Below are 56406 nucleotides of genomic sequence, written 5' to 3' on the forward strand. Positions count from 1 at the left end.
GCCGAAGGGCATGGACATCTCAGGGTTCTCCCAGCTTCAACTCAATGCGATCGCTAGACAATTGAACGAGAGGCCGCGCAAGACGCTCGGCTTCCATACACCCGCTGAGATGTTCAGTGAATGTGTTGCATCGACCGGTTGAATCCGCAACCGACTGTAGTCGGCTAGCGAGGTCGCCGACCCTAGGGTGTTCGCGAACTAGACGGGCATGACGAATGACTGGTTGTAGCCGCTTGTTGCCGGAGCTATGTTGCGGTCGGGAGTTCATACCGCGCATACGAGGAACTCCCAATCTGAACGACACTGTGCAGGACGAAGCCGAAGCCCTCATAGAGGTTTCTCAGCCCTTGGCGGTCGGCGACGCAGTCGAGGCGAAGATGAGCTCGTCCGAGACGCCGAGCGCGACTCCGGGCATATGACAACAACTCCGTCGACACGCCTTTCTTCGCCCACGCTCGCCGGATGGCGAGCTTGTGAACATAGGCCGAGGTGCCCGGCAGGGCCTCGGGCCAGAAATGAGCGTCCTCCAGCTCGAACTTCATGACGCCGACCATGTGCTCACCTTCACGGGCGATGTGAAAGAGGCCTCCGCTTGTGTCCTGCAGAACGCGCTCGGGCCCAATCTCCGCTCCAGACCAAAGAGCGCGCCCGTTGGCAGCAAGCCACTGGGCGGCCTCCTGGAGGACGGAGGCAATCATTGGCGCATCAGAGGTTCGAGCTTCCTGGATGTTCATGGACGGACAAGGAAAACGAGGCCATTCATCGGGCGGCCGCGGCGGAGTTCTGGTTCTGGCCGACTGCTGAAATTCCAATCGCTGTTCATGGCCCACAGAGCCATGGGCGGGTGCAGTCCTTTATGCGTCTGTAAACCGACTTGCCGGGTATGGAGACGCCGCTATAGCGCAGTGCGCCGGTCGCCCCTTCTCGATTGAGCTGATCAAGCCAATCCAGATTGGACGCGGGCCGATCGACGACGTAGTACTCAAACGTCGCCTGCTGCGTCATGTCTTTTCGCCAGAACATGTGCCCGTAGCTGCTGAGAACCGGAATGTAGCCACGTGCCCCCTGTGCATTCAAGATGGCGAGCTGGCCGTCAGCGGTTGGTGCTGTGTACGGTACGTACTCGAAATTGCAGACAGCATGGGAGGCCTCGTTGCGCCTGAGCAGCGGCGTGTCAGGCAATGCCACTCCTCCGCCGCCGAAGACGCAATAGCCGTCGGGGCCGTTGACATTGAGTTGGGCGAGCAAGGCGTCCACTGGTGTCGGTGCCGAAGGGGCGCCGAGACTGATGGGTACGACGTCGTAGGTCACGGCAGCATCAGCAGTGGCTCTGCTGTAGAGGGACGGTTGATACAGGAACATTGATTCAAGCAAGAATCCTCGACCCCTTTCAAAGGCGTCGTCATTGCCCAGCTCGAACGTGTATGCGGTGCCCCGGCCCTTGATGAAAATCATCTCGAAGATCACGCCGTTGTAGCTATCCCCCCAGTAGCGATAGCCAGCAAGTTCCGGGGTGCGGAGAGCGGTCATTGCTTCGCTTGCCGCCGACGGCGCCATCACGTTGCCAGGTAGCGATTTGAACGTATAGCTCGTCGTTACTCCGGGCCCGGGAGGTGGGGGCGGTGGAGGGGGTGGGGGCGGTGGAGGAGCGGGCGGAGCTGGCGGAGCGGGTGGTGCAGGCGGTGCAGGAGGTGCAGGTGGCGCAGGCAGTTCGGCCGGTTGAAGTTGTGCTGATGGTGCAGGTTGTGCTGCCGCTGCCGGGGCAGGCGTCTCGGCCGCACTGGCTGACGGAGCCGCTGCAACACCAGCGACGGGCAGGCCCCCGCCGCCTCCACCTCCGCAAGCCGAAAGGCCGCCGAGCATCGCAACCAACGCACGGTTACGGCGCCAAACCGCTCAGCGCCTTGGGAATGGGCGCGATGATCAGATTCTTGTCACCCAGCAGCAGCAGATTGTTGCCATCCGGGGTGAGGCGCATTCTGGGCTGATAGCACGTTGCGGGATAGGCGGACGCCTGACATCCCGGCCAGTCGGGAATGGTGAAAGTCCCGACCAGGGGCAGGTTGAGTTGCGTGCCAGCCGCCGCGCTGGAATCGAAGACCTGAACAACCGGCGGCGACGCCGTACCGGGCTCAATGGCATAGCTCAGCACGTACGCACGGCGCCCATCGGGCGACAGTTGAGCGGCCCGGATTCCTTCATTCGGTTGAGGCACTGTGCCCACCGTGCCGAATGACCGGTCATATACCGTGTGGCCACCCATGAGGAAGCGATCTCCGTTGTCGCTCAGGCTCGTCAAGGAGTAGAAGAAGGTCAGCCCAATGGGATTCGTTCGAATCTTGCCGTCGGCCAAGTCCATGTAGAGCATCGGAGGCCTCGGCGAGATGGACGCCGATTGGGTAATCATCAACCGGGAGCCATCGCCCGACACCGCGAAGAACGGACCAGAGAAGCAGTTGGTGCAGGGAGGCGACGCGCCTCCAAAGGTTGAGGTGCGCAGATCGAAGAACCCCAACCCGTGCCAATCTAGACTCGTGCCCGTCGGCATCCAGAGCTTGCCATCTTTGGTAAAGGCGATGCCGACTTCCGAATAGGAGCCCACATTGGCGATGCCGGTGCCAGAGACAAAGCTGTTCTTCACCCTGAAACTCGCCAGGTCGATCAAGTTGACCTTGTTGCTGCTGTCTGTCGCAGCGAGCACGCTGGCATCGCTTGCCAGGGCAATGTCGTACAGGCCCGGGATGGATAGCGTCGAGCTTGTCCAGCCCGCGCCACTCCAACGAAATCGCGCGATGGCACTCAGACCGACCGATGCAAAGGTGGGATACGAGGCGTAGACATCGCCACGCACAGGGTCGTACACCATGGTGCGGGGCGTGCCGAAGGCGCTGGTGTCCAACTTTGCGTACGTCGTGGTCACAGTCAGCGTATAGCTGACCGGCCAGGGCGACCCCGCATAGTTCACCGCACAGGCTGCGGCAGGGCATGCTCGAAAGATCAGCGTGCCTTTGTAGACGTTGGGGGCCAATCCGGCTTTCGGCGTCACGACCATCCGCGCCGACATGCCGGTAATGGCAACCTGTACGTTCTCGATGTTGGGGTCGGGCTGCCCGGTGGGCGTGGTCACGTCCACGAAGAGCTTGGCGGACGCTTGACCTTGGGCGACTGCATTGACGACAACCCCGCTGGGCGCGGGTTTGCCCATCTCGTAGGCCATCGTCAGGGTGGCCGTGTCGAAGCTGATCTGCAAGCTGTTGTCTGCTGGCGCCTGCGTCGGGGTGCCGGGGGGCGTGGCCGTGGCCGGGGGCGCTGTGTCGGGTGCCACGCCCGCCGCGGGGAAGGCCGCGCTCCCTCCGCCACCGCCGCCTCCTCCGCCTCCTCCGCCTCCTCCGCCTCCGCCTCCGCATGCGCTCACCAGGAGTAGTGCGCCCAGCAGGGCGGCCGCGCATCCAAGTCTCAAGCTCTTCATGTAGCTCCTCGCACTCTTTGTGTTTGTAGTCCCGCCGTCCCTCACAGCAGGCTGGTTTCCGAACCGGCGCAAAGATACAGGGTGTTGCTTTATATTGCAACAAAAAGTATTCAGTTTGACGAAGGAGCGCAAATCAGAACGTGCGACTTGGGCCAGCCTGCAAGCGGGGAGCTTGGGTCTACGCCACCAAGGCCGATTTCTGTGAAGGCGGTCCGGGAAAAGCTCGCAAAACGCGGGATTCGGGGGGAGTTTCATGGCGTCCCAGCTTTGGCTCGGGACAGCCTTTCTCCTCGACGGGACGGTCTTTGACGAGCACCGGGAATCAATAGGGTGTGTTGGGCACCAGACTGTTAATCGACTTTTAATCCGATGGTCACTGGTTCGAATCCAGTACGTCCTACCACCTCAGCGTGTGGTCAAAGAAAAGCCTGCTATCAAATCGGTAGCAGGCTTTTTGCTTGATGGCGAGCATGGTTGCGTCAAAGAAAGGCGCGAACGTAGTTGATGGGCGAATGGTCCGACAGCGGCCTTGCAAAGACGCGGCGCACGTCCGGCTTGACGAGCGTGCGCCAGAGGTGATCCCCCTGGGCGTGCAGGCGATCGCTCGTCACGAAGTCGTCGGCAGCGCCTTCATGCGGCAACCCGTCGCGGTCGATGTAGAGGAGCGAGCCGGCATGGTGGTAGATCGGCAGTTCGGGCGGCAAGGTCGTCACGATGTCCGAGCAATTCACGATGCGCGTCATCGCGTGCACGGGCAGCGAGTCGACGAAATCGGCATCGCCGACCCGCGGCGATCCGATCGTGATGACGAAGGTCGGATCGACGAAACCGGCGAAGAGGGTGGCCAGTGCGGCGCCAAGGCTGTGGCCGCAAAGGAGCAATCGCTGTCGGCCGCTGGCCTGTTCGGTCAACCAGCGCCGCACCGGCTCCCTGAGCGCCGATGCGGCAGCCGCGAACCCTGCATGGACCCGTCCGGCGCCCCAGGGCGAGGGCAGGAAGCGCAGGTCGATCATCAGGTCTCGCGGATCGCCCGGCTCCGTCCCGCGAAACGCCACCATGGCGAGTCCATCGCCCGGGCGCTGTGCGCAGTACGCATAGCTTCCTGTGGCGGCGTCGGCGAAACAGGCGGGATCGGTGAAGCCGACCGTGTGCAGGGCGTCTGAAAGCCGCCTGCTTTCGCCTGCATTCGACTCGGCAGCGATGTAGGCCAGGCGCGCCGACTCGACGGCGAGCAAGCGCAGCGACGGCGCCTGGTCCGGCGTGAAGACCGTCGGCCGCCGCCCGGGGTGGATCAGGGCCTCCAGGCTTGCGTCGTACTCGATCGGCATCGCGTGTCTTTCCTACGCGTCGTCCGGCGAAGCATCCTCGGTGCCTCGAGGCACATCGAAGGGAACTGCACTGCTCATCGCGACCCTCCTTTTCCAGGAGAAACGAACCTCTGGCCGGCCCGGGACAGAAATGACTCAACGGCGCGTGCTGCCGGCAAAAAAGAAAGGCCGTGGGATACGGCCTTGTTCTTGAGCGACTATTCGGCTGCGTCGCCGTCCATCGTCGTCGGATGTCGACCGGCAATGGCCGAAACGACACCCACTGCGCTGGCCCGAAGCAACTCCTGTCGCAAGGCCGCTTCGAGCAGGCGGCGCGCCGTGTCCGGCCTGTCGTGGTCGTACTCTTCGTCCAACTCGCAGTGCAGGTAGTAGTCGACCCGGGCCATGAGCCGTTCGACTGAAGCTGCGAGGTCTGTATCGTTCATCTTCCGCTCCTCCGAACCCGTCGTGCGGATACGACCTTGGGTTAATCCCGATCTGCTCCTGAACTCCCGCAGAAGTCATCTGCGTGAATTTGATCATTATGTCCCCAGCGCGCGGAATGCTTCCTGCCGGTTGTCGTTCTCGGCCAACAGCCTGTCGTGTTGGACTAGTATTGAAGCCTTTGGTGCTAGTTTTCTAGCGCAATCGAAGGCGATTCCAGGCGCTGGCCAGCCTCGAGGGTGGGGCGGGCCGCGCCACGGCCTGCGGTGCTTCGGGTGGCGGCAGTTGATGTCGCACGCTGTGCGCCACCCGCACGCAATCCTTGATGTGCAGTTCGCCCAGGGAGCGCAGGGCCGCGTAGCTCAGCGTGGCGGAAACCACCTGGCCTGCGATGGGCACGAACTTGGCGGCCTGGCTGGCGGTCAGCTTGACCCCCGCATGGCGCGCCAGGGTGACCAGCAACTCGCGCGTGACCAGGCGCCCCACCAGCAGCGCGCCGACCGTCGCGGCCGCCTTACGGATGGTTTCGCGCTCGTTCGGCGCCATGCGCTCGACCTGGGTCACCGACAGGCCGAACTCGGTGCTGATCTGCGGCACCACGCGTGCCAGCAGGGCCGCGTCGGCGGCCCAGTCGAGGCCGGGCAGCGGCACCGCGCCGACCGCGGCAGCCATCAAGGCCTTGCGTCCGAGCAGGCGGCGACTGCGCCGAATGGCTGCAATCAGGTGCGGATCACCTTGAGCGAGGTCGATGGCGGAGGGCATGCCGCCTGCATTATCAGGCGGCGAGCGCCTCGAGCTGGTCAGACAGGGCCAGCCAGCGCTCTTCGAGTCGGGCGATCTCGTCGCCGAGCGTCTTCAGTCGCTTGCCGGCCTCGGCGATCTCCGGCGCCGGCAGCGGCTGCGCGAGGCGCTGCTCCAGTGCCGCCTTCTCGCTGCTCGCCGCGGCCAGGCGCTGGTCGATCTGGGCCAGTTCGCGCTTGAGCGGCTTGGCCTGATCGCTGCGCTGCTGGCGCTCCTGCGCATCCTGCTTGCGCTGGTTCTTGCCGGAGGATGCGAGCTCGGAGGCGGCGGCCTTCTCGACCTTCGCCGCCGGCGCAGCCGCCTCGACCTTGGGGGCCGCCGGCGCCGCATCGCGATGGGCCACCTTGGCTTCTTCGCGCAGGCGCTTGGCTTCGTCGAGAAGGTAGCGCTGGTAGTCGTCGAGGTCGCCATCGAAGTCGGTGATGACGCCGCGGCCGACCAGCCAGAATTCGTCGCAGACCGAGCGCAGCAGCGCGCGGTCGTGGCTCACCAGCATCAGCGTGCCTTCGAACTCGTTGAGCGCCACGGCCAGTGCCTCGCGGGTGGCGAGGTCCAGGTGGTTGGTGGGCTCGTCGAGCAGCAGCAGGTTGGGCCGCTGCCACACCATCATGGCCAGGACCAGTCGCGCTTTCTCGCCGCCGCTCATCGTGCCGACGGCCTGCTTGACCATGTCGCCGCTGAAATTGAAGCTGCCGAGGAAACCGCGCAGGTCCTGCTCGCCGGTGCGCTCCTTGGCGTTCGAGCCCAGCTCGCGCGCCATCCGCACCATGTGTTCGAGCGGGTTGTCCTGTGGCCGCAGCACGTCGAGTTCCTGCTGCGCGAAGTAGCCGATGTTGAGCCCCTTGCCCTCGGTCACGGTGCCCGCCAGCGCGCCCATCTCTCGTGCGATGGTCTTGACCAGCGTCGACTTGCCCTGGCCGTTGGCGCCCAGGATGCCGATGCGCTGGCCGGCCAGCACCGAGCGGTTGACGCCGCGCAGGATGGTCTTCGGCGCCTCGCCTTCGACCTGGTAGCCGAAGCTCGCGTCGCTGATCGACAGCATCGGATTGGGGATGTTGCCGGGCTCCTTGAATTCGAAAGTGAAGTCGGCCTCGGCCAGCAGCGGCGCGACCTTCTCCATGCGCTCGAGCGCCTTGACCCGGCTCTGCGCCTGCTTGGCCTTGCTGGCCTTGGCCTTGAAGCGGTCGATGAACTTCTGCAGGTGGGCGATCTTGTCCTGCTGCTTGGCGAAAGCCGACTGCTGCAGTTCCATCTGCTGCGCGCGCAGGGTCTCGAAGGCGCTGTAGTTGCCGCCGTAGCGCGTGAGCTTGGCCTTTTCGATATGCAGCGTGACGTCGGTCACGGCATCGAGGAACTCGCGGTCGTGGCTGATCACGATCATGGTGCCGGCGTACTTCTGCAGCCAGGCTTCGAGCCAGACCAGGGCGTCGAGGTCCAGGTGGTTGGTGGGTTCGTCGAGCAGCAGCAGGTCGCTCGGGCACATCAGCGCGCGGGCCAGCTGCAGCCGCATGCGCCAGCCGCCCGAGAAGCTGTTGACGGGCTGGTCCAGCTCATGGGCCTTGAAGCCCAGGCCCAGGATCAGCGACTGCGCGCGCGGCACGGCGTCGTGCTCGCCGGCGTCGGCCAGGTCGGTGTAGGCATGGGCCAGCGCCATGCCCATCTCGTGGTCGTCGGGGTCGGCCTCGTGGCCGGCCTCGGCCTGGGCCAGCAGCTCGCGCAGTTCGACCAGCCGGGTGTCGCCGCCGACCACGAAGTCGGTCGCCGGCTCGTCGGTCTCGGGCATGTTCTGCGCGACCTGGGCCATGCGCCATTGCCTGGGCAGCGAGAAGTCGCCGCCGTCTTCATGCAGCGTGCCGTTGAACAGGGCGAACAGAGTCGACTTGCCCGCGCCGTTGCGCCCGACCAGGCCGACCTTTTCGCCGGGGTTGATGGTGACGCTGGCGCCGTCGAGCAGCACTTTGGCGCTGCGGCGCAGGATGACATTCTTGAGATTGATCATTTCGGTGCCCGCCCGGTGGCGGGCATTTCAGAGAAGGGATTCGCGCGGGACCAGCAGGACCTGGTCTTCGCCCGCGCTGGTGGCGAGCCACACCACCTCGAGCTGCGGGAATGCAGCCTCGAAGTGCGCGCGCTCGTTGCCGATTTCGAGCACCAGCACGGCGGATTCGCTCATGCAGGCCGGTGCCTCGGCGAGGAGCCGGCGGATGAAGTCCATGCCGTCGGCGCCGCCGGCCAGCGCAAGCTCGGGCTCGGCGCGGTATTCGGCGGGAAGGGCGTCCATGCTCTTGGCATTGACGTAGGGTGGGTTGCAGAGGATCAGGTCGTAGGGGCCGCGCACGCTGGCGAGCCCGTCGGATTCGAGCAGCGTGATGCGCTCGTCGAGCTGGTGGCGGGTGACGTTGATGGCGGCCACTTCGAGCGCCGTGATCGACAGGTCGGCCGCGTCGACCGTGATGTCCGGGTAGGTCAGCGCCGCCAGCACTGCCAGGCTGCCATTGCCGGTGCACAGGTCGAGCACGCGGCGCGTGTGCTCGCCGAGCCAGGGGTCGATGCTGCCGTCGGCCAGCAATTCGGCGATGAAGCTGCGCGGCACGATGGCGCGCTCGTCGATGTAGAAGGGCACGCCCTGCAGCCACGCTTCCCGGGTCAGGTAGGCCGCCGGCTTGCGGGTTTCGATCCGCTGCGCGAACAGGTCGGCGATGCGGGCGGCGTCGGCGGGCGACACCGGCCGTTCGGCCACCGCATCGAGCTCGTCGAGCGGCAGGCCCAGGCGCCAAAGCACCAGCCAGACGGCTTCGTCGAAGGCGTTGTCGGTGCCGTGGCCGAAGGCCACGCCGGCATCGGCCAGCTGCTTCGCGCCGGCCTCGATGAGTTGCATGACGGTGGTCATGACAGCAGCGCTTCGAGCCGGTCCAGCGTGCGGCGGTAGATATTCTTGAGCGGCTCGATGTCGGCCACCGCGATGTGCTCGTCGATCTTGTGGATGCTCGCGTTGACCGGGCCCAGTTCGACCACCTGGCTGCAGATCTTGGCGATGAAGCGCGCGTCGCTGGTGCCGCCGCTGGTCGAGAGTTCGGTCTCGATGCCGGTCTCGTCGCGGATCGCCTGCTGCACCGCCTCGACCAGCTGCCCGGGCACCGTCAGGAAGGGCAGGCCGCCGACGGTCCAGGCGAGGGTATGGTCGAGGCCGTGGGCATCGAGCACCGCCTGCACGCGCTGCTGCAGCGACTCGGGCGTGGACCCGGTCGAGAAGCGGAAGTTGAAGTCGATCACCGCCGCGCCCGGAATCACGTTGCTGGCGCCGGTGCCCGCATGGATGTTGCTGATCTGCCAGCTGGTGGGCTGGAAGTGGTCGTTGCCGGCATCCCAGCCGCCCGCCGCGTTGATCGCGACCAGTTCGGCCAGTGCCGGCGCGAAGGCGTGCACCGGGTTCTTCGCCAGGTGCGGATAGGCGATGTGGCCCTGCACGCCCCGGACCGTGAGCTTGCCGCTCATGGTGCCGCGGCGGCCGTTCTTGATCATGTCGCCGCAGCGCTCGACCGAGGTCGGCTCGCCGACGATGCAGTAGTCGATCGCCTCGCCGCGTGCCGCCAGCGTGTTGCAGACCACCACCGTGCCGTCGACGCCGGGGCCTTCCTCGTCGCTGGTCAGCAGCAGGGCCAGCGTGAGGCGCGGATCGGGCGTCGCGGCGAGGAACTCCTCGATCGCGACCACGAAGGCCGCCAGCGAGGTCTTCATGTCGCAGGCGCCGCGGCCGTAGAGCCGGCCGCCGCGGTGCGTCGGCGTGAACGGGTGGCTGGTCCACTGCTCGAGCGGGCCGGTCGGCACGACGTCGGTGTGGCCCGCGAAGGCCATGGTCCTGGTCGGGCCGCCGGTGGCGCCGGCGCGCACCGCCCACAGGTTGGTGACGCGAAAGTCGGCCGGGCCGCTTTCGATGGTTTCGAGCCGGAAGCCGAGTCGCGCCAGGCGCTCGCCGAGGATCTGCTGGCAGCCTCCGTCGTCGGGGGTGACCGAGGGGCGGGAGATCAGTTGTTCGGCAAGCTGGAGCGTTCGGGACATCGACAGGGCAGGTGGGTCAGGGACGCACGTCGAGCGTGATGTCCGTGAAGGTGGGTTCCTCGAGCTGGTCGAGGAGGGAGCGATCTTCGCTGCGCGCGGGCGGCGCCTTGCGGTTCTGCAGGCGCCACATCAGGTTGGTCGGCGAATCGGCCTGGGACAGGCCTTCCTCGCGGGTGACCAGATTTTCGGTGATCAGCCGCGCGATGTCTTCCTCGAAGGTCTGGGAACCTTCGGCCATCGATTGTTCCATGGCTTCCTTGACAGCCGAGAAGTCGCCCTTGCCGATCAGTTCGGACACCAGGGCGGTGTTCAGCAGCACTTCGAGCGCCGGCACGCGGGCGCCGCTGGGCGTGCGCAGCAGGCGCTGGGCCACGATGGCGCGCAGGGCGCCGCTGAGGTCGCCCAGCAGCGTGGCGCGCACTTCCACCGGGTAGAAGCTCAGGATGCGGTTCAGCGCCCGGTAGCTGTTGTTGGCGTGCAGCGTGGCGACGCAGAGGTGGCCGGACTGCGCGTAGGCGATCGCGGCGGTCATGGTCTCGCGGTCGCGGATCTCGCCGATCTGGATCACGTCGGGCGCCTGGCGCAAGGCGTTCTTGAGCGCGATCTGCAGCGACTGGGTGTCGCTGCCGACGTCGCGCTGGTTCACCATCGACTTCTTGTTGGTGAAGGTGAATTCGATCGGCTCCTCGACCGTGAGGATGTGGCCGGTGGCGTTCTCGTTGCGGTAGTCGAGCATCGAGGCCAGCGTGGTGCTCTTGCCGGCGCCGGTGGAGCCGACCATCAGGATCAGGCCGCGCTTCTCCATCACCAGCGTCTTGAGGATCTCGGGCAGGTTGAGCTCCTCGAAGGACGGGATGGTGGACGCGATGTGCCGCACCACCACCGCATAGCTGCCGCGCTGGCGCATGGCGCTGATGCGGAAGTTGCCCGAACCCTCGAGCGCGATCGCCATGTTGAGTTCGCCGGTGCGTTCGAGCTCGGCGATGCGGCTCTCGTGCACCACTTCGCCGAGCAGGCTCAGCGGCGCCTCGGACGGCAGCACCTGGGCGTTGATCGGCATGCAGTTGCCGTTGATCCGGATCAGCGCCGGGGAGTTGGCCGAAAGATAGATGTCCGAAGCCTTGCGTTCGGCCATCAGACGAAGAATTCGCTCCATCGTGTTCATCGGCTCATCTCCTCGGTGTTGTTGTGGAACTCGGCGGGCCGCCCCTCGGGCGGCCGGCGTTCTTCAGTCGCGCAGCAGTTCGTTCAGGGAGGTCGTCGAGCGCGTCTTGGCATCGACCTTCTTCATGATGATCGCGGCGTAGGTGTTGTACTTGCCGCCCGGCTTGGGCAATGTGCCCGCCACGACCACCGAGCCGGCCGGCACGCGGCCGAAGCTGACGGTGTCGGTGGCGCGGTCGTAGATCGGCGTGCTCTGGCCGATGAACACCCCCATCGACAGCACCGAGTTCTCTTCGACGATCACGCCCTCGACCACCTCGGAGCGGGCGCCGATGAAGCAGTTGTCCTCGATGATGGTCGGGCCGGCCTGCAGCGGTTCGAGCACGCCGCCGATGCCGACGCCGCCCGACAGGTGCACGTTGGCGCCGATCTGGGCGCAGGAGCCGACGGTGGCCCAGGTGTCGACCATGGTGCCTTCGCCGACATAGGCGCCGATGTTGACGTAGGAGGGCATCAGGATCGCGCCCTTTGCGATGTAGCTGCCGCGGCGGGCCACGGCCGGCGGCACGATGCGCACGCCGGCCTCCTTGAGCTCGGCGGCCGACAGGTGCGAGAACTTGGTCGGAACCTTGTCGTAGAAGCCCAGCGCGCCGGCCTGGATCTGCTCGTTGTCCTTGAGGCGGAACGACAGCAGCACGGCCTTCTTGATCCACTGGTGCACGGTCCATTGGCCCACGCTCTCGCGGGTGGCGACGCGAAGCTTGCCGTTGTTGAGCTCGGCGATCACGTGATCGACGGCGTCGCGGACTTCCTTGGGCGCGCTGGTGGCCGAGATGTTGGCGCGGTCTTCCCACGCGGCGTCGATGGTCTGCTGGAGTTGTTGGGTCATGGAAAAGCTCAGTTCTGGATGAAGTTCACGATGCGGTGCGCGGCCTCGGTGCATTCGGCGGTGTCCGCCACCAGTGCCATGCGGATGCGGCCGCGGCCCGGATTGGCGCCGGCCACGTCGCGGGCGAGATAGCTGCCGGGCAGCACCGTCACATTGTATTGAGCGTAGAGAGCCCGGGCGAAGCCGGGGTCGTCGCCTTGCCACTTGGGCGGCACGCCGGCCCAGAGGTAGAAGCTGGCGTCGGGCAGGCGGACGTCGAGCACCGGCTCGAGCAGCGGCGTCACGGCGGCGAACTTGGCGCGGTACTGGGCGCGGTTGTCGACCACGTGGAGTTCGTCGTCCCAGGCCGCGATGCTGGCCGCGGCCACGGTGCCGCTCATCGCGCTGCCGTGGTAGGTGCGGTAGAGCAGGAAGGACTTGACGATCGAGGCGTCGCCGGCCACGAAGCCGCTGCGCAGGCCCGGCACATTGCTGCGCTTGGACAGGGAGGTGAGGGCGATCAGGTTGCGGAAATCGCTGCGGCCGAGCTTGGCGGCCGCCTCCAGCCCGCCCAGCGGCGGCTCGTCACGGAAGTAGATCTCGCTGTAGCACTCGTCGGCGGCGATCACGAAGCCATGCGTGTCCGACAGCGCGAAGAGCTTTTCCCATTCGGCCAACGGCATCACGGCGCCGGTCGGGTTGCCGGGCGAACAGACGAAGACCAGCTGGGTCCGCGCCCAGACCTCGGCCGGCACGCTGTCCCAGTCGACGGCGAAGTTGCGCTCGGGCACGCTGGGCACGTAGTACGGCTCGGCGCCCGCGAGCAGGGCGGCGCCTTCGTAGATTTGATAGAACGGATTGGGCGACAGCACCACCGGCGCCGGCGACTTCCCGGCATCGACCACGGTCTGCGCCAGCGCGAACAGCGCCTCGCGCGAGCCGTTGACGGGCAGCACCTGGGTGGCGGGGTCGAGCGCCAGGCCGTAGCGCCGCTGCAGCCAGCCGGTGAAGGACTGGCGCAGCGCGAGGTCGCCGGCGGTGGCCGGGTAGGTGGACAGCGCCCCCATGCCGGCGGCCAGCGCGTCCCTGATGAAGGCCGGCGTCGGATGCTTGGGCTCGCCGATGCCGAGGCTGATCGGCGTGAATTCAGGGTTCGGGGTGACGCCTGCGAACAGTTGTCGCAACCGCTCGAAGGGGTAAGGCTGCAGTTTGGCGAGCAGGGGGTTCATGGGCCCGAATTATCGGGGAGCGCGGGCAACGCGGTTATGAAACCGGCGCACCCCGTTCGGGAAACACCGCGGAACCGGCTCTGCCGGGCCGCTGGTGTTGCCCCCGGCAGGGGGTGGGCGGCTACACGAAGTGAGCCAACCTGGGGGCGAGCTCAAAGCTTCTTGACCAGCACCTGGCTCTTGCGGTCCCAGTTGTACTTGCGCTTGCGCGCCTCGGGCAGCCAGTCGGGGTTGACCTGCTGGAAACCGCGCTTCAGGAACCAGTGCATGGTGCGGGTGGTCAGCACGAAGATGCTGTCCAGCCCCGACGCCTTGGCGCGCTGCTCGACGCGCTTGAGGATGCGCTCGCCGTCGCCCTGGGCCTGGGATTGCGGCGACACGGTCAGCGCGGCCATCTCGGCGGTTTTCCCCTCGGGGTAGGGGTAGAGCGCCGCGCAGCCGAAGATCACGCCGTCGTGCTCGATCACGGTGTACTGGTCGATGTCGCGCTCGATCTCGGTGCGGCTGCGCTTGACCAGCGTGCCGTCGCGCTCGAAGGGCTCGATCAGCTGCAGGATGCCGCCGATGTCGTCGGCGGTCGCTTCGCGCAGCGATTCGAGCTTTTCGTCGATCACCATCGTGCCGATGCCGTCGTGCACGTAGACCTCGAGCAACAGCGAACCGTCGACCGAGAAGGGCAGGATGTGGTTGCGCTCGATGCCGGCCTCGCAGGCCTTCACGCAGTGCTGCAGGTAGAAAGCGGTGTCGGTCGGCCGCTGCGGCGGCGGCAGGGAGCCGAGCAGCTTGCGGGCAGCGTCGAGCGGCAACTCGGTGTCTATGGGGTTGTCTTCGCCGATCGGCAGGCTCGGGTCCTGCGCGATGCCGGGCACCTCGGTCAGGAAGATCAGCTTGTCGGCCTGGATCGAGATCGCCACGCTGGTCGCGACCTCTTCCATCGTGAGGTTGAAGGCCTCGCCGGTGGGCGAGAAGCCGAACGGCGACATCAGCACCATCGAGCCGAAGTCCAGCGCCCGGCGGATGCCGGCCGCATCGACCTTGCGCACCAGCCCCGAATGCTGGAAATCGACGCCGTCGACCACCCCGACCGGCCGGGCGGTGATGAAGTTGCCCGAGATCACGCGGATCGTGGAGCCGGCCATCGGCGTGTTCGGCAGGCCCTGGCTGAAGGCGGCCTCGATCTCGTAGCGCAGCTGGCCGGCGGCTTCCTGTGCGCAATCGAGGGCCACGCCGTCGGTGATGCGAATGCCGTGCGAGTACCTGGCCTCGTGGCCCTTGGCGCGCAGCTGCTCGTTGACCTGCGGCCTGAAGCCGTGCACCAGCACCACCTTGACGCCCATGCTCTGGATCAGCGCCAGGTCCTGCGCGATGTTCGCGAGCTTGCCTGCGGCGATCGCCTCCCCGGCCATCGCGACCACGAAGGTCTTGCCGCGGTGCATGTGGATATAGGGCGCGACCGAGCGGAACCAGGGCACGAAGGTGAAGTTGAAGACGGTGGACATTGGCGGGGTGTGGGAGGCGGGAGCGCCGGGCGCAAGATAATCGGCGATTTTCCCCGAACTGCCCGCCTTGTCCTCGTCCCCTCTTCGAATCGAGTTCCCCGAATCCCTGCCAGTGTCGGCCCGGCGCGACGAAATCCGGGCCGCCATCGAGGCCAACCAGGTCGTGATCGTCTGCGGCGAGACCGGTTCGGGCAAGACCACCCAGTTGCCCAAGATCGTGCTGGAGCTCGGGCGCGGCAAGCTCAACGCGCCGCCCGGCAAGGGTCGGCTGATCGGCCATACCCAGCCGCGCCGCATCGCCGCGACCTCGGTCGCCAAGCGCATCGCGGAGGAACTGAAGACCCCGCTGGGCGACGTGGTCGGCTACAAGGTCCGCTTCCAGGACCGCTTGTCGCGCGACGCCTCGGTCAAGCTGATGACCGACGGCATCCTGCTGGCGGAAACGCAGACCGATCCGCTGCTCAAGGCCTACGACACGATCATCATCGACGAGGCCCACGAGCGCTCGCTGAACATCGACTTCCTGCTGGGCTACCTGCGCGAGATCCTGCCGCGCCGGCCGGACCTCAAGGTGATCGTGACCTCGGCCACCATCGATGCCGATCGCTTTGCGCAGCATTTCGCTTCGGCGAAGGGCCCTGCGCCCACGATCATGGTGTCGGGACGCACCTTTCCGGTCGAGCAGCGCTACCGTCCCTTCGAGGAGTCGCGCGACCACGACCTCAACGACGCCATCGCCGAGGGCGTGGACGAGCTCTGGCGCGACCCGCACAACGCCGGCGACATCCTGATCTTCCTGCCCGGCGAGCGCGAGATCCGCGAAGCCGCCGACCACCTGCGCAAGCACCTGAGCCACCAGCCGCTGATGCGCAGCGCCGAGGTGCTGCCGCTGTTCGCCCGGCTGTCGCAGGCCGAGCAGGAGCGCATCTTCGACAATCACAGCGGCCGGCGCATCGTGCTGGCCACCAACGTGGCCGAAACTTCGCTCACCGTGCCGGGGATCCGCTACGTGATCGATGCCGGCACCGCACGGGTCAAGCGCTACAGCTTCCGCAGCAAGGTCGAGCAGTTGCTGGTCGAGCCGATCAGCCAGGCGGCGGCCAACCAGCGCGCCGGCYGCTGCGGCCGGGTCGCCAACGGCATCTGCATCCGGCTCTACGACGAGAAGGATTTCGAGGGCCGGCCGCGCTTCACCGATCCGGAAATCCTGCGTTCCTCGCTGGCGGGCGTGATCCTGCGGATGAAATCGCTGCACCTGGGCGACGTCGAGCGCTTCCCCTTCCTCGAGGCGCCGCAGCGGCGCGCGATCGCGGACGGCTACCAGCTGCTCAACGAGCTCGGCGCGGTCGACGATGCCAACGAACTCACGCCGATGGGCGCCGAACTGGCCCGGCTGCCGCTCGACCCGCGCGTCGGCCGAATGATCCTCGAGGCCCGCAGCCGCGGCGCGCTCGAGGAAGTGCTGGTGATCGCCAGCGCGCTGTCGGTGCAGGACGTGCGCGACCGGCCGATGGAGATGCAGCAGCAGGCCGACCAGGCGCATTCGAAGTTCGACGACGAGAAGAGCGAGTTCAGCGGCTACCTGCGGTTGTGGAAGTGGATCCAGGACGCGCGTGGCGGCCATGGCGCCGCGCCGCGCGGTCGCGCGGCGCCTTCTGGCGCATCACCCGCGATGGGGGCCGAAGGCCCTCATCACAAGCTTTCGAACCGTCAGTACGAGCAATTGCTCCGGCAGAACTTCATCAACATCCGCCGCGTGCGCGAGTGGCGCGACATCCATTCCCAGCTGCTGACGGTGGTCACCGAGCACAAGTGGCGCATCAACACCCAGCCGGCCGGCTACGAGCCCTTGCACCTGTCGATGCTGTCGGGCCTGCTCGGCAACGTCGGCTGGAAGCTGGAGGACGACGAGGCCTACCTGGGCGCGCGCGGCATCAAGTTCTACCGCCACCCGGGTGCCCACCTCAAGAAGAAGCCGGGCCGCTGGATCGTCGTTGCCGAACTGGTCGAGACCACGCGGCTCTTCGGCCGCGGCATCGCCAACATCGAGCCGCAGTGGCTCGAGCAGGTGGCCGGCCATCTGCTGAAGAAGCAGCTGCTCGACCCGCACTGGGAGAAGAAGGGCGCCCAGGTCGCGGCGCTGGAGCGCGCCACGCTGTACGGGCTGGTGGTGTACAGCGGTCGCCGGGTCGACTTCAGCAAGGTCGATCCGGTCGCGGCGCGCGAGATCTTCATCCGCGAGGCGCTGGTCGGCGGGCAGTGGGAGAGCAAGCTGCCCTTTCTTGCCGCCAACCGCAAGCTGGTGCGCGAGGTCGAAGGGCTGGAGCACAAGTCGCGCCGGCAGGACGTGCTGGTCGACGACGAACTGATCTACGCCTTCTATGACGCCCAGCTGCCGCCCGACGTGTCGAGCGGGATCACCTTCGAGAACTGGTATCGCGGCCAGTCCAGGGAGCARCCGCGGCTCCTGTACCTGACGCGCGACGAGCTGATGCGGCACCAGGCGGCCGGCATCACGACCCAGTCGTTTCCGCCGACCCTGCGGCTGGGCGGCGTGGACTGCGCCGCGACCTATCTGCACGAGCCGGGCGACGCCAAGGACGGACTCACGGTCAGTGTGCCGCTGTTCGTGCTGAACCAGGTCAGCGAGGAGCGCTGCGAGTGGCTGGTCACGGGCATGCTGAAGGACAAGATCCAGGCCCTGCTGAAGAGCCTGCCGCAGAAGCCGCGCGCCCGCCTGGTGCCGCTGCCCGAATCGGCAGCCCGCTTCACCGAAATGCTCTCGGCGCCCGAGGCGTTCGGCAACGGCTCGCTGACCGACGCGCTGCTGAAGCGGGTGCGCGACCAGACCAGTCTCGACGTCAAGCGCGCCGACTTCAAGCTCGACATGCTGGCGCCGCACCTGTTCATGAACCTGCGCGTGGTCGACGAGCACGGGCGCCAGCTCGGCATGGGGCGCAGCCTGGGCGCGCTGAAGGCGGAACTCGGCGCGCAGGCCCGAGGTGCCTTCCAGGCGCTGGCGGGACTCAACGTCAAGGCATCGGCCGGGCCCGCATCCGCCGCACCGGCGGATGGCCGCCCAGCGAGCGCCGCCAAGCCCGCCTTGCCCGAGCCGGCAGCGCCTTCGCTGCCCGCGGGCCAGCGCTACACGGGCTGGACTTTCGGCGAGTTGCCGGAGCTGATGGAAGTGCGGCGCGGCGCGCAGTCGCTGATCGGATTTCCGGCGCTGGTCGACGGCGCCGATGCGGTGACCATCGAGGTCTTCGACGAGCCTGCCGTTGCCGCGGCGAAACACCGGGCGGGCCTCCGGCGGCTCTTCGCGCTGCAGCTCAAGGATGCCCTGAAGTACCTGGAGAAGAACATTCCCGACCTGCAGAAGATGGCCGTCGCCTACATGCCGCTCGGCACCGCCGAGGAATTGCGGGGCCAGATCATCGAGGTGGCGATCGATCGGGCCTTCCTGCAGGAACCGCTGCCGACCGACGAGTTCGCCTTCAAGCGCCGTCTCGAGGAGGGCCGCGGCCGGCTCACGCTGATCGCCAACGAGATCGCGCGGCTGGCGGGTGTGATCCTGGTCGACTACGGGCTGGCGCTGCGCAAGATCAAGGACACCAGGGTCCAGCCCGAGGCCACCGCCGACGCCGCCCAGCAGCTGCAGCGACTGATGGGCAAGCGCTTCGTCGCCGACACGCCCTGGCCGAGGCTGCAGCACTACGCGCGCTACCTGAAGGCCATCACCCTGAGGCTGGACAAGCTGCGCGCCGATCCGGCGCGCGACGCGCAGCGGCTGGCGGAACTGCGGCCCCAGGAACAGCGCTACTGGCGCCTGCTGGCCGAGCGCAAGGGCGCGGCCGACGAGCGCATGAGCGAGTTCCGCTGGCTGCTGGAGGAACTGCGCGTCAGCTTCTTCGCCCAGGAGCTGCGCACGCCGCAGCCGGTCAGCGTCAAGCGGCTGGACAAGCTATGGGCGCAACTGGGGCATTGAGCGCCAGGCACGAAAGAGCCCGCCGAAGCGGGCTCTTTTTCGGGTGCCCGGGGCTATATCCGTCCCATGAGCACCAGCACGATGACCACCAGCAGGACCAGGCCCAGGCCGCCGCTTGGCCCGTAGCCCCAGCTGCGGCTGTAGCCCCAGCTCGGCAGCGCGCCCACCAGCAGCAGGATCAGGATGATCAGCAGAATCAATGAGAGCGACATGGACGTCTCCTACGACGGGATGTTGGGAAGTCCAGATGGTCTGCCCGCCGCGTGGCGCGGCGCGCGGGAAGGGGCCCCCTCCCGCGGTCAGGACTCTCCTACCGTTCGTGTCAGAGCCGCGCCAGCCGCTCGATCGCCGTGCGCAGGGTTTCGTCCTTCTTGGCGAAGCAGAAGCGCACCACGCGCTGGTCGAAGCCGTCGCCGTAGAAGGCCGCGAGCGGGATCGCCGCGACGCCGATCTCGCTCGTGAGCCACTGGCAGAAGTCCGTTTCGCCCAGGTCGCTGACCGCGCTGATGTCCACGCACTGGAAATAGGTGCCGCCGCTGGGCAGCAGCTTGAAGCGGGTCTTCGCCAGCCCTTCGGCGAACAGGTCGCGCTTGCGCTGGTAGAAGGCCGGCAGCTCCAGGTAGGGAGCCGGATCGGCCATGTAGCGGGCCAGCGCGTGCTGCATCGGCGTGTTGACCGTGAAGACGTTGAACTGGTGCACCTTGCGGAATTCGGCGCTCAGCGCGGCCGGCGCCGCCACGTAGCCGACCTTCCAGCCGGTCACGTGGTAGGTCTTGCCGAAGCTGCTGACGATGAAGCTGCGCGCCGCCAGGCCCGGAAAGCGGGCCGCGCTCTCGTGCCGGGCGCCGGTGTAGACCATGTGCTCATAGACCTCGTCGCTGATCACCAGCACGTCGGTGGGCGCGAGCAGGTCTTCGAGCTGGCGCATCTCGGCCTCGGTCCAGACGGTGGCGCTCGGGTTGTGCGGCGTGTTGACGATGATCGCGCGCGTGCGGGGCGACAACGCCGCGGCGATCTTCCCGAAGTCGGGCCGGAAGCTGCCGGGCGTGAGCGGCACGCGAACGACGGTGCCGCCGGCCAGGTCGATGTTCGGCACGTAGCTGTCGTAGCAGGGCTCCAGCACGATCACCTCGTCGCCCGGGCGCACCACTGCGAGGATCGCCGTGATGATGGCCTGGGTCGCGCCGGCCGTGACCGTGATCTCGCTTTGCGGGTCGTAGCGGTGGCCGTACAGCGTCTCGATCTTGTCCGCGATCGCTTCGCGCAGCGGCAGGATGCCGGGCATCGGCGGGTACTGGTTGTGGCCTGCCGCCATGGCCTCGGTCACGGCCTGCAGCAACTTGGGGTCGCAGTTGAAATCCGGGAAGCCCTGGCCGAGGTTGACCGCGTTCTTCTCGGCGGCCAGCGCCGACATGACGGTGAAGATCGTGGTGCCCACCGCGGGCAGCTTGGTGTGTACCTCGGGGGTGCGGGCGATCGCTTTGCTCACAGTTCGTAGTCCTGCTGGTGACCGCTCAAGGCCTTGGCGATCAGGTTGCGGTCGAGCCGGTCGGAGAGCAGCTCGGCGAATTTGAAGACGAAGTTGCGCAGGTAGGCGCTGCGCTTGAAGGCCACGCGCGCAATGTTGACGCCGAAGATGTGGCCCATCGGGCGCACCACGAGGTCGGCGTTGGAGTCGTCGCGTACCGCCATCTCGGCGACGATGCCGACGCCGAGGCCGAGCCGCACGTAGGTCTTGATGACGTCCGAGTCGATCGCCTCGAGCGCGATGCGCGGCGTCAGCTTCTTCTGCGCGAAGGCATGGTCGATGCGCGTGCGCCCCGTGAACGACGGGTGGTAGGTGATGATCGGCTCGGAAGCCAGGTCCTCGAGCGAAATGCGCTCCTTGTCCGCCAGCGGGTGGCCCTGCGGCAGCACCAGCACGTGCTGCCACTCGTAGCAGGGCATGGTCACGAGCTCGGCGTAGTCGGCCAGCGATTCGGTGGCGATGCCGATCTCGGCGATCTCGTCGATCACCATCCGCGCCACCTGGTCGGGCGAGCCCTGGTGCAGGCTCACGTTGACCTTCGGGTAGGCTTCGCGCAGCTTCGCCACCGGCACCGGCAGCACATAGCGCGCCTGGGTGTGGGTGGTGGCGATCGAGAGGGTCCCGCTGTCCTGGGCGCTGAACTGCTCGCCGATGCGCTTGAGGTTGCCCACTTCGCGCATGATGAGTTCGATGCTCGCCAGCACGTGCTGGCCGGGTTCGGTGACGCGCTTCAGGCGCTTTCCGTGGCGGGCGAAGATCTCGACGCCGAGCTCTTCCTCGAGTTCGATGATCGCCTTCGACACGCCCGGCTGCGAGGTGTGAAGCGCCTTGGCAGCTTCGGTCAGGTTCAGGTTGCGCCGCACGGCTTCCTGAACAAACTTGAACTGATGAAGATTCATAACAGATTCCGTATTATTTTCGGATTCATTATGCCTTCTCAGTCTATGAAAATCGCCACAAGTTCAGGATTCGAGCGCCTTTTGCGCCAGCAGCGCGATGACCTCGGGGTCTTCGCCCACGGCCGGGCGCAGCGAGAACTCGACCTCCGGCCGAAGGGCTCGGAGTTCGTCGACCAGCCGCGGCAGGTCTTCGCGCACATGCCGCCCCATGCCCAGGAAGAGCGGCACCACCCGGATGGTCCGGGCACCCGCGGCGATCAGTGCCAGTGCCGCCGTGCGCAGGTCGGGGGCGACCAGTTCGAGGTAGGCGCACGCGACCCGGGCCGTGGGATCGAGCGCCGCGACCTGCCGTGCCACGGCCTCGACCGGTGCGCGCCAGCGTTCGTCACGCGAACCGTGAGCGAAAAGCACGATGCCCAAAGGTGCTGCCCGCATCGCGCCTACCGTCTCAGAACCAGCCAGGTGAAGGCGCCCAGCGACATCACGGAGTAGATCAGCCCGGGCGCCGCCGCCGTGATCCACGGCGACCAGTTGCCCAGGTTGCCCAGGTAGCCGAAGACGTTGTTCAGCAGGAAGAAGCTGATGCCGATCATCACGCCGCCGAAGACGTAGGTGGTGATCCCCGACTGGCGGAAGTGCAGGTAGGCGAAGGGCAGGGCGAGCACGATCATCACCAGGCAGGACAGCGGATAGAACACCTTGCGCCAGAACTCGATCTCGTAGCGCTGAGCGGTCTGGCCGTTGGCGTCCAGATGGCGGATGTAGTCGAACAGGTCGAGCGTGCGCATGCGGTCCGGACGCAGCAGCGCCACGGACACCATTTCGCTGCTCAGCGAGGTCGGCCAATCGAGCACCGGCACCGTGGTGGTGACGACGCGCGGGGCGTCGGGGCCGCGCGTGTTGTATTGCTGTCGCTCGACGCCCACCAGGGTCCAGTGGCCGCGCTCGACCCGCGCCGCGGGTGCGAAGGTCTGCGAGACCAGGAAGCCGTTGCCGTCGAATTCGAGGATTCGCGGTTCCTTCAGGATGCCGTTGCGCGCCATCGAAACCACGTTGACCGCGAACGACGAGTCGCCCTGCCGCTCCTTGAGCCATGCGCCGGTGTTGCCGATCAGGGACAGGGAGCCCTGGTAGCGCGCCTTGAGCAACTGGGCCGTGCGGTCGGAGGCCGGCGCGATGTAGTCGCCGATCGCGAAGGTCAGCACCACGAAGCCGAGCCCCAGCAGCAGCAGCGTGCGCAGGGCGCGCCAGGGGCCCAGTCCGCTGGTGCGAAGGATCGTGAATTCGGAACTCTGCGCCAGCCGTGTCATGACGAAGATGGTGCCGATCAGCACCGCGATCGGCAGCAGCTCGTAGAGGTGGCTGGGGATCAGCAGCGCGACGTAGAGCAGCGCCTGGGCGGCGCCGTAGCCGAGCGAGTCGGGTTTGCCGATCGATTGCAGCTCGTCGACGAAGTCGAAGAAGAAGAACAGGCTCAGGAAGCCCAGGGTGACGAAGGCCACGGCCTTCAGCACCTCCGCATAGATCAGGCGGCGGATGGTTTTCACGCGTTGGATGTGGTTTCAGGCCGGACTCGGGCACGCCGCGCCGGGAGGCCCCAGTTGAAATGTCGCTTCGCGAGCCAGAGCAGGCCCAGCACCATCACGCCGCCATGCAGCGCGAGCAGGAAACCGCCCACGCCGAAGCGGCCCGAGCCGACCCAGCTCTGGCCGAGATTGAGCAGGTTGTAATAGATGACGAAGGCGAACAGCGCGAACAGCAGATTGCCGCTGCGGGTCACGCGCGGATTGACGCTCGACAGCGTCAGCGCCAGCAGCACGAAGTTGGCTCCCGCGAACAGCATCCCGATGCGCCAGCCGAGTTCGGCGAGGTTGATGGCGTTGGGATCGCGCAGCAGGGCCAGCGTGGTGCGCGCCCGCACCGGCGTCGCGTCCAGCGAATCGCCCGTGCTGCCGCCCACCCTGGCGCCGTAGGTTTCGAACTCGCTGACCTTGATGCCGGTCGGCTGCAGCGGCTCCTCGATGCGCTGGCCATTGCTCAGCATCAGGTAGCGGATGCCGTTCAGGTCTTCCATGCGGCCGCTGCGAGCCGAGGTGACGATGCGCAGGTTGCGCTCCACCGACGAGATGAACACGTTGCTGGCGGTCGCGCTGTCGGGGGCGTCCTTGTCGATGAAGAACACCCGCAGCCGTCCGGCCGACTCGCGAAACTCGCCGGGCGCGACCCGCTCGATGTCGCTGCGGCGCTCATAACGTTCGCGCATGTTCTGGGTCTGCGAGTTGGCCCAGGGCCAGCCGACCATCGCGAACACGGCGATCAGCAGCAGGATCGGCCAGGCGAAGCGGAACAACGGCTGGAGGAAATCCGCCAGGCCGCGCCCGCTCGAGAACCAGATCACCATCTCGCTGTCGCGGTACATGCGCGACAGCGTGCCCACGATCGAGATGAACAGGCACAGGCTCAGGATGGTCGGCATGTAGCCGAGCACGGTGTAGGTCATCACGAGGAAGACCTCGGAGGGATTCACGCTGCCCTTGGCGGCCAATCCGAGCGTGCGGATCAGCATCATCGTCATCACGATGGTGACCAGCACCACCAGCGTGGCCCCGAAGCTGCGCGACAGCTCCTTGCGTAGAGAGGAATGGAATAACATCGTCGAGGGAAAAAAAGGATTATGGACTTTCAACTCAAGACCCTCTCCATCGCCCAGGCCGCCAACGAAAAAGCCGATGTCCTCATCGTGCTGCTGGCCGCCGGAACCACCACCTCGAAGGACGCGCTCTCGGTCCTGGTCGCGCAGGCCCGGACTGCCGGCGACCTGCCGGACAAGGCCGGCAAGCTGCTCGCGCTGTACCGTGCGGCCGGCGTGGCCGCGCCGCGCGTGCTGCTGGCACCGCTGGGCGACGGCGGCCCGGCCGCGGTCCGCACGGCCGTGCTCGCGGCCGTCAACGCGGCCAAGGGCTCCAATCCCAAGCGGATGGCCATCGTCTTTGCCGGGGCCGTCGACGCGGCGGGCCTGGGCAGCGCGGTGCTGGCCGCGGCCGACGCCAGCTATGTCTACACCGAAACCAAATCCAAGCCCGAGCCGCGGAGCCTGCGCCAGCTGAGCCTGGGCGTCCCGGACGCGGCTGCGTTGCGGGAAGCCTTCGACCAGGCCACCGCCACGGTTGCGGGCATCGAACTGGCCAAGGAATGGGGCAACCGGCCCGGCAACCACTGCACGCCCACGATGCTTGCGCAGGCCGCCAAGGAACTGGCCGAGTTGCCGAACGTGAAGTGCGAGGTGCTGGGGCCGAAGGAAGTGGCCAAGCTCGGCATGGGCGCATTCGCCGCGGTCGCGCAGGGCTCGGCCGAGCCCCTGCGTTTCATCGTCCTGCGCTACCACGGCGCGCCGAAGGACCAGGCCCCGGTCGTGCTGGTCGGCAAGGGCATCACTTTCGACACCGGCGGCGTCTCGCTCAAGCCGGCGGCGGAAATGGACGAGATGAAGTTCGACATGTGCGGCGCCGCGAGCGTGCTCGGCGTGTTCCGCGCACTCGGCGACATCCAGCCGGCGATCAACGTGGTCGGGCTGGTGCCGACCTGCGAGAACATGAACGACGGCCGTGCGATCAAGCCGGGCGACGTCGTCACCAGCATGAGCGGCCAGACCATCGAGGTGCTCAACACCGATGCCGAGGGTCGCCTGATCCTGTGCGATGCGCTGACCTACGCCAAGCGCTTCGCGCCGTCCGCGGTGATCGACATCGCCACCCTCACGGGGGCCTGCGTGGTCGCCCTGGGCGGCGTGCGCAGCGGGCTCTTCTCCGGCGACGATGCGCTGGCCGAGGCGCTCGAGGCCGCCGGCGAGGCTTCGCAGGATCGCTGCTGGCGGATGCCGCTCGACGAGGACTATGCCGAGGGGCTGAAGAGCAATTTCGCCGATGTCGCCAACGTGGCGGGACGCGCCGGCGGCGCCGTCACGGCGGCCAAGTTCCTGCAGCGCTTCGCGAGCGACTACCCCTGGGCGCACCTCGACATCGCAGGCACCGCCTGGAAGAGCGGGGCGGCCAAGGGGTCCACCGGGCGGCCCGTGGGCCTGCTGCTGAACTATCTCCTGGCGCAGAGCCGCAAGGGCGGCGCGGCCGCCAAGTCTTCGGGCAAGACGCAGAAGGCCGGCACCTCCCGGTCCCGCAAGTGACAGAGATCGACGGCCACTACAACATGCCCGACAAGGTGGGCTACGCCTGCCGCCTGCTGCGCAAGGCGGTGAGCGCCCACGGCGCGCGGCTGGTGGTGGTGGCGGACGCCGCGCTGCTGGAGGCGATCGACCAGTCGCTGTGGACGCTCTCGCCGACCGAATTCATCGCGCATTGCCGCAGCGACGACGCGCCGTTCATCGTCGCGCGTTCGCCGGTGGTGCTGGCGGACGGCGGCTCGGCCTCGCTGCCCGACCGTCCGATCCTGGTCAACCTCGGCAGCGAGCTGCCCGCGAGATTCGAGCGCTTCGAGCGCTTGATCGACCTCGTCGGCAGCGACGACGCCGATCGCCTGGCCGGGCGTGCCCGCTGGCGGCACTACAAGGACCGCGGCTACGCGATCCGTACCCACGCCTACGGCGGGAGCGCGGCCTGATGGCAGGAACACCCCGCACGCCGCCGCGCTTCGTGCCCACCTTGACGACGGTGCTCGAGCGCGTGCCGCAGGAGGCCGCCGAGCCGTCGCCCGTGTCGTCGGCGGCGCCCGCGGCACCGACCGCGGCCGAGCCTTCGCAGACGGTCGCGCTGGGACCCGAGGCCGCGCGGTCCGAGGCCGATGCCTTCCGGCTCGAAGAACAGTTGCTGCACCGCGTGCTGCAGCGCGTCGACCTCTCGCTCGAGGAGCGCGTGAGCGACGCGGTGTCGGCTGCCGTCCAGCAGCACCTCGACACCATGATCCCCGCTTTGCGCGGCGAAATCGAAGCCGTTTTGCGTGCGCTGGTGAGCGAAGCGCTGGCCGGAGAGCTTTCCGAAAACCCCGGGTCTACGCCAGCATTCGGACCGCAAAACTCGGGCTAAACTGCGCGCGGGTCGAAAAGCGCGAGGGCGCTGCGCATCCGCGGCGCGATACTTGCTCAATGTATGTGTCCGGATCCAAAGACCGGTTTTCAACTCTATTCATCCATGTTCTGGAGGTTCTCATGCAATTGAAATGGACAGCCGTCGCCCTGGCCGCTCTCGCGCTCGTGGCCTGTGGCAAGAAGGAAGAAGCTGCCGCCCCCGCTGCCCCTGCGCCGACTGCAGCCGCCCCCGCTCCGGCAGCTCCCCCGGCCGAAGTTCTGGTGGTCAAGATCGGCCACGTTGCCCCGACCAGCGGCGCCATCGCCCACCTCGGCAAGGACAACGAACTGGGCGCTCGCATGGCGGTCGAGGACCTCAATGCCAAGGGCGTGAAGATCGGCGACAAGACCGCCAAGTTCGAACTGCTCGCCGAAGACGACGCAGCCGATCCGAAGCAAGGCACCGCAGTGGCGCAGAAGCTGGTGGACAGCAAGGTCAACGGCGTGGTGGGCCACCTGAATTCCGGCACCACGATCCCGGCCTCCAAGCTGTACAGCGATGCCGGCATCCCCCAGATCTCGCCGTCGGCGACCAACCCGAAGTACACCCGCCAGGGCTTCAAGACCACGTTCCGCGTGGTGGCTGACGACACGCAACTGGGCGGCACGCTCGGCAAGTACGCGGTCGAAACCCTGAAGGGCAAGAACATCGCCGTGATCGACGACCGCACCGCCTACGGCCAGGGCGTCGCCGAGGAATTCGAGAAGGCCGCCAAGGCCGCCGGCGGCACCATCGTCGGCCACGAGTTCACGACCGACAAGTCGACCGACTTCAACGCCATCCTGACCAAGCTCAAGGGCGCCCAGCCCGACATCCTGTTCTTCGGCGGCATGGACGCCGTCGGCGGCCCGATGCTCAAGCAGGTCAAGCAGCTCGGCATGAACGTCAAGTTCATGGGCGGCGACGGCCTGTGCACCGGCGAACTGGCCAAGCTGGCCGGCGATGCGATCGGCGAAGAGATGGTGGTCTGCGCCGAAGCCGGTGGTGTGGAAGGCGACTTCAAGGGTCCGCTGGACGCCTGGAAGGCCAAGTTCAAGGAAAAGAACGGCGTCGAGGTCCAGATCTACGCACCGTACGTCTACGACGCGGTGCAGGTGCTGGCCGCCGCGATGGAAAAAGCCGGCTCGGCCGATCCCGAGAAGTACCTGCCCGAAGTCGGCAAGGTGCAGTACAAGGGCCTGACCGGCCCGATCGCCTTCGACGAAAAGGGCGACATCAAGAACGGTGCCCTGACGCTGTACACCTACAAGAACGGTGCGCGGACGCAGATCGCCGTGGTGCGCTGAGCGCTTCGCGCTCGAACGAAAAGGGGCCTTCGGGCCCCTTTTTTCATGGCTGCGCAGAACTGTCGCTGACGCAGTAATCGATGAAGGCGTCGAGGTCCTTGGATTTGTCGAACACGGCATCGGCGCCGAGCGTCCGGCAGCGTGCGCGGACGTCGGCGTTGACGAAGTTGCTCAGCACCACCGCGCGCTGCCGCTCGGGCCGGTTCATGCAGTGCCGAAGCACTCCGAGGCCGGAGCCCTCCTTGAGGAACAGGTCGACGATCAGCAACTGCCATTCGTCGGCATGCGCGGCCAGCCAGGTGCGCGCCTCGGCTTCGGTCTCGGCGACGCCGACCATGCGCGCATCGATCAGTTCCTCGAGCGCGGGAATCAGGTTGTCGCGAAGGGTCCTGTTGTCTTCGACCAGGAATGTGAGGAGGGCCATGCCGTTTCCGCCATTGCAAGATACACAGCCTAGCCGGGCGCTGGCTCCGGGCCAAGGGCCGAGTCGGCTGCCCTGACGTAGGAGAAAACGGATGGGGCCGCCTGGGCAATACGCAAAAAAAGGCACGAGAAAGGCACAAAAAAGCCCCGGCAGGCGGGGCTTTCAGGACGGATCCGGTTGCAGTTGGAGGCTGCAGGAGACGATTTTTCTGGCGGAGCAGGCGGGATTCGAACCCGCGGAGGGCTATTAACCCTCACACGCTTTCCAGGCGTGCGACTTAAACCGCTCATCCACCGCTCCGAGCCCACGATTGTAGCAGTGCCGCGCCGCCTTTTCGGGCCATCGGGCTGCCTCGCCGAGGGCGCAGGGAGCCCCCGCAGGATCAGGGACAAAGGTCGCATGCCCACCTGACCCGATCCTTCATCTGAATTCCGTACACTTCGCGCCTATTTGCCTGTCCGGAGCCCTGCTCATGAAATTCCGCTTCCCCATCGTCATCATCGACGAGGACTTCCGCTCCGAGAACACTTCGGGGCTCGGTATCCGCGCCCTGGCGCAAGCCTTCGAGAGCGAGGGCTTCGAGGTGCTGGGCGTCACCAGCTACGGCGACCTGAGCCAGTTCGCACAGCAGCAGAGCCGCGCCAGCGCCTTCATCCTGTCGATCGACGACGAGGAGTTCACGGTCGGCCCCGACCTCGACCCGGCGGTGTTGAGCCTGCGCAGCTTCATCGGCGAGGTGCGGCGCAAGAACGCCGACGTGCCGATCTACATCTATGGCGAGACGAAAACCTCGCGCCACATCCCGAACGACATCCTGCGCGAGCTGCACGGCTTCATCCACATGTTCGAGGACACGCCGGAGTTCGTGGCGCGCCACATCATCCGGGAAGCGAAGAGCTACCTCGAAGGCGTGCAGCCGCCGTTCTTCAAGGCGCTGATCGACTATGCGGAAGACGGCTCGTACTCCTGGCACTGCCCGGGGCACTCGGGCGGCGTGGCCTTCCTCAAAAGCCCGGTGGGCCAGATGTTCCACCAGTTCTTCGGCGAGAACATGCTGCGCGCCGACGTCTGCAACGCGGTCGAAGAGCTCGGCCAGCTGCTCGACCACACCGGCCCGGTGGCGGCCAGCGAGCGCAATGCGGCGCGCATCTTCAACGCCGACCACTGCTTCTTCGTCACCAACGGCACCAGCACCAGCAACAAGATGGTGTGGCACCACACGGTGGCGCCCGACGACGTGGTGGTGGTGGACCGCAACTGCCACAAGTCGATCCTGCACGCGATCATCATGACCGGCGCGATTCCGGTGTTCATGAAGCCCACGCGCAACCACTTCGGCATCATCGGCCCGATCCCCAAGAGCGAGTTCGAGCCGGCGGCGATCAAGGCCAAGATCGCGGCCAACCCGCTGCTCTCGCACGTGGACGCCAACAAGGTGAAGCCGCGGGTGATGACGCTGACGCAGTCGACCTACGACGGCGTGATCTACAACACCGAGACCATCAAGAACATGCTCGACGGCTACGTCGACACGCTGCACTTCGACGAGGCCTGGCTGCCGCATGCGGCATTCCACCCGTTCTACGGTGCCTACCACGCGATGGGCAAGCGCCGCGTGCGGCCCAAGGACTCGCTGGTGTTCGCCACCCAGTCGACCCACAAGCTGCTGGCCGGCATCAGCCAGGCCAGCCACGTGCTGGTGCAGGACTCGCAGAACCGGGCGCTCGACCGCGACCTGTTCAACGAGGCCTACCTGATGCATTCGTCGACCAGCCCGCAGTACGCGATCATCGCGAGCTGCGACGTCGCCGCCGCGATGATGGAGCCGCCCGGCGGCACCGCGCTGGTCGAGGAGAGCATCCTGGAGGCGCTCGACTTCCGCCGCGCGATGCGCAAGGTCGAGGCCGAGTTCGGCAAGGACGAATGGTGGTTCAAGGTCTGGGGCCCCGAGAAGCTGGTCGACGAGGGCATCGGCCGGGCCGACGACTGGATCATCAAGGGTGAGTCGCGCACCGCCAAGTGGCATGGCTTCGGCAAGCTGGCCGACGGTTTCAACATGCTCGACCCGATCAAGTCGACCATCGTGACGCCGGGACTGGACCTGAACGGCAAGTTCGCCAAGACCGGCATCCCGGCCAGCATCGTGACCAAGTTCCTGGCCGAGCACGGCGTGATCGTCGAGAAGACCGGGCTCTACAGCTTCTTCATCATGTTCACGATCGGCATCACCAAGGGCCGCTGGAACACGCTGTTGACGGCGCTGCAGCAGTTCAAGGACGACTACGCGCGCAACCAGCCGATGTGGCGGATCATGCCGGAGTTCTGCCAGGCGCATCCGAAGTACGAGCGCCTCGGGCTGCGCGACCTGTGCCATCACATCCACGAGCTGTACGCGCGCTTCGACGTCGCGCGCCTGACCACCGAGATGTACCTGAGCGACCTGATGCCGGCCATGAAGCCGAGCGACGCCTTCGCCCACATCGCGCACCGCAAGACCGAGCGGGTCGAGATCGACCACCTCGAGGGCCGCATCACGACCAGCCTGATCACGCCGTACCCGCCGGGCATCCCGCTCTTGATCCCGGGCGAGGTCTTCAACAAGAAGATCGTCGACTACCTCAAGTTCGCGCGTGAGTTCAACACCGAGTGCCCGGGCTTCGAGACCGACATTCACGGGTTGGTGGGCCGCATCGACGAGACGGGCAAGAAGCGCTACTACGCCGACTGCGTGCGGGCCGAACCCCAGAAGGTGCCGCAGCAGGCGCCGGCCGCCAAGCCGGCGAGCGTCAAGCCAGCCGCAAAGTCATCACGCCGGCCGCGATGACCAGCGTGCCGATGGCGCGCTGCCAGCCGAAGGGCTCGCGCAGGAACAGCGTGCCGATGACCGCGGCGAACAGCACCGAGGTCTCGCGCAGCGCGGCGACCACGGCCACCGGCGCCTGCGTCATCGCCCACAGCGCGATGCCGTAGCTGCCCAGCGAGGCCACCGTGCCGACGAGCGCGATCTTCCAGCGCCCCGCCATGTAGGCGAGGGCGGCACGGCGCTGGCCGGGGCGGCGCCACAGCACCAGCAACAGGTAGGGCAGGCCGTCGAACACGAACAGGCCCGCCACGTAGGCCAGGGCGTCGCCCGAGGCTCGTACGCCGATGCCGTCGACCACGGTGTAGATCGCGATGATCGCGGCATTGGCCAACGCGAAGCCGATGGCCTTGCGTCGCTGCGCCTCGTCGCCGTCGCGCAGTGCCGAGCGCGACAGGCCCAGCGTGACGACGCCGACGCAGATCACCGCGACACCGCCCCAGGCTGCCGCCGAGATGCCTTCGCCGATGAAGGGCAGGCTGCCCATCGCGACCAGCAACGGTGCGCAACCGCGCATCACGGGGTAGGTGAGGCCGAGATCGCCGTGCTTGTAGGCGCCTGCGAGCGCGATGTAGTAGCCGAGGTGGATCGCGAGCGACGCCGCCATGTAGGGCCAGGCGGCGCGCGCGGGCAGACCGGTGTACAGCAGCAGCGGCACCGCGATGAAGAGCCCCAGGCTGTGGATCAGCGCGGTGTCGAGCGGCTTGTCGCCGCCCGACTTGATGAGCGCGTTCCAGCCGGCATGCAGCAGCGCGCCGAACAGGACGGCGCCGACGATCGACGCGCTGAGCGTCACGTCAGCATGCGGCGCTGCGCGCGAGCAAGGTCTCGATACCGGAAAGTCTCTGTGCCATTGCAGTCCTCGGGCGAGAGTTGTCTTTTCGTTGTTGCGCAAGGTGCGCTCGAGGCTGTGGTCACCCCTTGCGGATTGTCTACGATCCGTCGTCGCGAACCCGCAGGAAGCGCGCGAAGCGCGGCAGGCCGCTCGGGTTGGTTCCGTTGTAGCGGTAGGTCACCCAGCTGCCGATGGCCGGCGGACTCTCGCGCTCGGCGTCGCTGAAGCCGCCGCCGAGCCTGAAGCGCTTGCCGTCGGCGGTCTCGACCCACATCGCGCCCATGCGGCCGGCGTGCTTGCCGCGCCCCGGCACATAGGAGAGCACGCGCGCCTCGGCATCGTCGAAGGGCTTGACCTTGACCAGGTCGACGTTGCGTTCGGCCCGATAGAGCGATCCGCCCCGGTGCAGCATCAGGCCTTCGCCGCCCATCCGGACCGTCTTGTCGAGCAGGGCCTGCAGCGCTTCATGGGTGGTGGCGCGCAGTTGCGGCACGGGCACGATCCAGGGCGCCTCGGTGATCGGCAGCAGCTTGCGCAGGGCCGCGAGCCGGGTCGTGAAGTCGCCCGGCGAGGCCGGCAGATCGAACACCATGAAGCGCATCTCGCGCCAGGCGGGGTCCGCCGGCGTCTGGCTGCGCACGGTCGAGACTGCGTGCGCGAAGCGGCCGCGGCCGGCCCAGAGCTCGCCATCCATCGGGACCGCCGGCAGCGCGGCCGTGAACCATGCCGGCGCCACGATCCGTTCGCCGCCGCGTGTCCACAACTGCTTGCCGTCCCAGTAGCCCCGGACGCCGTCGTACTTCTCGCTGACCCAGTAGTCCGCCAGCGGCAAGCCGCGGCGGTAGACCTCGGCCAGCATCAACGGCGGCGCGGCGTTGCCCGCCAGCGCCGCGGGGGCCAGCCAGGCGAGTCCCGCAACGACGAAAGCCCGTCGAGCGATCTTGTTCATTGACAAGTCATTCCTCCCCAAACCGGTCGAGGCGCCGTCGCGCCCGTCTTCGCCCGAAGCGCAATCAGGCGTCTGAAACGCCGCCCACCACCTGGCTGAAGCCGCCATCCACGTAGGTGATCTCGGCGGTCACGCCGCTCGCGAGATCGCTCAGCAAGAAGGCGGCCACGTTGCCGACTTCCTCGATCGTCACGTTGCGCCGCATCGGCGCCACCTTCGAGATCGCCGACAGCAGCTTGCCGAAGTCCTTGATCCCGCTGGCCGCCAGCGTCTTGATCGGGCCGGCGCTGATGCCGTTGACGCGCATGCCCTTGGGGCCCAGCGACTCGGCGAGGTAGCGCACCGAGGCTTCGAGCGAGGCCTTGGCGAGGCCCATGGTGTTGTAGTTGGGCAGGGCGCGGATCGCGCCCAGGTAGGTCAGCGTCAACAGGGCCGACTTGTCGTTGAGGTAGGGCAGGGCCGCCTTGGCCATCGCCGGAAAGCTGTACGCGCTGATATCGTGCGCGATCTTGAAGCCTTCGCGCGACAAGCCTTCGAGGAAGTCGCCCGCAATGGCCTCGCGCGGCGCGAAGCCGATGCTGTGGACGAAGCCGTCGAACTTGGGCCAGGTCCGGGCCAGGTCGGTGAACAGCTTGTCGATCTGGGCATCGTCGCCGACGTCGCAGTCGAATACGAGCTTCGAGTCGAAGTCGGCCGCGAACTCGGTGATGCGGTCCTTGAAGCGCTCGCCCACGTAGCTGAACGCCAGCTCGGCGCCTTGCGCATGGCAGGCCTTGGCAATGCCGTAGGCGATGGAGCGGTTGCTCAGAACGCCCGTGATCAGAAGTTTTTTGCCGGAAAGAAAGCCCATGGGACGACCTCGTGTAAATCTTGGGCAGAATTCTCGCATGCGAGTTTGGCTTCTCTTCGTGTTGGCGCTCTGGGCGGTCCCTTCCTGGGCCGCGCATGCCTACGCGCAGTTCGGCGACATCAAGTACCCGCCGGGGTTCACCCATTTCGACTATGTCAATCCGCAGGCGCCCAAGGGCGGAGAGATCCGCATGGTGCCGCCGACGCGGCCGACGAACTTCGACAAGTTCAACCCTTTCACGCTCAAGGGCACGACGCCGTACGGCATCGGCAACCTGATGTTCGAAAGCCTGCTGACGGGCAATTCGGAAGAGCCGACCACGGCCTACGGCCTTCTCGCCGAGGACGTCGAAGTCGCCGCGGACAAGAAATCCGCCACCTTCAGAATCCATCCCAAGGCGCGCTTCAACGACGGCACCCCGGTGCTCGCGGCGGACGTGGTGCATTCGTTCAACACGCTCACCGGCAAGCTGGCGGCACCCCAGTTCCGGACCATCTACGCCGAAGTGAAGGGCGCCAAGGCCATCGGCGACAGGACGGTGCGCTTCGATTTCAAGAGCCCCAACCCCGAGCTGCCGCTGGTGGTCGGCGGCATGCCGGTGTTCAGCCGGGCCTGGGGCGGCGGCAAGCCCTTCGACCAGATCACCACCGACGTGCCGATCGGCTCGGGCCCGTACAAGCTCCTCAACCCGCGCATGGGCCGGGACATCACCTACACGCGGGACCCGGACTACTGGGGCGCGGAGCTGCCTGTGCGCAAGGGGCACTTCAACTTCGACCGCGTCACCTACAGGATCTACCTCGACGAGACCGCTCGCTTCGAGGGCCTCAAGGCGGACGAGTTCGATTTCATGCGCGAGTTCACGTCGCGCAACTGGGCGCGCCAGTACAAGGGCAAGCAATTCGATTCCGGCGAGATCCTGAAACGGGCCTTCGAGAACAAGAATCCCGGCGACTTCCAGGGCTACGTCTTCAATACGCGCAATCCCAAGTTCAAGGACATCCGGGTGCGCCAGGCCATCGGGCTCGCGATGGATTTCGAGTGGCTCAACAAGCAGCTGTTCTACGGGCTGTACAAGCGCGTCGAAGGCTACTTCCCGAACAGCGAGTTCCACGCCGAAGGATTGCCCACGCCGCAAGAGCTGGCGCTGCTCGAACCGTTGCGCGACAAGCTGCGTCCGGAGGTCTTCGGCCCCGCCGTGATCTCGCCGAGCACCGCGCCGCCGGGCAGCCTGCGCGAGAACCTGCGCAAGGCGCGCGCCTTGCTGGCCGAGGCCGGCTGGACCTACCGGGATGGCGCCTTGCGCAACGCGAAGGACGAGGTCTTCACGATCGAGTTCCTCAACGACCAGCCTTCGCTGATCCGCGTCGCGACGCCCTTCCAGACGGCGCTGCGCAAGCTCGGCATCCAGATGACCTTCCGCACCGTCGACTTCTCGCTGGCCCAGCAGCGCATGGACAACTTCGACTTCGAGATGACGTCGGTGCGGCTGCCGGGCAGCACAGCGCCAGGCGGCGAACTGCTCGAGTTCTTCGGCTCGCAGGCGGCCGCCACCGATGGCTCGCGAAATATCTGGGGCATCGCCGACCCGGCCGTCGACGCGCTGCTGCAGAAGGTGGTGGGTGCGACCACGCGGCCCGAGCTCAGCGCCGCGATGCGCGCGCTGGACCGCGTGCTCTCGCACGGCTACTACTCGGTGCCGCAGTACTACGGCGGTGCCTTCCTGATCGGCTACCATCCGCGGCCCTTCGTGCTGCCGCCGGTGATCCCGCCTTACTACGAGGCCGACAACTGGGCCGTGAGCAATTGGTGGGCATCGCCCAGCAACAAGTAGGAGCGCCATGGTCAGCTACATCCTCAAACGCCTGCTGTTGATGGTGCCCACGCTGTTCGGTGTGCTGATGCTGACCTTCCTCGTGATCCAGTTCGTGCCGGGCGGACCGGTCGAGCAGATGGTGTCCCAGCTGCAGGGACGCGATTCCGGCGGCGAGCGCGCGGCCACGAGCGGCGCGGGCTACCGCGGACGCCAGGGGCTGGATCCTCAGCGCATCGAGGAGATCAAGCAGCTCTACGGCTTCGACAAGCCGCCGCTCGAACGTTTCTGGCAGATGCTGAAGTCCTACGCGCGCTTCGACTTGGGAACGAGCTTCTACCAGCGCAAGGCCGTCTGGGACCTGGTCAAGGAAAAGATGCCGGTGTCGATCAGCCTGGGGTTGTGGACCTTCTTCATCAGCTACCTGATCGCCGTGCCGCTGGGCGTCGCGAAGGCGGTGCGGGCGGGCACGCGCTTCGACTTCCTGACGACGCTGGTGGTGCTGGTCGGCTATGCCATCCCGGGATTCGTGCTGGGCGTCGCGCTGCTCGTGGTCTTCGGCGGACAGTTGCAGTGGTTTCCGCTGCGCGGACTGACGTCGTCGGGCTGGCAGGCCATGGGGTGGGGCGCGCGGATCGTCGACTACCTGTGGCACATCGCGCTGCCCGTGACGGCAATGGTGCTGGGCAGTTTCGCGGTGACGGCCATGCTGACCAAGAACTCCTTTCTCGAGGAGATCCGCAAGCAGTACGTGCTGACGGCGCGCGCCAAGGGGCTGACCGAGCGCGAAGTGCTGTGGAAGCACGTGTTCCGCAATGCGCTGATCCCGATCGTCACCGGCTTCCCGGCGGCATTCATCGGCGCGTTCTTCACCGGCTCCCTGTTGATCGAGACGCTGTTCTCGCTCGACGGCCTGGGCCTGCTGAGTTACGAGAGCGTGATCCGGCGCGACTATCCGGTGGTGCTGGGCACGCTCTACCTGTTCACGCTGATCGGGCTGGTGACCAAGCTGATCAGCGATCTTTGCTACGTACTGGTGGACCCGAGGGTGAAGTTTGACTAGCGGCGGCGTTACCGTGTCGCCCGGTCGCCGTGCCTGGCTGCGCTTCAAGCGCAACCGGCTCGGCTACTGGAGCCTGGTTCTCTTCTCGCTCCTCGTGGTGCTGAGCCTCTTCGCCGAGGTGCTCTCCACCGACAAGCCGCTGGTGGTGCGCTACGAGGGCCGGACCTACTTTCCGGTGGCGCGCGACTACTCGGAGAAGACCTTCGGCGGCGACTTCGAGACGCCGGCCGACTACCTGGATCCGTTCATCCGCGAACGAATCACCTCGGGCGGCAACTGGGCCCTCTATGCGCCCAACCCCTACGGTCCGAAGACGCTCAACTACTTCGCGAAATCCCCGAATCCCGCGGCGCCCTCCGCCGAGAACTTCTTCGGCAGCGACGATCGCGGCCGCGACCTGCTGGCGCAGTTGATCTACGGCTTCCGCGTGAGCGTTCTGTTCGCGCTGGCACTGACCTTCATCGGCGTGGTGCTCGGGGTCGTGACCGGCGCCATCCAGGGCTTCTTTGCCGGCAAGATCGACCTCGCGTTCCAACGCTTCATCGAGATCTGGAGCTCGATGCCCGAGCTCTACCTGCTGATCATCTTCAGTGCGGTCTTCGCGCCCAGCGTCTCGCTGCTGCTGATCCTGCTGAGCCTGTTCGGCTGGATGGGGCTGTCGGACTATGTGCGCGCCGAGTTCCTGCGCAATCGCCAGATGGACTACGTGCGGGCAGCGCGCGCACTCGGCGTCGGCAACCTGCAGATCATGTGGCGCCACATCCTGCCCAACAGCATGACGCCGGTCGTGACCTTCCTGCCGTTCCGCATGAGCGCGGCGATCCTGGCGCTGACCTCGCTCGACTTCCTGGGCCTCGGCGTACCGCCGGGGACGCCCTCGCTGGGCGAGCTGCTGAGCCAGGGCAAGGCCAACATCGACGCCTGGTGGATCTCGCTGTCCACCTTCGCGGTGCTGGTGGTCACGCTGATGCTGCTGACCTTCATGGGCGACGCGCTGCGCGATGCGCTCGATCCGCGGAAGGCCGAGCGTGGGGACCGGAATGAGCGCTGAACTGTTGAAAGTCCAGGGCCTGCGCGTCGCCTTCGGCGACAAGGAGGTGGTGCACGGCATCGACTTCGCGATCCGCGAGGGCGAGAAGCTGGCGCTGGTCGGCGAGTCGGGCTCGGGCAAGACCGTGACCGCGCTCAGCCTGCTGCGCCTGGTGCAGAACGCCGACATCTCGGGCAGCGCGACCTTCGGCGGCGGGGAGGGCGGTGGCGCGCGCGACCTGCTCGCGATGCCCGAGCGGCAGCTGCGGGGCATCCGCGGCAAGGAGATCGCGATGATCTTCCAGGAGCCGATGACCGCGCTCAACGCGCTCTACACCGTGGGGGACCAGATCGCCGAAGTGCTCCAGCTGCACCAGGCGCTGCCGGCGCGCGCGGCCCAGGAGGCCGCGGTGCAATTGCTGGCCGACACCGGCATCCCGGAGCCGGCGCGGCGGGCCCGGTCCTTTCCGCATCAGCTCTCCGGCGGCCAGCGCCAGCGCGCGATGATCGCGATGGCGCTGGCCTGCAAGCCGCGGCTGCTGCTGGCCGACGAGCCGACCACCGCGCTCGACGTCACGGTGCGGGCCCAGATCCTCGAACTGCTCGCCGAGCTGCAGCGCAAGCACCGCATGGCGGTGCTGCTGATCACGCACGACCTGAACCTGGTGCGCCGTTTCGCCGACCGCGTGGCCGTGATGGAGAACGGCCACATCGTCGAGCACGGTGCGGTCGCGGCCGTGTTCGACGCCCCGCAGCATGCGTACACGCGCAAGCTGATCGACAGCCGGCCGACTCGCGATGTGGCTTCCTTCGCGGTCGACCCGAATGCCCCGACGGTGCTCGAGGCCAAAGCCCTGCGCGTGATCTATCCGGTGCCGCGGCCCGGCATCGGCGGCTGGTTCCGCCACGGCGAATTCGTGGCGGTGCAGGGCGCCGATTTCAGCATCGCGCCGGGCCAGACCCTGGGCGTGGTCGGCGAGTCCGGCTCGGGCAAGTCGACCCTGGCGCTGGCCGCGCTCGGCCTTCTGAAGCACCAGGGCGAACTCGACGTCGCGGGCCGCCAGTGGGCCGGCGGCACTGCCAGCGACCGGTCGCTCCGGCGGCTGATGCAGGTGGTGTTCCAGGACCCGTTCTCGTCGCTGTCGCCGCGCATGACGGTCGAACAGATCGTCGGCGAGGGGCTGACCGTCCATGCGCCCGAGCTCGACACCGCCGCCCGCCGCGGCCGCGCCCTCGACGCGCTGGCCGACGTCGGCCTCACCGAAGCGCAGTTCCCGGCCCTGCTCGATCGCTATCCGCACGAGTTCTCCGGCGGCCAGCGGCAGCGGCTGGCGATCGCGCGGGCGCTGGTCGTCGACCCGAAGCTGCTGGTGCTCGACGAACCCACCAGCGCGCTCGACGTCACGATCCAGAAGCAGGTGCTGGGCCTGCTGCAGCGCCTGCAGCGCGAGCGCGGCCTGAGCTACCTGCTGATCACCCACGACGTGGAAGTGATCCGCGCCATGGCGCACCAGGTCATCGTCATGAAGGACGGCGCGATCCTCGAGTCGGGGCCGGCCCTGCGGGTGCTCGACGCGCCCGAGCATCCCTACACGCAAAAGCTGGTCGCCGCAGCCCTGGCCGATTAGAAATATTCAAAGGAATGGAATGTCGCTGACCGGATACGACAGGCGCGGCGCCTGGCGCGCGGCCCTGGCCTGCATGGTGACGCTGGCCGTGGCCATGGGCCTGGGGCGCTTCGCCTTCACGCCGATGCTGCCGATCATGCTGCACGAGGGAAAGCTGGACCTGCAGGGCGGTGGCGTGCTGGCCTCGCTCAACTACCTTGGCTACTTTCTCGGCGCCGTGAGCTGCGCGGCGATCCGGATCCAGCCGGCCACGATGGTGCGCGGCGGCCTGGTCGCCACCGCGGCCTTGTTGCTCGGGATGGGCCTGCTGCACGGTTTCACCGTCTGGGGCGTGCTGCGCACGGCCGCCGGCGTGATGAGCGCCTGGACCTTCGTCTTCGCCTCCGGCTGGGGTCTGCGGCGACTGGCGGAGACCGGCGCGCCGGCGCTGGCCGGCGTGATCTATTCCGGGCCCGGCATCGGGATCGCGGTCACCGGGCTGCTGGGCGGCGCCGTCGGGCGCTGGGGCTCGGACGCGGGCTGGATCGGCTTCGGCCTGCTGTCGCTGGTCCTGATCGCGCTTATCTGGCGCATCTTCAGCGACGGCCACCCGGCCGTCACGGGTGTCCAGGCCGGCCCGGCGGCGGCGCCGACGGCGGCCGAATCCGCCGCGGCGCGCAGCGATGCCCGCTGGCTGGTCGGGCTCTACGGGCTGGCGGGCTTCGGCTACATCATCACGGCCACCTTCCTGCCGGTGATCGCGCGGCAAGCCCTGCCGGGCTCGCCCTGGCCGGATCTGTTCTGGCCGCTGCTGGGCCTGGCGGTCGTGCCGGGCGCGCTGATCGGCGCCCGGGCGCCGATGCACTGGGACAACCGGCTCCTGCTCGCCATCGCCTACGGCTTGCAGGCGCTGGGCGTGGTGCTGTCGGTGGCCTGGCCGACGATCGTCGGTTTCGGGCTCGGCAGCTTGTTGCTGGGCATGCCTTTCACCGCCATCACCCTGTTTGCGATGCGGGATGCGCGGCGGCTGCGCGGCAACGCCGCGGCCGGGCTGATCGGCTATGCCACCGCATCCTACGGAGTCGGTCAGATCCTCGGCCCGCTGTTCGCGGCGCCCCTGGCCCAGCGCACCGGCTCGTTCGCGGTGCCGTTGCTGGTCGCGGCAGCGGCGCTGGCGCTCGGCGCGCTGCTTTTCAGCCATGTCTGGTGGCGCTCCAGACTCGCCAAAGTGCTTCCGGAAGCGTAAAAACCCCTGATTCGTAACGCATTTGGCATATAATTCGAGGCTCACGACCAAACGGGCGAGTACCAACCGCCCGTTTTTTTATGGGTCGACGCATTTTCGATGTCGAGAGCGGCGGCGGCATCGGACACAGCAAACGGCACTTCAAAGGCATTTACAGACACGTGGCATTGCAGCAGACAGTGGAACAAACCGTGGCCGGACTCGGCTACGACCTGGTCGAGATCGAGCGCTCGGCCGGGGGATTGCTGCGCGTCACGATTGATTTGCCCTGGCAAGGCCCCACCTTGGATGCAGCGGGTGCGCCGGAGCCTTTCGTGACCGTCGAGGATTGCGAAAAGGTCACGCGCCAGCTGCAGTTCGCGCTCGAGGTCGACGGCGCCGACTACAAGCGGCTCGAGGTGTCATCGCCGGGCATCGACCGCCCGTTGCGGAATGAGCAGGATTTCCAGCGTTTTGCCGGCGAGGTGATCGACATCACGCTGAAGGCGCCGATGGGCGCGGCGGCGAATGGCCAGGTGGCGGCCAACCGCAAGAAATTTCGCGGCACGCTGGAGCGCGTTGTCGCAGCCGACGGCTCGCAGGGCTGGCAGATCGTCTGGAGCGACGAGCCCGCGGCGAAGCCCGGTCAGAAGATCAGCAAGAAGCGCGTGCCTGCCCCCCTGCAGGCGCTCGGTTTTGCATTGGACGAGTTGCGCGAAGCGCGGCTCGCCCCGATAGTGGATTTCAATGGGCGCAGGCCAAAACCCGGCACCGTGGTGTCGGACTGAACGAGGAGAGTGGTGGCATGAATCGCGAAATGTTGATGTTGGTGGATGCGATCTCGCGCGAGAAGAACGTCGAACGTGACGTCGTCTTCGGCGCGGTCGAATCCGCCCTGGCGCAAGCCACCAAGAAGCTCTATCAGGGCGACGTGGACATTCGCGTCGCCGTCGACCGCGACAGCGGCGACTACGAGACCTTCCGTCGCTGGCATGTGGTTCCCGACGAGGCCGGCCTGCAACTGCCCGACCAGGAAATCCTGCTGTTCGAGGCCAAGGAAGAGATGCCCGACATCGAGCTCGACGAGTACATCGAGGAATCGGTGGACTCGGTGCCGATCGGCCGCATCGGTGCGATGGCCGCCAAGCAGGTGATCCTGCAGAAGATCCGTGACGCCGAGCGCGAAATGCTGCTCAACGACTTCATGTCGCGCGGCGAGAAGATCTTCACCGGCACCGTCAAGCGCCTGGACAAGGGCGACATCATCGTTGAAGCGGGAAGAGTCGAAGGGCGCCTGCGCCGCAGCGAGATGATCGCCAAGGAAAACCTGCGCAACGGCGACCGCGTGCGGGCCATGATCATGGAGGTCGACCTGACGCTGCGCGGCGCGCCGATCATCCTGTCGCGTTCGGCCCCCGAATTCATGATCGAGCTGTTCCGCCAGGAAGTGCCCGAAATCGAACAAGGCCTGCTCGAGATCAAGAGCTGCGCCCGCGATCCCGGCTCGCGCGCCAAGATCGCCGTGCTCTCGCACGACAAGCGGGTCGATCCGATCGGCACCTGCGTCGGCGTGCGCGGCACCCGGGTCAACGCGGTCACCAACGAGCTCGCCGGCGAACGCGTGGACATCGTGCTCTGGAGCGAGGATCCGGCCCAGTTCGTGATCGGCGCCCTGGCGCCGGCCAATGTCTCGTCGATCGTGGTCGACGAGGAGAAGCATGCGATGGACGTGGTGGTCGACGAGGAAAACCTCGCGATCGCGATCGGCCGCGGCGGTCAGAACGTGAGGCTCGCCTCCGACCTGACCGGCTGGAAGATCAACATCATGGACGCCAACGAGTCGGCCCAGAAGCAGGCGACCGAGACCGACGCCAGCCGCAAGCTGTTCATGGAGAAGCTCGACGTCGACGAGGAAATCGCCGACATCCTGATCTCCGAAGGTTTCACCAGCCTCGAGGAAGTGGCCTACGTGCCGATCTCCGAGCTGCTCGAGATCGAAAGCTTCGACGAAGACACGATCAACGAACTGCGGTCGCGCGCCAAGGATGCGCTGCTGACCATGGAAATCGCCCGGGAAGAAAACGTCGAGAGCGTCTCGCAGGATCTGCGCGACCTCGCCGGCCTCGATCCGGCCCTCATTCCCAAATTGGCCGAGGCGGGTGTCCACACCCGTGACGACCTGGCCGACCTTGCGGTCGATGAACTCACCGATATCACCGGCCAAACCGCCGATGAGGCCAAGAACCTGATCTTGAAAGCCCGCGAACATTGGTTCGCTGGCCAAGAGTGACGGTCATGGAGGCACGAAACCAATATGTCCAGTACCACTGTCGCCGAGTTCGCGAACGAGCTCAAGAAGACTCCCGAAACCCTGCTTGACCAGCTCAAGAGCGCAGGCGTGCCCAAGCAGGCCGCCACCGATGCGCTGAGCGAGGCCGACAAGCAGCGCCTGCTCGGCTTCCTGAAGGCCAGCCACGGCACGGTCGAGCCCGAGCGCAAGAAGATCACGCTGACGAAGAAATCGACCAGCGAGATCAAGCAGGCCGACGCCACCGGCCGCGCCCGCACGATCCAGGTCGAGGTGCGCAAGAAGCGCACCTTCATCCAGCGCGACGAAGGCCACCCGGCGGTGTCCGAGGCGACTGCCGCCGCTGAAGCCGAGGCGCCCGCCGCCGCGCCCGCAGCGCCCCAGATCGACGAAGCCGAACTCGCGCGCCGCGAGGAAGACGCACGCCGTCAGGCCGAACTGATCCGCCGCCAGGAAGAAGAACTGGTCGAGAAGCGTCGCCTGCGCGAAGAAACCGAAGCCCGCGAACGCGAAAAGGTCGAACGCGCCGAGCGGGCCGAGCAGGAGGCCAAGGCCGCCAGCAAGAAGGCCGCCGAGGCCGCTGCTGCCGCCACGGTGACCGAAGGCGCGCCTGAAGCGCCCGAGGAAGCCCCGGCCGTGACCGACCGCAAGGCCGCCGCCGAAGCCGCCGCCGCGCAGGCCAAGGACGACGCCAAGGCCAAGGCCGCCGCCGAATCGAAGGCCCGCGCCGACGAGGAAGCCGCTCGCGCCAAGGATCTCGACGAACGCCGCCGCAAGGCGCTGGCCGAAGCCGAAGCCATCCGCGCCATGATGAATGCACCGGCGCGCGTGCTGGTGCCGCACAAGGCGCCCGAGAAGCCCGTGCCCGAAAAGGCCGCGGTCAAGGGCACACTGCACAAGCCGACCGCGCCGCCGGCGCGTCCCGGTGCGCCCGCCGCGCCTGGCGCTGCCGGTGCGCCCGGCGCAGGCAAGGAAGTCAAGTCGGCCAAGCTCTCGTCGAGCTGGGCTGGCGACACTGCCAAGAAGAAGGAAATCAAGACCCGCGGCGATGCCAGCGGCGGCGTCGGCCGCGGCAACTGGCGCGGAGGCCCGCGCGGGCGCCGCGGCAACGACCGCGGAGGCCAGGAAGAGCGCATGCCGGCCGCACCGGTCGAGGCGCGCGTGCTCGAAGTGCACGTGCCCGAGACCATCACGGTGTCGGAGCTCGCGCACAAGATGGCCGTCAAGGCGTCGGAAGTCATCAAGCAACTGATGAAGCTCGGCCAGATGGCGACCATCAACCAGTCGCTGGACCAGGACACCGCGATGATCATCGTGGAGGACATGGGCCACACGGCCGTGGTCGCCGCGCTGGACGATCCGGAAGCCTTCACCGACGAGGACGTCTCGGCAACGCAGGCAGAGGCCCTGCCGCGCGCACCGGTCGTGACCGTCATGGGCCACGTCGACCACGGCAAGACCTCGCTGCTGGACTACATCCGCCGCGCCAAGGTCGCCGCGGGCGAAGCCGGCGGCATCACGCAGCACATCGGGGCGTACCACGTCCAGACCGAGCGCGGCATGGTGTCCTTCCTCGACACCCCGGGCCACGAGGCGTTCACCGCCATGCGTGCCCGCGGTGCCCAGGCCACCGACATCGTGATCCTGGTGGTCGCCGCGGACGACGGCGTCATGCCGCAGACCAAGGAAGCCATCAAGCACGCGAAGGCGGCGGGTGTGCCGATCGTGGTCGCGATCAACAAGGTCGACAAGCCCGATGCCAACCTCGACCGCGTCAAGCAGGAGCTGGTGGCCGAAGAAGTCGTGCCTGAAGAGTACGGCGGCGACGTGCCGTTCGTGCCGGTCTCCGCCAAGACGGGGCAGGGCGTGGACGATCTGCTCGAGCAGGTGCTGCTGCAGGCCGAAGTGCTGGAACTCAAGGCGCCGGTGGATGCCGCCGCCAAGGGCCTGGTCATCGAAGCCCAGCTCGACAAGGGCCGCGGCCCGGTCGCGACCGTGCTGGTGCAGTCCGGCACCCTCAAGACCGGCGACGTGGTGCTGGCCGGCTCGACCTATGGCCGCGTGCGCGCCATGCTCGACGAAGACGGCAAGACCATCAAGTCCGCGGGTCCGTCGATCCCGGTCGAGATCCAGGGCCTGACCGAAGTGCCGCAAGCCGGCGACGAGTTCATGGTGATGGCCGACGAGCGCCGTGCGCGCGAGATCGCCACCTACCGGGCCGGCAAGTTCCGCAACACCAAGCTGGCGAAAGCCCAGGCCGCGAACCTGCAGAACATGTTCACCGACCTGTCGGCGGGCGAAGTGCAGACGCTGCGGATCATCATCAAGGCCGACGTCCAGGGTTCGCAAGAAGCGCTGGCCCAGTCGCTGCTCAAGCTGGCGACCGAAGAGGTCAAGGTGCAGATGGTGTACGCCGGCGTCGGCGGCATCAGCGAGAGCGACATCAACCTCGCGATCGCATCGAAGGCCATCGTGATCGGCTTCAACGTGCGCGCCGATTCCGGTGCGCGCAAGCTGGCCGAGAGCAACGGCGTGCAACTGCACTACTACAGCATCATTTACGACGCTGTGGACGACATCAAGGTCGCGATGTCCGGCATGCTGGCTCCCGAGCGGCGTGAAGAGATCATCGGCTCGGCCGAGATCCGCACCGTGTTCGTGGCCTCCAAGATCGGTACGGTCGCGGGTTGTATGGTCACCTCGGGCCTGGTCAACCGCAGCGCGCATTTCCGCCTGCTGCGCGACAACGTGGTGATCTACACCGGCGAAGTCGACTCGATCAAGCGGCTCAAGGACGACGTGCGCGAAGTGCGCGAAGGCTTCGAGTGCGGTATCAAGCTCAAGAACTACAACGACATCAAGGAAGGTGATCACCTGGAGTTCTTCGAGATCAAGGAAATCGCCCGGACGCTGTAAGCGAACGAAGCGACGCCGACCATGCCCAAACGCAAAGCCGCAGCCCCGAACCGCGCCTTCAAGGTCGCCGATCAGATCCAGCGCGATCTGACGGAGTTGATCGCGCGAGAACTCAAGGACCCGCGGGTGGGCATGGTCACGATCCAGGCGGTCGAGGTCACGCCCGACTACGCGCACGCGAAGGTCTTCTTCAGCCTGCTCGTGGGCGATCCGGTCGAGACCACCGAAGCCTTGAACCAGGCCGCCGGATTCCTCCGCAACGGCCTGTTCAAGCGCCTGCACATCCACACGGTGCCGACACTGCATTTCCAGTTCGACCGCACGACCGAACGTGCAGCCGACATGAATGCGCTGATCGCGCAGGCCGTCGCTTCCCGTTCCAAAGACGACTGAAGATGAACGCGCCACGCACACGGGTGCAGCGGCGCCCTGTGCATGGGGTGTTGCTGCTCGACAAACCGCTGGGTCTCTCCAGCAACCAGGCCTTGCAGAAGGCCAAGTGGTTGCTGCGCGCCGAAAAAGCGGGACATACCGGCACGCTCGATCCGCTCGCGACGGGCGTCTTGCCGTTGTGCTTCGGCTCGGCGACCAAGTTCAGCCAACTCCATCTCGACGCCGACAAGACCTATGAGGCCACCGCGCGCCTGGGCGTGAAGACCGCCACCGGCGACGCCGAGGGCGAGGTCATCGCCGAGCGGCCTGTCGCCGTGAGCGCGGACGATCTGGTGCGCGTGCAGGCGCAGTTCACCGGCCCGATCCGCCAGGTGCCGCCGATGCACAGCGCGCTCAAGAAAGACGGCAAGGCGCTGTATGAATACGCGCGCGAAGGCATCGAGATCGAGCGCGCGCCGCGCGACGTCGTGATCTACAAGCTCGCGCTCGCATCGACTTCCGATACCGACATCCGCATCCAGGCGACCGTCAGCAAGGGCACCTACATCCGCACCCTCGGCGAGGACATCGGCGAGGCGCTGGGCTGCGGCGCCCACTTGACTTCCTTGCGCCGCACCGCCACCGGCGGCTTCGACGCCTCGCAATGCGTGACGCTCGAAGCGCTCGAAGCCATGGACGAGGAGGAGCGGCTGGCCCGCCTGCTGCCGACCCAAGCGCTGGTGGCCGATCACACGCGCGTCACGCTCGGCGCCGAAGATGCCGGGCGCTTCCTGTCCGGCCTGCGCCGGCGCGGTGAATGGGCCGATGCGCCGGCGGTGGCCGTGTTCGGCCACGAGCCCGAGGCCTTCCTGGGCACGGCCCACGTGAAGGCCGGCGAACTGATCCCGGGGCGGCTGCTGAGCCCCATCGAAATCCAGCAGACATTACTTTTGACCGAAGCGACACCATGACCCAACAGATTCGCAATATCGCCATCATCGCCCACGTGGACCATGGCAAGACCACGATGGTCGACCAACTGCTGCGCCAGTCCGGCACCTTTGCCGAGCACGAGAAGGTGGTCGACACCGTGATGGACAACAACGCGATCGAAAAGGAACGTGGCATCACGATCCTGGCCAAGAACTGCGCCGTGACCTGGGAAGGCACGCACATCAACATCGTCGACACCCCCGGCCACGCGGACTTCGGCGGTGAAGTCGAACGTGCGCTGAGCATGGTCGACGGCGTGGTGCTGCTGATCGACGCGCAGGAAGGCCCGATGCCGCAGACCCGCTTCGTGACCAAGAAGGCGCTGGCCCTCGGTCTCAAGCCGATCCTGGTGGTGAACAAGGTCGACAAGCCCGGCGCGCGCCCCGACTACGTGGTGAACGCCGCCTTCGACCTGTTCGACAAGCTCGGCGCCACCGATGAGCAACTGGATTTCCCGGTGGTCTATGCCTCGGGCATCAATGGCTGGTCGTCGATGGAAGAGGGTGCGCAGGGTGAGCAATGGGGCCCCGACATGTCGGCGCTGTTCAACACCATCCTGAAGCACGTGCCCGCGCAGAAGGGTGACCCCAACGCACCGCTGCAACTGCAGATCTCCGCGCTCGACTTCTCGACCTTCGTCGGCCGCATCGGCGTCGGCCGCATCAGCCAGGGCACGATCAAGCCGATGATGGACGTCGTGGTGATGGAAGGTCCGGACGGCAAGTCCATCAAGGGCCGCGTCAACCAGGTGCTGACCTTCCAGGGCCTCGAACGCGTGCAGGCCACCGAGGCCGGTCCGGGCGAAATCGTGCTGATCAACGGCATTGCCGACATCGGCATCGGCGTGACCATCTCCGACCCGTCGAATCCGGCGCCGCTGCCCATGCTCAAGGTCGACGAGCCGACCCTGACCATGAACTTCTGCGTCAACACCAGCCCGCTGGCGGGCCGCGAAGGCAAGTTCGTCACCAGCCGCCAGATCTGGGACCGGCTGCAGAAAGAGCTGCAGCACAACGTGGCCCTGCGCGTCAAGGAGACCGACGAGGAAGGCATCTTCGAAGTCATGGGCCGGGGCGAACTGCACCTGACCATCCTGCTGGAAAACATGCGGCGCGAAGGCTTTGAAATGGCCGTGTCCAAGCCGCGCGTGGTGTTCCGCGACATCGACGGTGTCAAGCACGAACCGATCGAACTGGTCACCGCCGACATCGAGGACCAGCACCAGGGCGGCGTGATGCAGGCGCTGGGCGAGCGCAAGGGCGAGCTGGTCAACATGGAACCGGACGGCCGCGGCCGCGTGCGCCTCGAGTACCGGATTCCGGCACGGGGCCTGATCGGCTTCACCAACGAATTCCTGAATCTGACGCGCGGCTCGGGCCTGATCTCGAACATCTTCGACAAGTACGAGCCGTTCAAGGGCGACATCGGCAGCCGCAAGAACGGCGTGCTGATCTCCATGGACGACGGCGAGATCTTCACCTACGCGCTGGGCAAGCTGGACGATCGCGGCCGCATGTTCGTGCGGGCCAACGATCCGGTGTATGAGGGCATGATCGTCGGCATCCACAGCCGCGACAACGACCTGGTGGTCAACGCCACGCGCACCAAGCAGCTGACCAACTTCCGTGTCTCGGGCAAGGAAGACGCGATCAAGATCACGCCGCCGATCGAGCTCACGCTGGAATACGGCGTCGAGTTCATCGAGGACGACGAACTGGTCGAGATCACGCCGAAGAGCGTGCGCCTGCGCAAGCGCTACCTCAAGGAACACGAGCGCAAGCGCGCTTCGCGCGACTAAGTTCGAGCGCCATGAGCAAACCTGGTTTGACTCATGGACGGGCCGTGTGGCTCATGGTCGGCGTCACGCTGATGTGGGCCACGGCCGGCGTGGTCACGCGTCACCTCGAGCATGCGCGCAGCTTCGAGGTGACTTTCTGGCGCAGCTTCTTCACCTTGCTGTCGCTGGCCGTGATCCTGCCGCTCTGGCAGGGTCGCGCGGTGTTCTCGAAGGTCCGCCGCGGCGGCCGCGAACTGTGGATCTCCGGCGTCTGCTGGAGCGTGATGTTCACGGCCTTCATGGTCGCGCTCACGCTGACCAGCGTCGCCAATGTGCTGGTGACGATGGCACTGGGGCCGCTGCTGACCGCGCTCGGCGCCAGGATCTTCATCGGCCACAAGCTGCCGGCCCGGACCTGGGCGGCCATCGTCGTGGCCGGCCTCGGCATCGGCTGGATGTACGGCACGCAGCTGGGCGAAGGGCAACTGCTCGGCACCCTGGTGGCGCTGTGCGTGCCGCTGGCCGGCGCCTGCAACTGGACCGTGGTGCAGCACGCCCATGCCAAGGGCCACGACATCGACCTGGTGCCGGCGGTGCTCATCGGTGCGGCGATCTCCACGCTCGTCACGCTGCCGCTGGCCTGGCCGTTCCAGGCCAATGCGCGCGACCTCGGCCTGCTGGCCTTCCTCGGGCTGTTCCAGCTCGCGATTCCCTGCGTGTTGTCGGTCTTGTGCGCGCGGGTGCTCAAGGCGCCGGAGGTGGCGCTGCTGGCCTTGCTGGAAGTCATCTTCGGTATCGCGCTGGCCTGGATCGGGGCCGGCGAGAAGCCCGAGCCCAGCGTGCTGACCGGCGGCGCGCTGGTGATCGGCGCGCTGGTCTTCAACGAGCTGCTGGGCCTTCGCGACCGACGCGAAGCTTCCAGGCGAGCCCTGCCGGCGGCGCACTGAACGGGCCCCCACGCTCCCCCACGTGGTGTGGGTCGCTGCCCCCCGAGGGGGCCGCAGGCCGCCTTGGGGCGGCCCGGCGCCGGCCTGGGCCCCCACGCTCCCCCACTTGGTGTGGGGCGCTGCCCCCGAGCCACGAATGAAAAAGGCCGGCGCATGGCCGGCCTTTTGCATGGACGCGCCCTTCAGGCGCGCCGGGCCTCAGGGGCGAGCCACCTTCCAGACGCCGTTGAATCCGTCGCCGGTCTTGTCGCCGGCCTTGGTGTCCTTCGACCAGTAGTAGAGCGGGGCGCCCTTGTAGGCCCACTGCTTGGCGCCGTCGTCGCGCACGATGATGGTGTAAGGGCCCATCGGCTTGGCCGAGTCGGCCACCGTCAGCGCCGGCCAGGCGGTGATGCAGGGACCGTTGCAGGCCGACTTGCCGCTGCCGACGACGTCGCGGTCGAAGGTGTAGAGCGTCATGCCGGTCGGGCCGATCAGCACGCCATCGGCGGTGCGGGTCGGAGTGTCCGGCGCCTTGCCGGACATGCTGCCGCAGCCGGCGAGCAGGGCAACGGCAAGAATCGAGGCGCTGAGCAGTTTCATGAAGATTTCTCCTTCGGTTAAAAAAAACGGAATGCAGCCCGGGCAGTCTATCCGCCGCCGCGGTCGAGCTGCCGGTACACCGCGGTGGCCAGACCCAGCAAGGCGTCGCGCGGCAACGCACCCGCCAAAGCGTAGCCGAAGCCGCGATCGACCCAGTAGAAGCTGGCCACCGGGCCTTCGGTCGCGAAGCGGAAGGCGGTCTCGCCCGACGCGGACGCTGTCGTGTCGGCCAGGCTCCCGACATAGAGCGTGACCCGTTCGCCGTCGGCCCGCTCGAACATGAACTGTGCCCTGGGGCCCTGGCTGCCCGGCAGCAGACGCCCACCGACCAGCGTGTAGCCCTGGGCCGACAGATCGGGCAGCTTCAACGGGCGGTCGAGGCGCTTGGAGAGCCACTGGATCAGGTGCTGCTGCTCGGCGGCAGCCACCTCGACCGGATGTCTTTTCTCGGGCGCGTAGACCGCGTGCGCGACGGCCGCCGCATGCACGAACTCGAAGGCGCCCGGTGCGGAGCGGGCCAGGCGGGCCGGGTCGCCGGTCGCTCGCAGCCAGTGGGAATTGCCCATCCAGCCGGCACCGAAGGCGATCGCCACGGCCGCCGCCATCCCGCCCCAGCGCAGCCAGCGGCCCTCGGCCGTACGCCGTCCGGGGACCTGTCCCGCGGCTTGCAGCAGCGCCGCGGGGACGGGCTCGTCGAGCACCTCGCGATGCAAGCGGCGCAGCGCGTCGCGCTGCGCCTGCCAGGCGTGCAGGTCTGCGTCGGCGGGGGGCGGAGGCGGGGTGTGCATGTCGGGAGGCCGGTTACTTGATCCGGTGCAAGGCGGCGCGGTTCGACACCGGCGGCACCTCGTCCATCAGGGCCTGCAGGCGGGCGCGTGCGCGCGACAGGCGCGACATCACGGTGCCGGCGGGAATGCCGAGCACCTTCGCGACCTGGGCGTACGAAAGATCCTCGAGCGCGACCAGCAGCAGCACCGCGCGTTGCTCCTCCGGCAGCAACAGCAGGCAGCGCTGCAGATCGATCGCCTGGTCGCGCTGCGAGTCGACGGCGCGCAGCTCGTGCGCCACGTCGTCGAGATCGACCGGGGCGAGGGCCGGCGCACGCCGCCGCTGACTCGCGAACAGGTTGTGCATGATCGTGAAAAGCCAGGCTCGCAGGTCGGTTCCCAGGATCCAGAGGCGCCACTTGCCGCAGGCGCGCTCCAGCGTGTCCTGCACCAGGTCGTCGGCCGCCCAGGCATCGCCGGTCAGCGCACGGGCATAGCGCCGCAGGCTCGGGATGTGGGGGACGAGGGCGCGTTGATCCATGGCTGTGTACCTGCTACACGAACGCCGCCGGCACGGCGTTTATTCCATGCGCCTCGAAAAAAACTTCAACGGCTGCGGCTCTTCATGGCGCGCTCGACCTCACGCTTGCCTTCGCGGTCCTTGATGGTGTCGCGCTTGTCGTGCTCCGCCTTGCCCTTGGCCAGCGCGATCTCGCACTTGACCTTGCCGGCCTTCCAGTGGAGGTTCAGCGGCACCAGCGTGTAGCCCTTCTGCTCCACCTTGCCGATCAGGCGACGGATCTGTTCCTTGTGCAGCAGCAGCTTCTTCGTGCGCACCGAATCCGGGTTGACGTGCGTCGAGGCCGAGCGCAGCGGGTTGATCTGGCAGCCGATGACGTAGAGCTCGCCATCGCGGATGACGACGTAGCCGTCGGTCAGTTGCACCTTGCCTTCGCGCAGCGACTTGACCTCCCAGCCTTCGAGCACCATGCCGGCCTCGAAGCGTTCTTCGAAGAAGTAGTTGTAGGCCGCCTTCTTGTTGTCGGCGATGCGGGAGGAGGGGTCTTGCTTCTTTTTGGTGGCCATGGTGTTTCAGGTGAGGGCTGCATGGCTTCAATACAATCCGTCGCGCACGCGGTGCCGATTCTATGAAAACAGTCCACAAGTCCGTTCTTATCTGGTACAGCGCCGAAGAGATGTACGCGCTCGTCACCGACGTGGCGAAATATCCCGAGTTTCTGCCGTGGTGCGACCGCGCCAAGGTCATCGAAGAGGACGAGCTCGGCATGACGGCCGAGGTCGGCCTCGCATTCAGCGGATTCCACCACAGCTTCACCACCCGCAACACCCATGTGGCGGGCCGCGAGGTGCATCTCAAACTGGTCGACGGCCCGTTCTCGAACCTCGACGGCATCTGGACCTTCACGCCGGTCGGCGAAGCGGGCGAGCGCGCCTGCCGGGTCGAACTCAACCTGAGCTACGGCTTCAGCAACTTCGCGTTGCAGGCGCTGGTCGGCCCGGTGTTCGACAAGGTCGCCTCGAACCTGGTGGAGGCCTTCGTGAAGCGCGCCGAGCAGGCCTACGGCGCTGCGTGATGCCCAGGATCACGGTCGCCTGTTCGCCGGCGCCGCGCGAGACCTTCGAGCAGGTCCTCGAGCTGGCCGAGGGCGCGACGGTCCGCGACGCGGTGCTCGCGAGCGGCCTGTCGCAGGCGTTCCCGCAATTCGACTGGGCCTCGACGACGCCGGGGATCTGGGGCAGGGCGGTCGAATGGACCCACATCGTGAGTGACCTCGACCGCGTCGAACTGTGCCGCCCGCTCACGGTGGACCCGAAGGTGGCGCGGCGCGAGCGGTTCCGCCAGCAGGGCGCGCGCGGTACGGGCCTCTTTGCGCACCGCCGAAAAGGCGGTAAGGCCGGGTACTGAGCTCGCCCCCAGGTTGCCCGCACTGCGTGTCGGGCGCCCACCCCCTACCGGGGGCAACACCGGCGGCCCGGCAAAGCCGGTTCCGCGGTGTTTCACGAACGGGCCTGTCTGCGCCGGCCGAGAAAGCGGTGAAGCGCAGGGAGCCTACTTGCAGTCGGCCGCAATGATGGATTGAAGGCGCTGTTGCTCTTTCGCGCGGGCGTCGTCGTCCATGATCTCGCGCTCGCCCTGGGCGTTGACGCGCGCCACGCGGATGCCGCTGTCCATGGTCGCCTTGCCCTGGCGCGCCCGGTTGCAGTTCTCGGCCCTGGCCTGCGCAAGCTTCTGGGCTTCGGCCGCCTGCTTGGCCTTTTCGGCCTCTTCGGCCTTGCGCGCCTTTTCCTCGAGTTCCTTGTCGACGCCGGCACCCTTGGCGCTGCTGGCGGGCGCGGGCGGCTGCGGGTCGGCCGCAGGGGCGGCAGCGACATCGGTGGCCGCTGGCGGTGCGCTGAAACTCAGCCGCTTGGGCGGCGGGCCAGGCCGGCGCAGGATGTTCTTTTCGGGCACCTCGGGCGGCGGGGCCTGGTCGCTGAAGACTTTCTTGTTGTCCTTGTCGAGCCACTGCCATTGGGCGTGCGCACCCAGGGGCAGCAGAAACACGGACCCGGCGAGGAGCAACTGCGCGAATTTCATGGGCGGAAGTTTAGCGCCGCCTTACGTTTTGCAACCTGACTACTGGCATTTTTGCAACGCTCAGTCCGGCATTGGGCCGCGCCGTGGGCCACCTGCGGGCCGGAAGCGCGAATCCCTTCGCCAGCCCGGGCGTCGGGCCGTCGTTACAATCCATCTTTTGGAGCTTCACCCATGCGCCTTCTCGGCAAAGCGCTCACCTTCGACGATGTGTTGCTGGTGCCAGCGTTCTCCCAGGTCCTGCCCAAGGACACCTCCCTCGCCACCCGGCTCTCCCGCAACATCACGCTCAATCTGCCGCTGGTTTCCGCGGCGATGGACACCGTGACCGAAGCCCGCCTCGCGATCGCCATCGCGCAGGAAGGCGGCATCGGCATCGTCCACAAGAACCTCACGGCCGCCGAGCAGGCGGCGCAAGTGGCCAAGGTGAAGCGTTACGAATCCGGCGTGCTGCGCGACCCGGTCGTGATCACCCCGAGCCACACCGTGCGCCAGGTGATGGCGCTGTCGGACCAGCTCGGCATCTCGGGCTTTCCGGTCTGCGACGCAGGCAAGGTGGTCGGCATCGTCACCGGACGCGACCTGCGCTTCGAGAGCCGCTACGACGTGCCGGTCAGCGAGATCATGACCCGCCGCGACCGGCTCATCACGGTGCCCGACGGCACCACGCTGGCCGATGCCAAGGCGCTGCTCAACAAGCACAAGCTCGAACGCCTGCTGGTGATCAACGAAGCCTGGGAGCTCAAGGGCCTGATCACCGTCAAGGACATCACCAAGCAGACCAGCTTCCCGAACGCGGCGCGCGATGCCAGCGGCCGGCTGCGCGTCGGCGCTGCGGTGGGTGTGGGCGAGGGCACCGAGGAGCGCGTCGAGGCGCTGGTCAGGGCCGGCGTCGACGCCATCGTGGTCGACACCGCGCACGGCCACAGCGCCGGCGTGATCGAGCGCGTGCGCTGGGTCAAGAACAACTACCCGCAGGTCGACGTCATTGGCGGCAACATCGCCACCGGCGATGCCGCGCGCGCGCTGGCCGATGCCGGCGCCGACGCGGTCAAGGTCGGCATCGGCCCGGGCTCCATCTGCACCACCCGCATCGTGGCCGGCGTGGGCGTGCCGCAGATCATGGCGATCGACAACGTCGCCACCGCGCTGCAGGGCACGGGTGTGCCGCTGATCGCCGACGGCGGCGTGCGCTACTCGGGCGATATCGCCAAGGCCATCGCGGCCGGCGCCAGCACCGTGATGATGGGCGGCATGTTCGCCGGCACCGAAGAGGCGCCCGGCGAGATCGTGCTGTTCCAGGGCCGCAGCTACAAGAGCTACCGCGGCATGGGCTCGATCGGCGCGATGCAGCAGGGCAGTGCCGACCGCTATTTCCAGGAGTCGAGCACCGGCAACCCGAACGCCGACAAGCTGGTTCCGGAAGGCATCGAGGGCCGCGTGCCGTACAAGGGCTCGATGGTGTCGATCGTCTACCAGATGTCCGGCGGGCTGCGCGCCAGCATGGGCTACTGCGGCTGCGCCACGATCGAGGACATGAAGAACAAGGCCGAGTTCGTCGAGATCACCACGGCGGGCATTCGCGAGAGCCACGTGCACGACGTGCAGATCACCAAGGAAGCCCCGAACTACAGGGCTGAGTAAATAGCCCCCACGCTCCCCCACTGCGTGTGGGTCGCTGCCCCCCGAGGGGGCCGCAGGCCGCCTTGGGGCGGCCCGGCGCCGGCCTGAGCCCAATTTGGCCAGATATTAGAAGTCAAGCCAGATTGCGCTAGAATTCGGGCCAGATTATTTTCTTCTGGCCCAAATGCAGTCCCTCGGCATCTCCGAAGCCAAGAACAACTTCTCGGCCCTGATCGACCTGGTCGAGAAGGGCGAAGAGGTGCGCATCACACGCCACGGCAAGGAAGTCGTGCGCATGCTGCCGGTGCGGCGCAAGCCGGTCATCACCGACGAGCAGATCGCGCGCGAACTGGGCCAGATCGACGCGCTCCACGCCACCATCCGGCCGGGTCCCGAAGTGCGCGCCTTGCGCGACGAAGGGCGCGCGTCATGACCGCCTTCGTGATGGATGCCTCGGTCACCTCGGCCTGGCTGCTGCCCGACCAGGCCAGCGAACACACCCGCAAGCTGTACGCCGCGATTCGCCGCGACGAGGTCGAACCGCAGGCACCCAATGCCTGGCAATGGGAGTGCGCGAACATCCTTGCCAATGGCGTGCGCAGCGGCCGCATTCCGCCGTCCGCGGTCGAAGGCCTGTGGAGCGTGCTCGACGCCATCCGCCATCGCGTCGAACTGCACGAACTGGCACCGGCCCAGCACAAGGCGGTGCTCGCGGTGGCCATCGATGCCGGTGTCTCGCTCTACGACGCGGGCTACCTGTGGCTCGCACGTTCGCTCGATCTTCCGCTCGCCACCTTCGACGAGCAACTCATCCAGGCGGCGCCGCAGGCGGGCGTCCGCCTCTTCGACATTTCAACGCTCTGAGTCTTCTCCATGCAACACGACAAGATCCTCATCCTCGATTTCGGCTCCCAAGTCACCCAGCTGATCGCGCGCCGCGTGCGCGAGGCGCATGTGTTCTCCGAGGTCCATCCCTGCGACGTGACCGACGAATGGGTGCGCGAGTTCGCCAAGGACGGCAAGCTCAAGGGCGTGATCCTTTCCGGCAGCCATGCCAGCGTCTACGAGGACACCACCGACAAGGCGCCGCAGGCGGTGTTCGAGCTCGGCGTGCCCGTGCTCGGCATCTGCTACGGCATGCAGACCATGGCGCACCAGTTGGGCGGCAAGGTCGAGGGCGGCCACAAGCGCGAGTTCGGCTTCGCGGCAGTGCGCGCGCGCGGCCACACCGAGCTGCTGCGCGACATCGCCGAC

At 67.0% G+C, this 56406-nt stretch carries 52 protein-coding genes, 1 tRNA gene and 1 pseudogene (1 of these 54 only partly in view); 25 read left to right on the plus strand and 29 right to left on the minus strand.

Annotated features, from left to right (window positions below; translation table 11 throughout):
- A pseudogene (locus AB4Z46_RS28915) lies at window positions 1-142 on the plus strand (IS30 family transposase); the annotation flags it as partial.
- Window positions 143-245: 103 nt separating this feature from the next.
- Here AB4Z46_RS28915 and AB4Z46_RS28920 read toward each other — a convergent pair.
- The 13 genes from AB4Z46_RS28920 to argA form a co-directional block, all read right to left on the minus strand.
- Window positions 246-734, minus strand: a complete 489-nt coding sequence (locus AB4Z46_RS28920; RefSeq protein ID WP_442286999.1) for a GNAT family N-acetyltransferase — start codon at window positions 732-734, stop codon at window positions 246-248.
- Between the two features lie 85 nt (window positions 735-819).
- Window positions 820-1530 carry a hypothetical protein gene (locus AB4Z46_RS28925; protein ID WP_442287000.1) on the minus strand — a complete coding sequence of 237 codons (711 nt, stop codon included), beginning with the start codon at window positions 1528-1530 and terminating at the stop codon, window positions 820-822.
- 349 nt (window positions 1531-1879) lie between these two features.
- Window positions 1880-3250 carry a hypothetical protein gene (locus AB4Z46_RS28930; RefSeq protein ID WP_442287001.1) on the minus strand — a complete coding sequence of 457 codons (1371 nt, stop codon included), beginning with the start codon at window positions 3248-3250 and terminating at the stop codon, window positions 1880-1882.
- 698 nt (window positions 3251-3948) lie between these two features.
- Entirely contained in the window at window positions 3949-4797 is an 849-nt protein-coding gene (locus AB4Z46_RS28935; RefSeq protein WP_442287002.1) for a lipase family protein, read from the minus strand.
- A gap of 197 nt (window positions 4798-4994) precedes the next feature.
- Entirely contained in the window at window positions 4995-5222 is a 228-nt protein-coding gene (locus AB4Z46_RS28940) for a hypothetical protein (RefSeq protein WP_442287003.1), read from the minus strand.
- A 193-nt stretch (window positions 5223-5415) separates the two neighbouring features.
- Window positions 5416-5982, minus strand: coding sequence for a hypothetical protein (locus AB4Z46_RS28945; RefSeq protein WP_442287004.1), 567 nt, complete (start codon window positions 5980-5982; stop codon window positions 5416-5418).
- 13 nt (window positions 5983-5995) lie between these two features.
- Complete coding sequence (locus AB4Z46_RS28950) at window positions 5996-8020, minus strand: ATP-binding cassette domain-containing protein (RefSeq protein WP_442287005.1); 2025 nt, start codon at window positions 8018-8020, stop codon at window positions 5996-5998.
- Window positions 8021-8047: 27 nt separating this feature from the next.
- Window positions 8048-8911: a 50S ribosomal protein L3 N(5)-glutamine methyltransferase gene (gene prmB / locus AB4Z46_RS28955; RefSeq protein ID WP_442287006.1), complete on the minus strand. Its 864-nt coding sequence runs from the start codon at window positions 8909-8911 to the stop codon at window positions 8048-8050.
- Window positions 8908-10080 carry a succinyl-diaminopimelate desuccinylase gene (gene dapE, locus AB4Z46_RS28960; protein ID WP_442287007.1) on the minus strand — a complete coding sequence of 391 codons (1173 nt, stop codon included), beginning with the start codon at window positions 10078-10080 and terminating at the stop codon, window positions 8908-8910. The genes prmB and dapE overlap by 4 nt, the downstream gene beginning before the upstream one ends.
- Before the next feature lie 16 nt (window positions 10081-10096).
- A complete protein-coding gene (locus tag AB4Z46_RS28965; RefSeq protein WP_442287008.1) occupies window positions 10097-11245 on the minus strand; it encodes a PilT/PilU family type 4a pilus ATPase in 1149 nt (382 codons plus the stop codon).
- 63 nt (window positions 11246-11308) lie between these two features.
- Complete coding sequence (dapD, locus tag AB4Z46_RS28970) at window positions 11309-12133, minus strand: 2,3,4,5-tetrahydropyridine-2,6-dicarboxylate N-succinyltransferase (protein WP_442287009.1); 825 nt, start codon at window positions 12131-12133, stop codon at window positions 11309-11311.
- Between the two features lie 8 nt (window positions 12134-12141).
- Window positions 12142-13341 carry a succinyldiaminopimelate transaminase gene (dapC, locus tag AB4Z46_RS28975; RefSeq protein WP_442287010.1) on the minus strand — a complete coding sequence of 400 codons (1200 nt, stop codon included), beginning with the start codon at window positions 13339-13341 and terminating at the stop codon, window positions 12142-12144.
- 152 nt (window positions 13342-13493) lie between these two features.
- Window positions 13494-14840 (minus strand): amino-acid N-acetyltransferase, encoded by a 1347-nt coding sequence (gene argA / locus AB4Z46_RS28980; RefSeq protein WP_442287011.1) that lies wholly within the window; start codon window positions 14838-14840, stop codon window positions 13494-13496.
- A 67-nt stretch (window positions 14841-14907) separates the two neighbouring features.
- Between argA and hrpA the strand changes: the two genes are divergently transcribed.
- Window positions 14908-18825 (plus strand): ATP-dependent RNA helicase HrpA, encoded by a 3918-nt coding sequence (hrpA, locus tag AB4Z46_RS28985; RefSeq protein WP_442287012.1) that lies wholly within the window; start codon window positions 14908-14910, stop codon window positions 18823-18825.
- Window positions 18826-18878: 53 nt separating this feature from the next.
- Here the strand turns inward: hrpA and AB4Z46_RS28990 are convergent, their stop codons facing one another.
- From AB4Z46_RS28990 to lptF, 6 genes are all read right to left on the minus strand, one after another.
- A complete protein-coding gene (locus AB4Z46_RS28990) occupies window positions 18879-19037 on the minus strand; it encodes a DUF3309 family protein (RefSeq protein WP_442287013.1) in 159 nt (52 codons plus the stop codon).
- A 110-nt stretch (window positions 19038-19147) separates the two neighbouring features.
- On the minus strand, window positions 19148-20314 hold the full coding sequence (locus tag AB4Z46_RS28995; protein ID WP_442287014.1) for a pyridoxal phosphate-dependent aminotransferase: 1167 nt from the start codon (window positions 20312-20314) through the stop codon (window positions 19148-19150).
- Window positions 20311-21252, minus strand: coding sequence for a CysB family HTH-type transcriptional regulator (locus tag AB4Z46_RS29000; protein ID WP_442287015.1), 942 nt, complete (start codon window positions 21250-21252; stop codon window positions 20311-20313). The genes AB4Z46_RS28995 and AB4Z46_RS29000 overlap by 4 nt, the downstream gene beginning before the upstream one ends.
- Before the next feature lie 63 nt (window positions 21253-21315).
- Window positions 21316-21687 (minus strand): sirohydrochlorin chelatase, encoded by a 372-nt coding sequence (locus tag AB4Z46_RS29005; protein WP_442287016.1) that lies wholly within the window; start codon window positions 21685-21687, stop codon window positions 21316-21318.
- Window positions 21688-21692: 5 nt separating this feature from the next.
- On the minus strand, window positions 21693-22799 hold the full coding sequence (gene lptG, locus AB4Z46_RS29010) for an LPS export ABC transporter permease LptG (protein ID WP_442287017.1): 1107 nt from the start codon (window positions 22797-22799) through the stop codon (window positions 21693-21695).
- Complete coding sequence (gene lptF / locus AB4Z46_RS29015) at window positions 22796-23905, minus strand: LPS export ABC transporter permease LptF (protein ID WP_442287018.1); 1110 nt, start codon at window positions 23903-23905, stop codon at window positions 22796-22798. Before lptF ends, lptG begins: the two co-directional genes overlap by 4 nt.
- 21 nt (window positions 23906-23926) lie before the next feature.
- Between lptF and AB4Z46_RS29020 the strand changes: the two genes are divergently transcribed.
- The 4 genes from AB4Z46_RS29020 to AB4Z46_RS29035 all read left to right on the plus strand — a co-directional run bounded on the left by AB4Z46_RS29020 (window position 23927) and on the right by AB4Z46_RS29035 (window position 27616).
- Window positions 23927-25432 carry a leucyl aminopeptidase gene (locus tag AB4Z46_RS29020; RefSeq protein ID WP_442287019.1) on the plus strand — a complete coding sequence of 502 codons (1506 nt, stop codon included), beginning with the start codon at window positions 23927-23929 and terminating at the stop codon, window positions 25430-25432.
- Window positions 25429-25866 (plus strand): DNA polymerase III subunit chi, encoded by a 438-nt coding sequence (locus tag AB4Z46_RS29025; protein ID WP_442287020.1) that lies wholly within the window; start codon window positions 25429-25431, stop codon window positions 25864-25866. Before AB4Z46_RS29020 ends, AB4Z46_RS29025 begins: the two co-directional genes overlap by 4 nt.
- A complete protein-coding gene (locus AB4Z46_RS29030; protein WP_442287021.1) occupies window positions 25866-26288 on the plus strand; it encodes a hypothetical protein in 423 nt (140 codons plus the stop codon). Before AB4Z46_RS29025 ends, AB4Z46_RS29030 begins: the two co-directional genes overlap by 1 nt.
- A 122-nt stretch (window positions 26289-26410) precedes the next feature.
- Window positions 26411-27616: a branched-chain amino acid ABC transporter substrate-binding protein gene (locus AB4Z46_RS29035; RefSeq protein WP_442287022.1), complete on the plus strand. Its 1206-nt coding sequence runs from the start codon at window positions 26411-26413 to the stop codon at window positions 27614-27616.
- 43 nt (window positions 27617-27659) lie between these two features.
- Here the strand turns inward: AB4Z46_RS29035 and AB4Z46_RS29040 are convergent, their stop codons facing one another.
- Together AB4Z46_RS29040 and AB4Z46_RS29045 are read right to left on the minus strand one after the other, a co-directional pair.
- Complete coding sequence (locus tag AB4Z46_RS29040; protein ID WP_442287023.1) at window positions 27660-28040, minus strand: response regulator; 381 nt, start codon at window positions 28038-28040, stop codon at window positions 27660-27662.
- Between the two features lie 209 nt (window positions 28041-28249).
- Window positions 28250-28340: transfer RNA gene (locus tag AB4Z46_RS29045), tRNA-Ser, on the minus strand.
- 172 nt (window positions 28341-28512) lie between these two features.
- Between AB4Z46_RS29045 and AB4Z46_RS29050 the strand changes: the two genes are divergently transcribed.
- On the plus strand, window positions 28513-30864 hold the full coding sequence (locus AB4Z46_RS29050) for an Orn/Lys/Arg decarboxylase N-terminal domain-containing protein (protein ID WP_442287024.1): 2352 nt from the start codon (window positions 28513-28515) through the stop codon (window positions 30862-30864).
- Here the strand turns inward: AB4Z46_RS29050 and AB4Z46_RS29055 are convergent.
- The 3 genes from AB4Z46_RS29055 to fabI form a co-directional block, all read right to left on the minus strand.
- Window positions 30827-31696, minus strand: coding sequence for an EamA family transporter (locus AB4Z46_RS29055; protein WP_442287025.1), 870 nt, complete (start codon window positions 31694-31696; stop codon window positions 30827-30829). The genes AB4Z46_RS29050 and AB4Z46_RS29055 overlap by 38 nt on opposite strands.
- Window positions 31697-31832: 136 nt before the next feature.
- Window positions 31833-32684 carry a DNA ligase gene (locus AB4Z46_RS29060; RefSeq protein WP_442287026.1) on the minus strand — a complete coding sequence of 284 codons (852 nt, stop codon included), beginning with the start codon at window positions 32682-32684 and terminating at the stop codon, window positions 31833-31835.
- Window positions 32685-32748: 64 nt separating this feature from the next.
- Window positions 32749-33534 (minus strand): enoyl-ACP reductase FabI, encoded by a 786-nt coding sequence (gene fabI / locus AB4Z46_RS29065; RefSeq protein ID WP_442287027.1) that lies wholly within the window; start codon window positions 33532-33534, stop codon window positions 32749-32751.
- 37 nt (window positions 33535-33571) lie between these two features.
- Between fabI and AB4Z46_RS29070 the strand changes: the two genes are divergently transcribed.
- The 12 genes from AB4Z46_RS29070 (at window position 33572) to AB4Z46_RS29125 (ending at window position 49584) form a co-directional block, all read left to right on the plus strand.
- A complete protein-coding gene (locus AB4Z46_RS29070; protein WP_442287028.1) occupies window positions 33572-35368 on the plus strand; it encodes an extracellular solute-binding protein in 1797 nt (598 codons plus the stop codon).
- Window positions 35369-35375: 7 nt separating this feature from the next.
- Window positions 35376-36410 (plus strand): microcin C ABC transporter permease YejB, encoded by a 1035-nt coding sequence (locus tag AB4Z46_RS29075; protein ID WP_442287029.1) that lies wholly within the window; start codon window positions 35376-35378, stop codon window positions 36408-36410.
- A 13-nt stretch (window positions 36411-36423) separates the two neighbouring features.
- On the plus strand, window positions 36424-37461 hold the full coding sequence (locus AB4Z46_RS29080) for an ABC transporter permease (protein WP_442287030.1): 1038 nt from the start codon (window positions 36424-36426) through the stop codon (window positions 37459-37461).
- Window positions 37451-39067, plus strand: a complete 1617-nt coding sequence (locus AB4Z46_RS29085; protein ID WP_442287031.1) for an ABC transporter ATP-binding protein — start codon at window positions 37451-37453, stop codon at window positions 39065-39067. The genes AB4Z46_RS29080 and AB4Z46_RS29085 overlap by 11 nt, the downstream gene beginning before the upstream one ends.
- Window positions 39068-39086: 19 nt before the next feature.
- Complete coding sequence (locus AB4Z46_RS29090; RefSeq protein ID WP_442287032.1) at window positions 39087-40292, plus strand: YbfB/YjiJ family MFS transporter; 1206 nt, start codon at window positions 39087-39089, stop codon at window positions 40290-40292.
- 161 nt (window positions 40293-40453) lie between these two features.
- Window positions 40454-41059: a ribosome maturation factor RimP gene (gene rimP, locus AB4Z46_RS29095; protein WP_442287062.1), complete on the plus strand. Its 606-nt coding sequence runs from the start codon at window positions 40454-40456 to the stop codon at window positions 41057-41059.
- Window positions 41060-41076: 17 nt separating this feature from the next.
- Window positions 41077-42561, plus strand: a complete 1485-nt coding sequence (gene nusA, locus AB4Z46_RS29100; protein ID WP_442287033.1) for a transcription termination factor NusA — start codon at window positions 41077-41079, stop codon at window positions 42559-42561.
- 24 nt (window positions 42562-42585) lie between these two features.
- Window positions 42586-45495 (plus strand): translation initiation factor IF-2, encoded by a 2910-nt coding sequence (gene infB, locus AB4Z46_RS29105; RefSeq protein WP_442287034.1) that lies wholly within the window; start codon window positions 42586-42588, stop codon window positions 45493-45495.
- 21 nt (window positions 45496-45516) lie between these two features.
- Entirely contained in the window at window positions 45517-45888 is a 372-nt protein-coding gene (gene rbfA / locus AB4Z46_RS29110; RefSeq protein WP_093107543.1) for a 30S ribosome-binding factor RbfA, read from the plus strand.
- Window positions 45889-45890: 2 nt separating this feature from the next.
- Entirely contained in the window at window positions 45891-46838 is a 948-nt protein-coding gene (truB, locus tag AB4Z46_RS29115; protein ID WP_442287035.1) for a tRNA pseudouridine(55) synthase TruB, read from the plus strand.
- Window positions 46835-48658 carry a translational GTPase TypA gene (typA, locus tag AB4Z46_RS29120; RefSeq protein WP_442287036.1) on the plus strand — a complete coding sequence of 608 codons (1824 nt, stop codon included), beginning with the start codon at window positions 46835-46837 and terminating at the stop codon, window positions 48656-48658. Before truB ends, typA begins: the two co-directional genes overlap by 4 nt.
- Before the next feature lie 11 nt (window positions 48659-48669).
- Entirely contained in the window at window positions 48670-49584 is a 915-nt protein-coding gene (locus tag AB4Z46_RS29125) for a DMT family transporter (RefSeq protein ID WP_442287037.1), read from the plus strand.
- A 198-nt stretch (window positions 49585-49782) separates the two neighbouring features.
- Here AB4Z46_RS29125 and AB4Z46_RS29130 read toward each other — a convergent pair whose 3' ends face one another.
- The 4 genes from AB4Z46_RS29130 to smpB all read right to left on the minus strand — a co-directional run bounded on the left by AB4Z46_RS29130 (window position 49783) and on the right by smpB (window position 52019).
- A complete protein-coding gene (locus AB4Z46_RS29130; RefSeq protein WP_442287038.1) occupies window positions 49783-50166 on the minus strand; it encodes a COG4315 family predicted lipoprotein in 384 nt (127 codons plus the stop codon).
- Window positions 50167-50213: 47 nt separating this feature from the next.
- On the minus strand, window positions 50214-50954 hold the full coding sequence (locus AB4Z46_RS29135; protein WP_442287039.1) for an anti-sigma factor family protein: 741 nt from the start codon (window positions 50952-50954) through the stop codon (window positions 50214-50216).
- A 13-nt stretch (window positions 50955-50967) separates the two neighbouring features.
- On the minus strand, window positions 50968-51474 hold the full coding sequence (locus tag AB4Z46_RS29140) for an RNA polymerase sigma factor (protein ID WP_442287040.1): 507 nt from the start codon (window positions 51472-51474) through the stop codon (window positions 50968-50970).
- Between the two features lie 65 nt (window positions 51475-51539).
- Window positions 51540-52019 (minus strand): SsrA-binding protein SmpB, encoded by a 480-nt coding sequence (smpB, locus tag AB4Z46_RS29145; RefSeq protein ID WP_442287041.1) that lies wholly within the window; start codon window positions 52017-52019, stop codon window positions 51540-51542.
- A 62-nt stretch (window positions 52020-52081) separates the two neighbouring features.
- On the opposite strand from smpB, the gene AB4Z46_RS29150 reads away from it, so the two are divergent.
- Window positions 52082-52528, plus strand: coding sequence for a type II toxin-antitoxin system RatA family toxin (locus AB4Z46_RS29150; protein ID WP_442287042.1), 447 nt, complete (start codon window positions 52082-52084; stop codon window positions 52526-52528).
- The gene (locus tag AB4Z46_RS29155; protein ID WP_442287043.1) at window positions 52528-52860 is read left to right on the plus strand and encodes an RnfH family protein; all 333 of its coding nucleotides are present in this window, start codon (window positions 52528-52530) and stop codon (window positions 52858-52860) included. The genes AB4Z46_RS29150 and AB4Z46_RS29155 overlap by 1 nt, the downstream gene beginning before the upstream one ends.
- Window positions 52861-53004: 144 nt before the next feature.
- Here the strand turns inward: AB4Z46_RS29155 and AB4Z46_RS29160 are convergent, their stop codons facing one another.
- Window positions 53005-53532 (minus strand): DUF4124 domain-containing protein, encoded by a 528-nt coding sequence (locus AB4Z46_RS29160; protein WP_442287044.1) that lies wholly within the window; start codon window positions 53530-53532, stop codon window positions 53005-53007.
- A 171-nt stretch (window positions 53533-53703) separates the two neighbouring features.
- Between AB4Z46_RS29160 and guaB the strand changes: the two genes are divergently transcribed.
- From guaB to guaA, 4 genes are all read left to right on the plus strand, one after another.
- A complete protein-coding gene (gene guaB, locus AB4Z46_RS29165) occupies window positions 53704-55173 on the plus strand; it encodes an IMP dehydrogenase (RefSeq protein WP_442287045.1) in 1470 nt (489 codons plus the stop codon).
- A 163-nt stretch (window positions 55174-55336) separates the two neighbouring features.
- On the plus strand, window positions 55337-55585 hold the full coding sequence (locus AB4Z46_RS29170; RefSeq protein WP_442287046.1) for a type II toxin-antitoxin system Phd/YefM family antitoxin: 249 nt from the start codon (window positions 55337-55339) through the stop codon (window positions 55583-55585).
- Complete coding sequence (locus AB4Z46_RS29175) at window positions 55582-56016, plus strand: type II toxin-antitoxin system VapC family toxin (RefSeq protein ID WP_442287047.1); 435 nt, start codon at window positions 55582-55584, stop codon at window positions 56014-56016. Before AB4Z46_RS29170 ends, AB4Z46_RS29175 begins: the two co-directional genes overlap by 4 nt.
- A gap of 9 nt (window positions 56017-56025) precedes the next feature.
- Window positions 56026-56406 carry the start of a glutamine-hydrolyzing GMP synthase gene (gene guaA / locus AB4Z46_RS29180; RefSeq protein WP_442287048.1) on the plus strand. The gene runs 1233 nt beyond the window's last position, so the window shows 381 of its 1614 coding nt (coding positions 1-381); its start codon is at window positions 56026-56028; the stop codon falls past the right edge of the window.

This window comes from Variovorax sp. M-6, from assembly GCF_052114385.1.
Lineage (GTDB): Bacteria > Pseudomonadota > Gammaproteobacteria > Burkholderiales > Burkholderiaceae_C > Variovorax.

Bases quoted from the DNA above. Each gene is read 5' to 3' on its own strand.
- AB4Z46_RS28920 (WP_442286999.1), bottom strand. From the start codon at position 734: ATGAACATCCAGGAAGCTCGAACCTCTGATGCGCCAATGATTGCCTCC.
- AB4Z46_RS28925 (WP_442287000.1), bottom strand. From the start codon at position 1,530: ATGACCGCTCTCCGCACCCCGGAACTTGCTGGCTATCGCTACTGGGGG.
- AB4Z46_RS28935 (WP_442287002.1), bottom strand. From the start codon at position 4,797: ATGCCGATCGAGTACGACGCAAGCCTGGAGGCCCTGATCCACCCCGGG.
- AB4Z46_RS28940 (WP_442287003.1), bottom strand. From the start codon at position 5,222: ATGAACGATACAGACCTCGCAGCTTCAGTCGAACGGCTCATGGCCCGG.
- AB4Z46_RS28945 (WP_442287004.1), bottom strand. From the start codon at position 5,982: ATGCCCTCCGCCATCGACCTCGCTCAAGGTGATCCGCACCTGATTGCA.
- AB4Z46_RS28950 (WP_442287005.1), bottom strand. From the start codon at position 8,020: ATGATCAATCTCAAGAATGTCATCCTGCGCCGCAGCGCCAAAGTGCTG.
- prmB (WP_442287006.1), bottom strand. From the start codon at position 8,911: ATGACCACCGTCATGCAACTCATCGAGGCCGGCGCGAAGCAGCTGGCC.
- dapE (WP_442287007.1), bottom strand. From the start codon at position 10,080: ATGTCCCGAACGCTCCAGCTTGCCGAACAACTGATCTCCCGCCCCTCG.
- AB4Z46_RS28965 (WP_442287008.1), bottom strand. From the start codon at position 11,245: ATGAACACGATGGAGCGAATTCTTCGTCTGATGGCCGAACGCAAGGCT.
- dapD (WP_442287009.1), bottom strand. From the start codon at position 12,133: ATGACCCAACAACTCCAGCAGACCATCGACGCCGCGTGGGAAGACCGC.
- dapC (WP_442287010.1), bottom strand. From the start codon at position 13,341: ATGAACCCCCTGCTCGCCAAACTGCAGCCTTACCCCTTCGAGCGGTTG.
- argA (WP_442287011.1), bottom strand. From the start codon at position 14,840: ATGTCCACCGTCTTCAACTTCACCTTCGTGCCCTGGTTCCGCTCGGTC.
- AB4Z46_RS28990 (WP_442287013.1), bottom strand. From the start codon at position 19,037: ATGTCGCTCTCATTGATTCTGCTGATCATCCTGATCCTGCTGCTGGTG.
- AB4Z46_RS29000 (WP_442287015.1), bottom strand. From the start codon at position 21,252: ATGAATCTTCATCAGTTCAAGTTTGTTCAGGAAGCCGTGCGGCGCAAC.
- AB4Z46_RS29005 (WP_442287016.1), bottom strand. From the start codon at position 21,687: ATGCGGGCAGCACCTTTGGGCATCGTGCTTTTCGCTCACGGTTCGCGT.
- lptF (WP_442287018.1), bottom strand. From the start codon at position 23,905: ATGTTATTCCATTCCTCTCTACGCAAGGAGCTGTCGCGCAGCTTCGGG.
- AB4Z46_RS29020 (WP_442287019.1), top strand. From the start codon at position 23,927: ATGGACTTTCAACTCAAGACCCTCTCCATCGCCCAGGCCGCCAACGAA.
- AB4Z46_RS29030 (WP_442287021.1), top strand. From the start codon at position 25,866: ATGGCAGGAACACCCCGCACGCCGCCGCGCTTCGTGCCCACCTTGACG.
- AB4Z46_RS29035 (WP_442287022.1), top strand. From the start codon at position 26,411: ATGCAATTGAAATGGACAGCCGTCGCCCTGGCCGCTCTCGCGCTCGTG.
- AB4Z46_RS29040 (WP_442287023.1), bottom strand. From the start codon at position 28,040: ATGGCCCTCCTCACATTCCTGGTCGAAGACAACAGGACCCTTCGCGAC.
- AB4Z46_RS29050 (WP_442287024.1), top strand. From the start codon at position 28,513: ATGAAATTCCGCTTCCCCATCGTCATCATCGACGAGGACTTCCGCTCC.
- AB4Z46_RS29060 (WP_442287026.1), bottom strand. From the start codon at position 32,684: ATGAACAAGATCGCTCGACGGGCTTTCGTCGTTGCGGGACTCGCCTGG.
- fabI (WP_442287027.1), bottom strand. From the start codon at position 33,534: ATGGGCTTTCTTTCCGGCAAAAAACTTCTGATCACGGGCGTTCTGAGC.
- AB4Z46_RS29070 (WP_442287028.1), top strand. From the start codon at position 33,572: ATGCGAGTTTGGCTTCTCTTCGTGTTGGCGCTCTGGGCGGTCCCTTCC.
- AB4Z46_RS29075 (WP_442287029.1), top strand. From the start codon at position 35,376: ATGGTCAGCTACATCCTCAAACGCCTGCTGTTGATGGTGCCCACGCTG.
- AB4Z46_RS29085 (WP_442287031.1), top strand. From the start codon at position 37,451: ATGAGCGCTGAACTGTTGAAAGTCCAGGGCCTGCGCGTCGCCTTCGGC.
- AB4Z46_RS29090 (WP_442287032.1), top strand. From the start codon at position 39,087: ATGTCGCTGACCGGATACGACAGGCGCGGCGCCTGGCGCGCGGCCCTG.
- nusA (WP_442287033.1), top strand. From the start codon at position 41,077: ATGAATCGCGAAATGTTGATGTTGGTGGATGCGATCTCGCGCGAGAAG.
- infB (WP_442287034.1), top strand. From the start codon at position 42,586: ATGTCCAGTACCACTGTCGCCGAGTTCGCGAACGAGCTCAAGAAGACT.
- rbfA (WP_093107543.1), top strand. From the start codon at position 45,517: ATGCCCAAACGCAAAGCCGCAGCCCCGAACCGCGCCTTCAAGGTCGCC.
- truB (WP_442287035.1), top strand. From the start codon at position 45,891: ATGAACGCGCCACGCACACGGGTGCAGCGGCGCCCTGTGCATGGGGTG.
- typA (WP_442287036.1), top strand. From the start codon at position 46,835: ATGACCCAACAGATTCGCAATATCGCCATCATCGCCCACGTGGACCAT.
- AB4Z46_RS29125 (WP_442287037.1), top strand. From the start codon at position 48,670: ATGAGCAAACCTGGTTTGACTCATGGACGGGCCGTGTGGCTCATGGTC.
- AB4Z46_RS29130 (WP_442287038.1), bottom strand. From the start codon at position 50,166: ATGAAACTGCTCAGCGCCTCGATTCTTGCCGTTGCCCTGCTCGCCGGC.
- AB4Z46_RS29135 (WP_442287039.1), bottom strand. From the start codon at position 50,954: ATGCACACCCCGCCTCCGCCCCCCGCCGACGCAGACCTGCACGCCTGG.
- AB4Z46_RS29140 (WP_442287040.1), bottom strand. From the start codon at position 51,474: ATGGATCAACGCGCCCTCGTCCCCCACATCCCGAGCCTGCGGCGCTAT.
- smpB (WP_442287041.1), bottom strand. From the start codon at position 52,019: ATGGCCACCAAAAAGAAGCAAGACCCCTCCTCCCGCATCGCCGACAAC.
- AB4Z46_RS29150 (WP_442287042.1), top strand. From the start codon at position 52,082: ATGAAAACAGTCCACAAGTCCGTTCTTATCTGGTACAGCGCCGAAGAG.
- AB4Z46_RS29155 (WP_442287043.1), top strand. From the start codon at position 52,528: ATGCCCAGGATCACGGTCGCCTGTTCGCCGGCGCCGCGCGAGACCTTC.
- AB4Z46_RS29160 (WP_442287044.1), bottom strand. From the start codon at position 53,532: ATGAAATTCGCGCAGTTGCTCCTCGCCGGGTCCGTGTTTCTGCTGCCC.
- guaB (WP_442287045.1), top strand. From the start codon at position 53,704: ATGCGCCTTCTCGGCAAAGCGCTCACCTTCGACGATGTGTTGCTGGTG.
- AB4Z46_RS29170 (WP_442287046.1), top strand. From the start codon at position 55,337: ATGCAGTCCCTCGGCATCTCCGAAGCCAAGAACAACTTCTCGGCCCTG.
- AB4Z46_RS29175 (WP_442287047.1), top strand. From the start codon at position 55,582: ATGACCGCCTTCGTGATGGATGCCTCGGTCACCTCGGCCTGGCTGCTG.